This window comes from Streptomyces sp. NBC_00029, assembly GCF_045160505.1.
Classification (GTDB): Bacteria; Actinomycetota; Actinomycetes; order Streptomycetales; family Streptomycetaceae; genus Streptomyces.
On sequence record NZ_CP108292.1, the window covers coordinates 963,077 to 1,017,893 of the forward strand.

The following is a 54,817-nucleotide window of genomic DNA, read 5'->3' on the forward strand; positions in this document are numbered from 1 at the left end:
CCATCACGATCCACTCCCGTGCTCGTCCGGGTGGCGCGGGATGAGCAGCACAGGGCAGTGCGAGTGGTGTACGAGGCTGTGGGTGTGCCGCCCGAGGGTGGGTCCCAGGTATGCGGACGCCCTGCGACCGCCCATGACCAGCAGGTCGGCGTGCCGGGAAGCCTCTACGAGAACACCGGCGACGGACGCGCTCTTCTCGGCATCCGCCCGCACGGTGAGGTCCGGGAATTCCCGGCGGATTCGCTCCGTCAGCGCGGTCAGGTGCCGGACGTACTCGTCGGCGATCTCCTTGATGTCGTCCATCATGGTCATCACGTCGCCGACGGACTGAAGCACGTTCCACACCTGGAGCAGCCGCAGCTCGGCCTTGCGCAGCTCGGCCTCGCGCGCCGCGTAACGCACACAGTCCAGATCTCGCTCGTCACGGACCCCGGCGAGTACCGTCCCGCTCTCGGCGCCGCTTTCGGTTCCCCTGACGATGATGACGGGCGTCTTCGCACCGGCCGCCACCTTCAGGCCCACGGATCCGAGCAAGAGGGAGTTGAATCCGCCCAACCCCCGGTTGCCGACCACTATGGTGCCGCGACGACCAGCGGCCCGGTGCAGGCTGGCCACGGGGTCGCCACGACCGAATTCCGTGGTGGCGACCAGGCCGGGGTGCTGCTTCTTGACCGCAGCAGCGATGTCGTCGAGCAGTTCGCGGCCGGCAACACGGACGCGCTCGATGGTCTCGACAGATGCGTAGAGTGCCCGGCCGTCCGTGTCGGCGCCGTACACGATGTGCAGCGGACGCCCTCGGCGTTCGGCCTCTCCCGCTGCCCAGAGCGCGGCCTGACGGGCGGGCTCGGAGCCGTCGACGCCGACGACGACGGAGCCGAGTTCGGAACCGCTGACGGTGTGCTCCATGATTCCTCCTCGCCCAGGGCCAGTGAGGGTCTGACCTCACAGTGACACCGCAGGCCCCTGTGGGAAGAGGGCCGCTCAGGACCTTCATGGGGGCCAAAGGTCCCGGTCGGGCCTCCTTCGTGGTCACGCTGTGGTGTCCAGCCACCCGCTGTACGGCTTGAGGGACTCCTGCAGGGACGGAGCTCCGGCAGCCTGCATGTCGCCGTAGGCGGCTCGCTTCATCTGGAGGGCGAGATCCTCCATGGCACGAGCGACCGCGAGTTCTTCGCCGATCTCCGGGACGTCGTCGTCCTGGGGTGCGCAACGGGCGGTGCCGTGGCCCGTGAGCCTGTTCGTGCCCGTGTCGAGTTCCAGGCGTGCCTTCGTCGTGTGGTCCTCCTCGAAGAGGTAGAGGCGGACCTTCCATTCGGCCGTGCGTGACATGGGAGCCTCCGGACGGGTTCAGGCGTTCGTGCTTCGGCAAGTGCGTCGGGCCCAGCGCCGGAGTTCGTCGGTGCCCCACACGAGGACCGGGAAGGTGGCGATGAGCGCGACGACATCGAGGGAGAGGGCTGCGGTGCCGAACAGGTCTTGCAGCGGCGGCGCGTAGACGAGCGCCGCGGTGAAGACCAACTCGAAGGCGATGCCTGCGAGGAGCAGGTGGTTGGTGAACAGGCCGATCTCGCGCAGAGCGGCGTGGTCGGTGCGTGCGGCCATGGCCGTGCCGACCTGGCAGGTGACGATGCCGGCGAACGTGGCGGTGGTCGCGGTGACGTACGCATGGTGGAGGGGGGTGCCGGGGCCGGTGGGGTCGCCGGGGTGCCAGCCCGCCCGCCAGAGCACGTAGAAGAACGCGGTCATGACCAGGGCGGCGGACACCGTACCGAGCCATCCCCAGCTCCGGATGAGCATGTCGCGGGAGATGACCCCCTGCGAGCTCGGTCGCGGCGGACGGCTCATGACGCCCGGCTCGGCCCGTTCCCGGCCGAGGGCGAGGGCGGGGAGAGTCTCGGTGCCGAGGTCGATGGCGAGGATCTGCAGGACGGTCAGCGGCAGGGGGATGGTGCCGGCCGAGAGTGCGAACACCAGGAAGGGCACGACCTCGGGGGTGGCGTGGGCGAAGATGTAGACGATGAACTTGCGGACGTTGTCGTATACGCGGCGCCCGGATTCGATGGCGGCGACGATGGTGGCGAAGTTGTCGTCGGTCAGCACCATCGTGGACGCTTCGCGTGCCACGTCGGTGCCGGACCGGCCCATCGCGACCCCGATGTGCGCACGGTGAAGTGCCGGAGCGTCGTTGACACCGTCGCCGGTCATGGCCACGATCTGCCCGTGTGCGCGCAGCGTGTCGGCCACGTGCAGCTTGGTCTCCGGAGAGGAGCGGGCGAAAACGACCTCGGCATCGCCTTGTGCCAGGAGCTGGTCGAGCTCCTGGTCACCCACCGTCTCGGACTGGGCCACCACCGTGAGGCGCGGTACTCCGATGCCGACCTCCCGCGCGACGGCGGCCGCGGTGGCGCCGTTGTCGCCGGTGACGATGTGGACCCGGAGGCCCGCGTCGTGACAGCGGCGGACTGCCTCCGCGACCTCGGGCCGCGGAGGGTCGTACAGGCCGACGAGCCCCAGAAGGCGCAGACCTCTCTCCGCGTCGTGGCGCCGCGCCGGCGTCGCGGCCCCCTTCGGCAGGTCGCGCACGGCGACGGCCAGGACACGCATGCCGTCGTGGGCGAGCCGGTCCGCGGCGGCGAGCGCGGCAGTGGAGTCCCCGCCGTCAAGGGCGCCCACCACCGACTCCGGCGCGCCTTTGACGATGACGCGGGCGCCGTCCGGTTCCGCCTGCTGCACGACGGACATCAGGCGCAAGCGGGGGTCGAAACGGAAGAGGATCTGGCGGTCGGCGTCCCTCCTGTCGAGGTCGATGGGGGCGCCGTGGGCGCCGGCTCCTTCGACCAGGGCGATCTCGGTCGGGTCCCCGTGCAGGTGGCCCTGGGCATCCCGCGTGACCGTGGTGCACAGGGCCACTGCGCGGGCGAGTTCGCCTGCCCAGGGGCCTTTGCTCGTACCGTGTTCAGGTGTCCACACAGTCTGGAGCCGCATGCGGTTCCGGGTGAGGGTGCCGGTCTTGTCGGTGCAGATCACGTTAGTGGACCCGAGAGTTTCCACGGCGCTCAGCCGCTTGACCACAGCCCCCTGACGGGCGAGGGCCCGTACCCCGACGGCCAGGGCGAGGGTGATGATCGGCAGCAGGCCCTCGGGCACGTTGGCGACCAGCAGGCCGATGGCGAAGATCAGCGAGTCGGTCAGCGGGAGTCCCACGGCCACGCCTGCCACGAGGAACACCGCGCCCATGGCCACCGCGACGGCGGCGATCAGCCAGGCGACCTTCTTGACCTGCCGCTCCAAGGGGCTGGGGTCCCGCTGGGTGCGCTGGCTGAGTGCCGCGATCCGTCCGAGTTCGGTGTGGTCGCCCGTGGCGAACACGATCGCCTGGGCCTGGCCCTCGGTGCAGGCAGTACCGCTGAAGACGAGGTTCGGCTCCTGGAGCAGCGGAGCCCCTGCGAGACCGGGGCCGGCGACGCGTTCGGCGGGGGCGGACTCCCCTGTCAGCATCGACAGGTCGACCTCGATACCGCCGTCTGTGAGGCGTCCATCGGCGGGGACCTTGGCGCCCTCTTCGAGGACGATGAGGTCGCCCGGCACGAGCTCGCGCGACTCGACGGCCGACGGTTGGCCGTCGCGGATCACCCATGCGTGCTCGGGCAGATACCGGGCCAGGGTCTCCACTGCCTGCTCCGCCTGGCGCTCCTGCAGGAGCGCGAAGGCGGCGTTGACGATGACCACGGCGACGATGGCCCAGCCGAGGACCGCTATGTCCGCCACGAAGGCCAGTGCGGCAGCCGCCCAGAGCAGCATGGCCAGCGGGTGGACGAGCTGGCGGACGAGCTCCCGGCCCACCGAGGTACGGGCCTTGCGGCGGACCTCGTTGGGGCCGTAGACGGCGAGGCGGCGGGCCGCCTCGCGCGCGGAGAGTCCACTCGGCCCGGTGCCGAGTTCGCGCCTCAGGAGCGGCAACGGTTCGAGGGGGTCAGGGCTCAGGGGCAGCCCGTTGACCGGAAAGGGGGGCCGGGTGGCTGCCTCAGTCATCGCCAGGTCCCTTTTCGCGCCGCAGCCTGCCGGACCAGCGCGGCTCCACGGCCTCCCACTCGTGCTCCCACTGGGCCAGGCTGCGGGTCTCGACAAGAAGCAGACGAAGGCGGACCACTGCCCCTGTGGCGAGGGCGAGCAGGCTGAAGGATCCGACTCCCGCGACTGCGGCCGTGAGGACGCGTCGGGCTTCGGCCGACGGCGCCTGCGCCTCCCTGCCCGCGTCATCGACCCAGATCGTGACCGTCCGGCCTGCCGGAGTGCCGAACGGGACGGAGATCGTGTCGGAGTGCTGGTGAGCGGCCGGGTACTCCCAGACGGCCGGAGCAACCGTCCGGGAGGTGCCGCCGGAACGGTTGGAGACCGCGCGCCCCACGGCACCGACCGTCGTCGCCTCGATCCGGTGCCGGTGCCGGGCCGCTTCCCGGGCAGTGCGGCTTTCGGCATCCCAGACGGCCGTCGTGACGACGACGCCGCAGGACAGGGCGATCAGGAAGGAGAGCACGAAGGCGATGTTCCAGCGGCGCCGGGTCCGGTCGGCCGGACGACGCAGCTCGTTCGGACGTCCGCCGAACAGCCGACGCACGCGGTCGGCCGTCGCCGGGCGCGATCGGGTGGGCCCGTCTCCGGGCGTGCCGGGCTCGGACATCGTGCACCTCCGCGCTCTGATACTGCCCGGCCGGTCAGTGGGGAGCGGCGAGTTCGGCGCTGATGTGGTGGGCCCATGTCCGGATCCGCTCGGGATTGCGGAAGTCTCCTCCCTTGCCCGCGCGGACCATGGCCCGGGCGATGAACCCGGGCGTACTGGCGGTGATACTGCCGCCGAAGGTGATGTGCTCGCGTGCGCCGAGGCGCTCCATCTCCCGGGCCACCGCAGGCACCGGCGCGATGTCGTGCTGCTCGGCGGAACTGTCCACGGGGCCGCTGCTGAACAGGTAGACCGGGCGGTGCTGAAGGTAGTGCTCGTTGCGTTCGGCGCAGCGCTTGGCCTTGCCGCTCCAGTGCCCGGCGTACAGGGCGCCGCCGAGCACCACTGCGTCGTACCCGCGTACGTCGTCCACGTCGTCGGCGGGGACCACGACGGCGTCGAGGCCGTCCTCACGCAGGGTCCTGCCGATCTCGGACGCGATTCCGGCGGTCGCACCGTGCTTGGTGCCGTAGGCGACCAGGACGCGCTTGGACGTCATGACGAGTCTCCCTTGCCGTCCCCCGTGGTGCGCTTGACGGGGATGCTGCGCCTGGACTCCTCGGGCGAGGCCGGCATGAGCACGCGCACGGTGAGGATGCCGTCCTCATACGCTGCCTCGACTTCGTCGGAGGGGATCGGCCCGGGCAGGCGCACAACTCTCTGGAAGGAGCCGTAGCGGAACTCCGAGTGATCCTTCTCCTCCTTGCTCTCGGTGTGCTCGGCGCTGACGGTGAGGGTGTCCCCCTCAACCGTGATCTGGATGTCCTTGTCGGGGTCCATCCCGGGAAGTTCGGCGCGCAGCGTGTACTGCCCCTCCTTGTTGGTCACCTCGATCGGGATCGGGAAGGTGTCGAACGACGACCGCCACAGCGGGAACCGTGGGAATTCGGTGCCGAACCAGTCCCTGAAATCGGGGATCGGGCTGCGCCTGCGCTCCAGGTGCGTTCCTGACATGGTGTGCTCCGTTCCGGCGCCCGATCAGCGCCTTCATGCGTTGCCTTCCTCCACTTTCACGAGACGGACGGCTGCTCCGCTTGGGACCATCGGGTCCCTGATGGGGCCGTTCGGCCCTCCCCGTACCGGACCGATTCGGCGGCGGCCACGTGGTGCTTGACCGCGGCGAAGCTGTCCGGGGCGACGGAGATGGAGTCGATCCCGGCCTTGACCAGGAACTCCGTGAAGGCGGGGTCGTCGCTCGGGCGCTGGCCACAGAGACCGACGGGGCGGCCCGCTGCCTGAGCACGAGGGACGAGGATCTCGATGCTCCGGGTGACCGCCGGGTTGGTCTCGTCGAAGACGTGGGCGAGGGCTTCGGAGTCGCGGTCGACACCCAGGGTGAGCTGGGTGAGGTCGTTGCTGCCGATGGAGAAACCGTCGAAGCGTTCGGCGAAGTCCTGGGCCAGGATGACGTTGGCGGGGATCTCCGCCATGACGTAGACCTTCAGCCCGTTCTCCCCACGGCGGAGGCCTTCCTCAGCCATGACACCAAGCACCCGGTCGGCCTCTTCGAGGCTGCGACAGAAGGGGATCATGACGACGACGTTGGTCAGGCCCATCTCGTCGCGGACCCTGCGCAGGGCCCGGCACTCGAGGGCGAAGCCCTCCCGGTATCCGTCGCTGTAGTAGCGGCTCGCGCCCCGCCAGCCGATCATCGGGTTGGCCTCGACCGGCTCGAACGGCCGACCGCCGACAAGGCGCGCGTACTCGTTGGTCTTGAAGTCGCTGGTCCGTACGATGACGGGGGCGGGCCACCGGGAGGCGGCGATCCGGGCGATGCCGTACGCCAGGCGATCGGTGAAGTAGCGGGTGCGGTCGAGGTATCCCTCGGTGAGCTGGTCGACGGCGCAGCGGTCGGCGGGATCCAGGCGCTCGGGGTGCAGCAGGGCCATCGGGTGGACCTTGACCTGGTGCGCCACTATGAACTCCAGCCGGGCCAGGCCGACGCCATCGGCCGGCAGGCGCCACCACCGGAAGGCGGCGGCCGGGTCGGCGAGATTGAGCATGACGTGCGTCCGGGTGGCGGGGATGTCCGCGAGGTCGGTCTCGGTCTCCTCATAGGCGAGCACCCCGTCGTAGACCTTGCCGCGTCCGCCTTCGGCACAGGAGACGGTCACCTTCTGTCCGTCGTACAGGGCCTGAGTCGCACGGCCGGTACCGACGACGGCGGGGACGCCGAGTTCGCGGCTGACGATCGCAGCGTGGGACGTGCGGCCGCCGTGGTCGGTGACGATGGCGGAGGCACACTTCATGATCGGTTCCCAGTCCGGGTCGGTGATACCGGTGACGAGCACCCCGCCGGACGGGAAGCGGTCGAGGTCGACGGGCGAGTCCAGGACGACGACGGGCCCGCTGCCGATGGCCTCGCCGACAGCGATGCCGTCCACGAGAGGCGTACCTGGCACGGCCGTCAGGCGGCAGCGGCGCAGGGTGGAGGCGGCGCGGCGGGACTGAACGGTCTCGGGCCGGGCCTGCACGATCCACAGGTCGCCGGTGAGGCCGTCTTTGGCCCATTCCAGGTCCATGGGGCAGCCGTAGTGCCCTTCGACGGTCAGCGCCCAGTCGGCGAGGAGCCTCACTTCGGTGTCGTTCAGGACCCTCTGCAAGCGCTCCTCGTCGGTGGTATCAACGGTCCGCGTCAGTCCATGTTCCGCATAGACCGCCTTCCGCCGCTTCGCTCCGACACGTACGTCGATCAGCGGGTCCAGATCCGGGTCCTTCAGGCTCGGCTTGAAGACGGTGTACTCGTCGGGGTCGACCTGCCCGCTGACGACCGTCTCGCCCAGTCCGCACGCCGCGCTGATGACGATGACCTCGGGGAATCCGCTCTCCGGGTCGAGGGTGAAGATCACCCCTGCACCGGCCAGGTCCGACCGGACCATGATTTGAACACCGACCGAGAGAGCGACCTGGAGGTGGTCGAAGCCCATCCGCTCCCGGTAGTCGATGGCTCGATCGGTGTAGAGGGACGCATAGCAGCGATGCACCGACTCCAGCAATTGGGCGGTCCCGCGCACGTTCAGGTAGGTCTCCTGCTGGCCTGCGAAGCTCGCCTCCGGCAGGTCCTCGGCGGTGGCGCTGCTGCGTACGGCCACCTCGGGGTCCGCGCGGCCTTCGTCGCGCCCCAGCTGCTCGTACGCCGAGACGATCTCGGCCCGCAGCCCTGGGGGCAGCGGCTCGGCGAGGGTCATCGACCGTATCGCGGCCCCGACCTCATCGAGCGCGGCGCCCTCGTGCAGGCGCGCGATCTGTTCCTCGATCCGCCCCCGGAGTCCGTGTCCGTCCAGCAGCTCTCCGTACGCGGCGGCCGTCGTTGCGAACCCCGGAGGGACGCGCACGCCGGCATCGGCCAGGTGGGCGGTCATCTCACCCAGTGAGGCGTTCTTACCCCCGACACTGGCGACTTCCTGCCGGCCGAGTTCCGCGAACGGTATGACGCGCCGCGTGCTTGCCATGACGACCTCCGGGCTCAATAGGGGAGCGGGCGGCCGGACGGGGTTCGCAGGTCCAGCGGCTCGAGCTTGTGGGGCTGCTTCTGGCGGGACTGGATCCTGATGCGCTGCATGGTGCCCACCTCCTGGGGAAACGGAGCCCGTATCGGCATCCGGATTCCACGATCACACCGGGAGGTGGCTGCACCCCAGTGCCGAGAGGTGCAGCGGCAAGGGGCCGACCGGGCCTTACCGGGGAGGGGCCGACCGGCCCATGGCAGGCCGAGCAGGGAACCGAAGGGCTCATGCCCGACAGGCGCAGAGCGTGCAGGCTGGGGGTATGTCCGAGACGACGACCACCGACCTCTACGAGGTGACGATGGCGATGTCCTACCTGCGAGAGGTCATGCTCGCGTCGGCCACCTTCAGCCTGTTCGTCCGGGATCTGCCGCCCGGCCGGGGATTCCTCGTCTCCGCCGGGCTGTAGCCGTCCCTGGACTACCTGTCCCACTTCCGGGTGAGCGCGGATGACGTCCGCGACTTCGCCGTCGCGCTCCACAGACCGCCCGAGGAAGTGTCCGGCCTACTCGGCCTGCGCTTTGACGGGGAAGTCCACGCGATTCCGGAGGGCCACCTCGTTTTCGCCGGGGAGCCCCTGCTGGAGGTCACCTCCCCGCTCCCCCAGCTCGTCGAGACGTATCTGCTCAGCCAGATCTGCCACCAGACCGCCGTCGCCTCGAAGGCGGCCCGTTGCGTGATCGCCGCGGAGGGCCGGCCCCTGGTGGACTTCTCTCTGCGCCGCGACCACGGCCCCCAGGCCGGGCTGCAGGCCGCCCGGCTCTCCGCCATGGTCGGTTTCACCGCGACCAGCAATGTTGCCGCCGCCACCCGATACGGCATCCCCGCCGCCGGAACCATGGCTCACTCCTACATCGAGTGCTTCCCTAGCGAAGAGGACGCCTTCCGGGCCTTCGCCCGCACCCATCCGGGCCCGCTGACGTTCCTCGTCGACACCTATGACACCGCACGCGGCGTCGCAATCGCCGGCCGTGTTCTCGCCGAGCTCCGGCGAGGGCCGGGCTGCGCGATCCGGCTCGACAGCGGCGATCTGGGTGAGCTCGCCAAACGTTCACGCCAGCTGCTCGACGCGGCAGGGCTGACCGACGTACGCATCATCGCCAGCGGCGGTCTGGACGAATACTCCGTCGCCGAACTCGTGCGCACTCGGGCACCGATCGACGTCTTCGCGGTCGGAACCCGGGTGGGCGTCGCCGCCGATGCTCCCTACTTGGACGCGGCGTACAAGTTGGTCCAGTACGACGGACGCCCGGTGATGAAGCTGTCCTCCGCGAAGGTCACCGCCCCGGCTCCCAAGCAGGTGTTCCGCGGCCCCGGCTGCGCGGATGTGATCGGTCTGTCCGACGAGCAACCGCCTGACGGTACGGTGCCCCTGCTCCGTACGGTGATGCGGGACGGCCGCCGGACCGGCCCGCCCGACACCCTCGCCGCGGCCAGAGCCCGCTTCGAGGCTGATCTCGTGGATCTGCCGGAGGCAGCACGCCTCATCCATCGCCCCGAGAGCCCTGTGCCAACAGGTTCCCCGCAGTTGAAGGCCCTGACCTCGGAGGTGAGGGCCCGCCTCGAAGCGACATCGGCCGTCCCCGGAGACAGGAGCCGCTGAACGGGATCCGCTGGTCAGCCGACTTCCATGCGGAACCACCGCTGCCGACCGGGGGCCACGGTCGCGGCCCGTCCACCGGGCAGGTACAGCGGAAGGGGAGGGGCCGTGGGGGAGAAGGGAACAGTGATACCCAGCCTGCCGGGGACGAGCCGGATGCGAATGCCACGGTGCCCCAGGCAGTCGACGGTGAAGGAACACCGTGGCACCTCCCGGAGTGGGACGGGGTCGATGCGCAGTCCGTCGGGGCCGACCTCGAGCCCCACGATGCCCCGTTCGATGAGGTCGAGAGTGCCGGCCATGGCTCCGAGGTGGATGCCTTCACCGGTCGTGCCGCCCTGGATGTCCACCACGTCACCGAGCAGGGCTTCTTCGCAGTACCGCCAGGCGTCGGGGCCCTTGTGGCGGGCCAGGACCCAGCCGTGGACGAGGCTGCTGAGCGTCGATCCGTGACTCGTGCGCTGCGAGTAGTACGAGACGGTTGCGTGCCAGAGGTCGTCGTCGAGCTCGTAGCCGAGCCGGGCGAAGATGTCGTGCAGCTCGTCGGGGCGGAAGAGGTAGCCGAGCATGAGGGTGTCGGCCTGCTTCGATGCCTGGTAGCCGTTGACCGTGTCGCCTTCGGATTCCAGGATCCGGTCGAGGCGGCGGATGTCCGTGTACCGCCTTCGGTAGGCGTCCCAGTCCAGCTCGGCCAGATCTCCGTAGCCTTCGAACTGGCTGATGACATTGCCGTGCCACGGGACGTAGAGGCGGCGGGAGACGTCCTCCCAGCGGTTCAGCACCTCCGCATCGAGGCCGAGTTGCTGCTCGAACTGGCTCATGCGCGTCCGCGGCAGCGCTGCCGCCAGGTCGAGTCCACGGGCCAGCACCCATGCGGCGGTCACGTTCGTGTAGGCATTGTCGTCGACCCCGGGTGTGGCCGCCCCGGGGTAGGCGTCGTGGTACTCGTCCGGGCCCATGATCCCGCGGATCCGGTAGCGCTGCCGGTCCGCGTCGTACTCGGCGACCGCGCCCCAGTATCGGGCGATGCTCAGGAGCAGTTCGGCGCCGGGGCCGTACCGGAACCCTGCGTCACCGGTGCTCTGCGCGTATCGCCAGGCGTTCCAGGCTATGGCGGAACCGACATGGCGCTGGAGGTGGGAGTGGTCCGGCAGCCAGCGTCCGGAGCGTGGGTTGAGGTGTAGTGTCTGCGTCTCCTCTCGCCCTGAACTGGCACTCTGCCAAGGGAACATCGCGCCCGGGCTGCCAGCTCCCTGTGCTGCGGCGAGGGCTGCGGGGAGGCGCCGGTGACGGTACATGAGTACGGCGCGTGCGACCTCGGGAAAGTGCAGGGTGAGGTAGGGCATGACGAACAGCTCGTCCCAGAAGACGTGGCCCCGGTATGCCTCTCCGTGCAGGCCCCTGGCGGGTACTCCGGCGTCGAGCTCCGCCGTGTGCGGGGAGAGGGTCTGCAGGACGTGGAAGGCGTGGAGGCGCAGGATCCGGCCGGCCTCACCGGGCACGTTGACTTCGCCTCGGCTCCAGAGGTTTGCCCAGGCTGCCGTGTGGCCGGCGAGCGCGGTCGCGAAGCCTGGTGCGTGCGTGACGTGTTCGACCGCAGACGCGAGCGGATCTCCCGCCGGCCGGTCCAACGAGCTGTAGAGAGCTGCCGACTTGAGAACGACGACAGGGTGACGACGGGAGATCGGCAACCGGAAGGTCTGCGCCGTCGCCACCTCTGTGCAGCTCAGGCTCACTGCTGTCAGGGGCCGGGAGGACGTGCGTACCGCGATACCGATACGGATGCGGGACGATGTGGTCTCGCAGGAGAGCCGGGCGATGCCGTCCGCTCCGACGCCCGCACGGTGGCTGGTGAGGTGATGTCCGTCAAGGGCCCGGTACCGCGCGACCCCGGCATTGGTGACGTCACCGTCGAGAACGGACTGGATCTCGATGGTTCCGCGCCATCCGAACGCGCGAAAGGTGCTCTGCTGGGCCGCGAAATGGGGATCCGCCATGTGAACCAGCCGGGTGTGGGTGACGCCGAGCCGGCGGCCGTGGCCGTCCTGGAAGAGCATGCGGCGGGTGAGGGTCCCCGCGTGCAGGTCCAGCACGACGTGATGGTGGCGCAGGCTCGGATCGTCGGGAGTGAGCCACTCCCCCGCCGGACCGTCCTCCGGCAGGCAGCGGTAGCGCACCCGGGTCCAGTCGGGGAGGTTGACCATGTCCTCGTTGCCGACCTGCCTGCCCGCAACCTGTGAACGGAGCCAGTTGTAGCAGCCCGCCGCGTAGGTGCCGGGATAGTGAACCGCGTCGGCAGGTGATTCGGGTGCGGCTCCGCGCGTAGCGAACCGGCCGTTGCCGAGTGTGCACAGAGCTTCGACCACCTGCTCCGTCTTCGGGTCGTAGCGGTCGAAAGTCCAGGTCCACGCGGTGTTCACGGCTGCGCTCCGGCAACGGTGTCCACGACGGCGGTGAGGTCAGGGAGCACGACATGCGCGCCGCGAGCACGGAGGTTCGCTGCGGCAGACGTGCCGCCGGTCCGGTCGAGGCCGATCACCAGGCCGAAGTGCTCGCGTCGGCCTGCCTCCACCCCGGCCAGGGAGTCTTCGACCATGGCCGCGTCGACGGGGTCCACGCGCAGCCGGCGTACCGCTTCGAGGAACAGGGCGGGGTCCGGCTTGCCCGCCAGGTTCACCTGGTCGGCATCCGACCCGTCTACGAGCACGTCGAAGAGGGGGGCGATTCGGGCCGACTCCAGCAGAGGGCGGGCATGTCTGGATGCGGAGACGGCGGCGCATCGCATCTCCTGGGCGCGCAGCGCTCCGAGTGCGGGCCGGACCTCGTCGAACGTCTCGACGGCTCCGTCCTTGAGCGCTTCCGTGAACGCGTGCTCCTTTCGGGCGGCGACCGCCCATACTGTGCCGCACCCCGGCGGATCCGTGGCCCCACCCCGCGGCAGGTCTGTGCCGCGCGCGGTCAGAAGGGCGAGAGCTCCATCGAGACGGGGTCTCCCGTCCACCAGCTCCCGATACTCCCGCTCGGCGTCGAAGGGAAGCTGCCCCGGAGGGCCGGTGCCGGCCGTCGCCCAGGCGTCGAGGCAGCCGTCGAAAGCGGACTTCCACGCCACGGCGTGCAGCGCAGCAGAGTCTAGGAGGACCCCATCGGTGTCCAGGACGACGGCTCGAAACGGGCTCACGGCCTGATCACCCTGCGTCCGGTGATCCGGATCGCAGTGACCTTCATCCAATGGGTCCGCGGACCGCCGGCCCAGGGCAGGGAGTACGCGACGGCGTCAAGCCGACCGAGCTCCTCCGCGTCAGTGACGCCTCCCGCCTCGCCTACGACCATGACGCTCCAGCCCAGGCGCGTGGCGTCGTCGATGTGGTCGACCTCGAAGGCCACCTCGGTGCCGGCGGCCCGCGCGAGCACCGCGTCACCCGAGGTCCGGAATGCGATGTCGCGGCCCGCCACCACGTAGTTGACCGGGAATATCGCCGGACCCTCCGGGGTGAAGACAGCGACCCTGCCCACGCCGTGCGTGGACAGCAGTCGTCGGCACTCGCCGTCGGACAACTCGACCAGCTTGGCATCCCGCACGGCCGTGCCTCTGCCTGGCGGGTACTCCGTCGTCGCGCCGGAGAGTTCCGCGGCGGTCGTCCCGAGCGCGTCGGCGAGTCGCAGAAGGGAGCCGATCGCCGGCGCTGCCGCGTGTTCCTCCAGGTAGGTGATGTACGCGCCGTCAGCGCCGCAGCGCTCACCCAGTTCGTCCCGGGTGAGGCCGAGTTCCTCACGGTGCATGGCGATCCGCCGCCCGAGGTCAGTACGTCCGGCCGGCGCCTCTGTGGCGCCCGGCCCGTGCTGGGTTCTCCTCATTGTCTTCACGTCCTCTCGGTGTCAGGGCTGGGTGGCCGGAACCGTGGCAATGTGTGCCGGAGCTGTGGAGACCGGCGGTCACGATGGGTGCCGGGCCGATACGTCCCGTGCCGAGGATCCTGACCGAATTCACCTCGGGCACGTCGCCTTCGGCGATGCTCTCGTCGAGGCCGCGGACGGTGACGGCGTCGGCACGGACGATCGCGCCGACTGCGTCTGTCCGGGCCCTGGAAGGCGAGTGTCTTCACGACGCTCCCCTCTTCCCTTGCATACGTTAAGGAGGTTGCACCGCCAGGCTGAACCGGGCTCGACCGCCTACGCATGGGCCGGTCGGTCCCCTGCGTGGGCCTGTCGGCCCCCTGTCGGCCCTTACACACGGTGCAATGGTGAGAACCGGATCCCCTTACCGAAGGGAGGGCGGGTCATGTCCGAGCCAGCCCCGCGCCCCGCTACCGCCTCGCCCAGACCTGCACTCCTCCGGTTGCTCGGTGCAGTACGCACGGTCACCGGCAGCAAGTTCCTCGTCGAGAGCGACCACGCCCGCATCCTGGTCGACTGCGGGCTCTTCCAGGGTTTCGCGGACCTGCGCCGTCGCAACTGGGACAAGCCCGGCTTCGACGCCTCCGACCTCCGCGCCGTGGTCGTGACCCATGCTCACCTGGACCACTGCGGCTATCTGCCGCGCCTGGTCCGGCACGGCTTCCGTGGTCCGATCCTCTGCACCCCCGGTACGGCCCGCCTCGCCGAGATCGTGCTCCGCGACAGTGCCCGCCTCCAGATGGAGGTCGCCGAGCACGCCAACAGTCACGGCTGGTCCAAGCACCGCCCCGCCAAGCCGCTCTACGACGACTCGGACGTCGAGAACACGTTGAAGTTCTTCGACCCGGTCGAGGTCGGCAGCGAGATCGAGATCATGGCCGGAACGAAGCTGACGCTGCACCACGGCGGACACATCCTCGGCTCAGCCTGGGCCCACCTCAGGCTGGAGGACGGCCACACCCTGGCCGTCAGTGGCGACCTTGGTCGTCCCGGGCACCCCCTGCTGCTGCCCCCGGAGCCGTTCACCGGCGCCGACGTGCTGCTGATGGAGTCCACCTACGGCGACCGCCGCCACGACCACCAGACGGCACGGCGCGAGTTCGCTGCCGTGATCACCCGAACGCTGTCGCGAGGAGGAACCGTCGTCATCCCGGCATTCGCGATCGACCGAACCGAGGTCGTCCTGCACGAGCTGGCCGAGCTGCGCGGCGACGGCACGCTGCCCCGCCACGTGCCCGTCTACGTGGACAGCCCCATGGCCCTGGCCGCCTTGGACGTGTACCGCGACGCCCTGCGGTCCCGCGCTCCCGAACTGCGGCCCGAGATCCTGGCCCAGGGCGAGGCGGTGTTCAGCCCAGAGCCCTTCCTGGCCGCCCGTACCGTCCAGGAGTCCATCGACATCAACAGCACCACAGGCCCCGCGGTCATCGTCTCCTCCGCCGGCATGGCCACCGGCGGCCGAGTCCTGCACCACCTGCACCGGCTGCTGCCCGACCCCCGCAACGCCGTCGTGATCGTCGGCTTCGCCGCGGCCGGCACTCGGGCGCGTGACCTCGTCGACGGAGTCCGCACCCTCAAGATGTTCGGCGAGTACGTTCCCGTACGCGCCGAGGTGGCCGACGTACCCCACTTCTCCGCCCACGCGGACGCCGACCAGATCATCGACTGGCTGCGCGACGCCCCGCCCCCACACACCACCTACCTCGTCCATGGCGAGGAGACCGCCGCCGAGACCCTCCGAGACCGCATCGACCACGAGCTGGGATGGACGGCCGTCGTACCCAAATCCGGCGAGGCCGTCCTGGTCCGCTGACCCGGGCCGTATGGGCCCTGCGGTATGCACCGCGAGGCCCTCCCGCACCCCAAGAGACCGGCACGACCCTGAAGGGGAACGGTTGGAGGCACACCATGACCGCCATGACCACTCTCCTCGACGAGATGGAACCCGAAGCACGCCAGGCTCTGCTCGCCCACGCCCACCGCGTGGACATCCCCGCCGGAACCCGCATCTTCAAGGAACGGCAGCGGGCCGACCGCTTCTGGATCATCGAGAACGGCACCGTCGACCTCGACCTGCACGTCCCCGGCCACAAGGCCGCCGTCGTCGACACCCTCGGTTCAGGAGAGCTCCTCGGCTGGTCATGGATGGTCCCGCCCTACTCCTGGCACCTCGGCGCCGTCACCACCCACCCCGTTCGGGCGCTCGAATTCGACGCCGAGGCCGTACGGAAGCTCTGCGACGAGAACGCCGCCGTGGGCCGTTGCATATCGACCGCTGTCGCCGCAGTCATCGCCCGTCGCCTCGACTCGGCCCGTACCCGGATCCTCGACCTGTTCGCGCCCCACCACAGCGACATGCCGCTCGCCTACGCCCGCTGAGGACCAGCCATGACCTCCACCCCGTACACCGTCAACGACGTCATGACGAAGACCGTCGTCACCGTCACCGCAGCCGCCGAATTCAAAGAGATCGCCACCGCGATGGAGCGCTGGAAGGTCACCGCGGTCCCGGTCATCGAAGGCGAAGGCCATGTCGTCGGCGTCGTCTCCGAAGCCGACCTCCTCACCAAGGAGGAGTTCCACGAACACGGACCGAGCCTCATCGAGCAGATGCGCCGCCTCGGCGACACCGCGAAGGCCGGATCGGTCCGCGCCGAGCAGTTGATGACCACACCCGCCGTCACGATCCGCCCCGACGCCACGCTCCCCCAGGCCGCCCGCCTGATGGCCGACCGCCACATCAAACGGCTTCCAGTCGTCGACGCCGACGGCACCCTCCTCGGCATCGTCAGCCGCGCCGACCTCCTGAAGGTCTTCCTCCGCGCCGACGACGACCTGGCCGCCGAGGTCCGCCGCGAGGTCGTCGACCGTCTCTTCCCCCTCTCGCACCGTGACATCACGGTCGACGTCACGCACGGGATCGTCACCCTGTCGGGAAGGACCCGCGACCCGCACCTCATCCCCGTGGCCACGCGCCTCGCCCGGGCCGTCGAAGGTGTGGTCGGCGTGCACTGCCGGCTCGAAGGCCCCGCCTCTGCGTAAGCGCCATGTCAGCCTTACGGGGCCAGGTCCCGCTTCATCAGCAACGCGTGGCCGAGAACGAGCCCCACGACTCCGACCCCGACCAGAACTCCCAGCTGCGGCCACAGCACATGTCCCTGTGCCAGTGCGTCACCCGGTGTGTAGTAGTGGAAGGGGCTGATGAACCGCAGGGGCGCCGCCTTCGACCAGGCCAGCGCGATGAAGTTCACCGCGAAGCCGACCGCCCCGATGGCGATCGTCGCACCGATCACCTGCGCGCGTCGGCTCCCCCAGGCCGACACGGCCAGGGCCGGTCCGGCCAGGCACAGCGCGAAGCCGCACCCCATCAGCCCCGCCGCGAAGACACCGCTCAACGGCACGTCCCGGTGGATGTCCGGGGACAACCAGACGCCTGCCGCCACCGTCAGCGTCGCTGCGGCGTTGAGGGCGAGGGCGGCGATCACCACGGCGGCGGTCCGCTCGGCGAGGAGCCGGTTGCGGCTCACGGGGCGCACCACGATGAGCTCGATCGTCCCGGATTCCACGTCGGCCGCCACCGCGGCCGCGGCCAGCGCCCCGATAGCGGTCAGCTGCATGGCGATCCAGAAGGGATGCACCAATCCGGCCCCGAGCAGCCCCGGGTAGCTGGCGATCGATACGTCTCCGCCCGAGCCGCTGAACGCACGGTACGCCGACGGAGGGCCCTTCCCGCCCGCAGAGAAGAGCTGCCCGGGCGCGATCGTGTTCGCCACCACCACGATCAGGGCCTCGAAGGCGACCATCCCCACCATGAGGGCCACCAGCATCCGCCGACGCCGGTGCAGTGCCAGCCACAGCAGGGGCCACCGCGTCTTCACGGCGCGGCCTCCTCCGCCTTGCCGTTGCGGTACAGATCCAGGAACGCCTCGTCCAGACCCGCCTCCTCCACGATGACGTCGGCCACCCCCAAGGCCAGCAGCTCACGCAGTGCTTCCACCACCTCGCTCGGAGGTACGAGGAGCTCCACCCGATCGCCCTCCCAGCGGGGCGCCCACTGTTCCGCGCGCCCCAAAGGGCGCATCCCCTTCCCGTCAGCGAAGGCCAGACGAATCCGCCGCGCCCGCGCCTCCCGGAGGGCGGCCACGCTCTCCACGGTTACCAGGCGCCCTTCCCGGACGATCGCCACGCGTCCGCAGGCCCGCTGCACCTCCGGCAGCACGTGGCTGGACAACAGCACCGTGCGGCCGTCGGCCGCTGCCTGCTCCATCAACTCGAAGAACGTTTCCTGGACCAGAGGGTCCAGCCCCTCGGTCGGCTCGTCCAGGACCACCAGCTGGGGATCGTGCTGCAGCGCCTGCACCAGGCCCAGTTTCTGCTTCATGCCGCGCGAGTACCCGCCCACCGTGCGCCGCAGGACCGCGGGCGTCAGCCCCAGCCGCTCGCACAGCTCAGCTCGCCTCGTGCAGGGCCGGCCTTGGAGTGAACACAGGAGGTCGAGGGTCTGCGCCCCGGTGAGCTCCGGGTACAGCCGCAGCTCACCCGGGAGATAGCCGAGTTCCCGAGCCACCCGGCGGTGATCGGCGAGCGGGTCCATCCCCAGCACCCGGACGTGTCCGGCGGTTGGGCGCAGCAAACCCGTCAGGCACCTGAGCGTGGTGGTCTTGCCCGCCCCGTTGGGCCCGAGGAAGCCGAACACCTCGCCCCGACCGATGCCGAGCGTGAGTTCCTCCACCCCGACCACGGCCCCGTATCGCTTGGTCAGTCCCCTGAGCTCAATCGCATCCATGGCACCCACCCCACCAGTCTGTGCCCTGGCCCAGGCCGACGCGCAGCGAGCAGGGAGCCTCCCTGGGACAGCGCGGCACCCGAAGACACCCGTGCCGTTCTGCGCCACGGCTCGGGTGTCACGCGGGCCTCCGCCGGGCGCAGCGCATGGCCCGGACTCCGGCGGAGGTCGCATACGGGGCCGTGCTCCAAGAGTCCGCCCAACGGGTCGACCGCACGTCGGCCTGCGGTTGTCACCACCTGACACCTGGTCGCATGTCGGCCTGCGCATCGTCTGCCGTCTCTACGAGATGAGCGGATGCGCTGCACGACGGAGCCGACGTAGCCGCTTCAGTCGGACGGCAGCCGGCGGACGCGAGCGCCGAACACACGCCACCGCCGCTCATTGTCGCGCACAAGCGTTGCCGATTCCGCGAGGAGGTCCGCCGCCCGGTCGAGCAGCTCGGACGCCGAGAAGAGGTACGCAGGGGCGTTCCGCTGGGACCCCAGGTCAGCTCGCAGCGCCGCGGGAGAGAACTTGACCCGATCCAACAAGTCAATGGAGCGGCGCAGCAGATGGGCAACCAGCGCCAGCAACCCCGCCGACTGCCAGTCGTTGGCGACGATGCGGTGCCGCTCCCCGAGCAGATCGGCAAGCACTGGATAGGCAGCCAAGAGGCCGACGGCCTCCCATGCCTGCTCCATCGCGTGCGCCAGCCAGATTCCGGTCTGCTCACTGTCTTCCGCGATTTCCCTGACATCCCGCTTCAGCCGCTGAAGCTCGACGGGCTCGTCCGCTCCTTCCATGAAGAGGATCCCCGACTCCGCGACAAGTCCGGGGGCATTCAGATCCTCCGCACCTGCGAACGGATTCCCTACCGACTCACCGACGTCGGTCACACTCCATCTGTCCGCCAGCGACTTCAGCGCCCGGGACCGCGCCTGAAGCTCGCCCGCCTGCCGCAGCGGAGCCTGTGCGTAGAACTGCTCGTGTTCGCGATGGAACCGGGCTAGGTTGACGATCACCTGCAACAACGGTTCAGGAGGGATGGACGTCGTCTGCTCCTCGGGCATGCGAGAAGTGTCCGCCCGAAGCGGCGCCCACCGGTTGACAACACGCCCCCCTCGTCGCGGACCGAGACCAGCGAGGCCACCACCGCAGTCGCCGAATCTCCCCCTGCCGGTGCAGAGCCAACCGCAGCGGAGCCCATCGGCCCCCGGCGTCGCAGCAGCCGTCGCGGCTCCCTCACCAGGAGCGCAGGCCGCTCTACGGGCGGAGCCGAACCCATCCCGGAGGCGAACCGGGCATGGCACACCCCGTTGAGCACCACACGACGGGCAAAGAGCGCAGCACGTCGGTGCTGGATGTACGGGACCTGGTGTGCGACACCCGGCAGAGCACGGCTGCGGCTGTACTCGGACGCCGGGCCGGGTGCGCTCTCAATCACGGGCTGCTGAACTTCCGGTCTGAGGCCGTGATGCGGCAGGGTTCCGGCCTGCCGTGCTTTCACCGACCCGTACCCGCGCCCCCGCGGTGCGACGGGCTGAGGCGCGTGCCTGCAGGCCACGGCGCAGGATGCTGGTGGGTGCACAGCGCGGGTTTCCGTTGAAGTCGGCGGGCGGGTACAGGCTGTCGAGCAGGTCCAGGAGGCGGCGGGGCTGTGGCTGCCAGTTGTCGGCGAAGAACGCGATGCCGCGTCCGTCGAGACGGCGGACGAATTCGAGGAGGCCGCGCAAGCCGGTGACGTCGATGAACCTCAGGCTCCGCATGTCGCAGGCCACCATCACGACACCGTCGTCGAGGGCGGCCTGCGTCTCGTCGAGAGCAGACCGGGTGTCGAGGTCGAGCTCACCAGCGGGGGTGAGGTGCACGATCGGCCCGTAGCGCCTGATCGGCATGCGGAAGTCCATGTCGTCTCACCTCGCCCTGATCGGCTGGTTCGGTGCACGCCTGACGCATACGGCCCGGCGCGGCCGCGTCGATAGTCCCGCTGCCCCGAAACCGTCCGCAAGCCGGTCCCGGGGAGCTCGGAGGCCGGGTCAGGCGGCGTGCTGGGGCTGGCACAGTTCTGCCTGGCCGAAGAGGAGGGCGTAGCCGCCGGGAAGCTGCTGGAGGATGCGGGTGAGGAGGTCGGGCCCGGCGAGGCGGGCGACGACGGCGAGTACGGCTCCCGTGTCCCAGCGGGCGATGGCGGGGGTGGCACCGGATCGTGCGGCCATGTCTTTGACGAAACCCCAGCCGGTGAGGTGCTCGGTGTCGGGAATCTGAGCGGTCAGGGCGAGGGCGGCCTCGGCGGGCAGGGCCTGGGCAAGGTCGACGCGTTCCTTGCCGGTGACCTGCCGACCGAGGGCGACCAGGACGGTACGGACGGCTTCCTCGGCGCGTTCCCGGGTGGGGTAGGCGCCTTCGTAGCGCACGCGTTCCAGCATCTGGTCGAACGTCATGGCCACGGCGGACGGGTTCGGTCGAGGCTGGTCGTACATGGTGCAGCGGCTTTCTCGTGAAGGGCCCGCCATTCGGGCGGGCGGTGTCGGGGATCAGGTGGGCCGGTGGCCGAAGAGGAGGTCGTAGCCGGGCGGGAGCTGCAGCAGAACCTCGTGCAGGAGGGCGTCTCCCGCCGCTGCAGCCACGGTGGAGAGGACCGCGCCGATGTCCCACAGGGCCGTCTTCTCGGTGGCGCCTTCGATCCAGGCCGCAGTCGCGCGGACGAAGCGTTCGGGGGAAAGTGGTTCCGCGGCCTGCAGGGGGTTGAGCAGGATCAGAGCGTACGTCTCGGGGAGGCGTGCGGCGAGTTCGGCCCGCACGTTGCCCACCAAGTGGGCACCGAGCAGGGCCATGACGACGCGGGCCGTGCGTTCCGCCTCTTCCCGGGTCTGGTACTCGCCGCCTTCCTGGACGTGGTCGAGGAACGCCTCCTGGCGCATCGGCATCACGTCACCTCCAAGGGAGCGTGTGTGTGCGGAGGACGGGTACCGGAGGGAGGGGTTCCCGTCCTCCGCGGTACGGCGGTTCAGCCGGAGATCTGCTTGCGGCCGGACTCGCCGCCGATGGCGATCTTCCGCGGCTTGGCGCGCTCGGCGATCGGGATGCGCAGGGTCAGGACACCCGCGTCGTAGTCGGCTTCGATGTGCTCGGTGTCGAGGGTGTCGGCCAGCATGACCTGGCGGGAGAAGACACCCAGGGGCCGCTCTGAAAGCTCCATCTGCACGCTGTCACCGCTCGCCGCGGGCCTGCGCTCGGCCTTCACGGTCAGCATGTTCCGCTCGACGTCGATGTCGATCGCCTCGGTGACAAGCAAGGAGTCATCTGGAGGATGACATGCTACGGAGAGTGCCATGAACGAGGCCGTCGAGCCGCCGGCACCGGTTCCCTTCCTCGCCGCGGCCGCGGCGCTGGAGGCCATCGACCGGGCCCTCAAGGACGCGCAGGGATCAAACGCGGGATCACCGAGGACTACGACGGCAGTGTCCGAGCCGGACTCGGGCCCACACCCGGCCCTGGCCGCGCTGCTGATGCTGCGCGAGATTCGCGAGCAGCTCTCCGGCTGGGAGGGCGGCCTGATCGAAACCGCCCGCGGCCGGGGGGCCAGCTGGGCCGACCTCGCCGGCCCCCTCGGCGTCGCCAGCCGACAGGCCGCCGAACGGCGCTACCTGCGCCTGCGGCCCGGCAGGGACGGCAGCACCGGCGAGGAACGCGTCCAGGCCACCCGCGACACCCGCGCGGCAGAGCGCAGCGTGAACGCCTGGGCCCGCGACAACGCGGCCGACCTTCGCCGCCTCGCCGGCCAGATCACCGCACTCACCAGCCTTCCGGGCGGCGCCGAGACTGCCATCGGAGACCTGAACCTGGCCCTCGCCGACGGCGACGCCGCCCGCCTCGTTCGCCCCCTGACCGACACCCGGCCCCATCTGAGACCCGAGGACGCCGCCCTCGCCGAACGCCTCGACGCCCTCACCCGCCACACCGACCAGCTCCGCCAGGACACCCACGACCAGCGCAGCACGTGACCCGCACCCCGAGCCACCTCACCAGCCGACGTGCGCGGCAGCCGGCGAGCGCCGAGCCCCGGGCTGCCGTCTTCTCGGCCATTTCGTTTCGGTGTCGCATTCCGGCGCCGGACATGACAGGGCTCGGCCGGGTGGCTACCTCCCGGCCGAGCCCTGCGTGCGTGGGGTCCAGCGTGGCTCAGAAGTGTTCCTCCGGCAGGTCGCGCTTGTCTCGGAGCTGCTCTTCCTCGCGGCGGTGCTCGCGTTCCGGGTCCTCACCGCGCTTCCTCCGGGAGGACTGGGCGGTCCCAGGATGGACCGGGTCCCGGCCGGGGCGGCGCATGGCTTCCGTCTACTCGCGCCCCAGGCCGGGTTTCCGGCGCTTGTCGTGCATTCCGCCCATGACCCTGCGGCACCTCAATGCCTGGGATTTCCCCCCGTCGCACTGTCACCGATCGCATCATTTCAATGGCAGATCGTGGCGGACGGGTGATGCCCGCAAAGGAGCGGCACGCGTCGAGAGGCGCAGGGCTGGGCGGGCCCCGAGGATGAATGCGGCCCCTTATCCCCGCTGTGAGGAGTTCCTTCCATGCTGGAGCGAAAGCCGCGCAAGAACCGCACCGAGGTCACTTTCGTCCTGCCCGCCGATTCCCCGCCCGGCCCGGTCAGCGTGGTCGGCGACTTCAACGACTGGCAGCCCGGCGCCCATACGCTGGCGCCGCGCCGTGACGGCACCCGGGCCGTGACCGTTGCCCTGCCCGAAGGCAGTGAGCACTCCTTCCGCTACCTGGCCGCCGGTGACTACTGGTTCGACGAAGAGGGCGCCGACGGCCACGACGGCATCAACAGCCGCCTGCACACCTGAACGGCCCAGCGGATGTGACCGGCGGCCGCGGGTTCGCGTCGGAGGTACCGACGCGTGTCCCGGCCCCGCCATCTGGGGCCGGATCCGTGTGACGGCCCTGCCTACCGTGCCCGGCGGCAAGGGCCGTCGTTCGCGTTCAGGTCCCCGCAGGCAGTCCGACCCCAGGCAAATGCAGGCCGCGCCTGCGCGACGCTCAAGATCATGCATCCAGGACCGACAGGAGCCTGCCGTGGAATCTCCCCACGGTCCATGGCCGGCCCTGGCCAGGCATGCGCGGTCAAGCCGGCTCATCGACGTGCGCTCATCCGGCGGCGTGAGCCGGCACCTCGTCCTTTCCACGGTGAACCGCGGGGGTGAGCGGCCACGGCGCGAAGGGGACAGGTCCCCTGGTGCGCACGGCCTCCACCGCGCACTGTTGTACCGAGTGAGCCTCCTCGGAGGACGGGCAGGGCACAGGACTGCCGACCAGCGTGCACCACTTCGACGCGCCCGCGTACTGGACGGCAACATGTGCCTGCCCTGCGTCCCAGGTGGTGCGGACCGTCAGTTCCCCGGTGAGGGATCCCGCTTCGGCGGTGAGCACCCCGCCGGAGCCGGTGAACACCCCTGGGGTGGTCCATGTTGTGGAGGCCATGTCAGATCACCTCGGAACAGGTCGGTCTGTCCTCATGTCATGGTCTGCCGCCGGGGCGGAGCAGCACAGGGCCATGCGGTCCCACAACGGGGGTCCGCTCGGCCCTCGCCGACTCCGGCACCCCGTCCTACGGTCAACCACATGGATCCAGTGGGAAGGAGCCGGACGATGAACGTGTCCGCGTACATGTCCGCCCCCGCCGTGTCCGTCAACGCCACCACGACGATCGGGGAGGCGGCCCGATGCATGGACCTCCACGGCGTCGGCTGCTTGGTCGTGACGGAGGGAACAGTATTGCGCGGCATTGTCACCGACCGTGACATCGCAGTGCGCGCCGTGGCCGGAGAGTTCGACCGCGATGATCCTGTGGGAGCGGTCATGACCGCTCCGGCTGTCACCGTCGATGCCGCCCAGGACATCCACGCGGCGTACCAGACGTTCCGCAACAGCGGCGTCCGGCGCCTGCCTGTCCTGGACGGGCGGCGAGTCGTGGGCATGCTGACCGTGGACGACCTGCTCATGGACGTCTTCCGCAGGGTGGCGGACCTGCTCGGCCCGGTCGCCTGGAGCGTCCTCGAGGAGCCCCCCGGCCCCCGGGACGAGATCGGCCCGCGCGCACGAAAGCAAGGAAAGAGCCCGCCCGCTTCTCGCGGATCCTGATCGGGGCAGCTACGAATTGACTGCCCGGAGCGTGAAGCCGGTGACCACGCCCGGTCTGATCCGAACGGCATCTGATGACGGTGCGTCAGCCCAGGACTTGAGGCGCTGCGCATAGCGGTTCAGCTCGGTCGGGTCGGTGACGGCGCTGGCATAGCCGGTGGCCACCACGCTCCAGCCCAGACGGGTGTCAGGGTCGATGGCGTCGGCCTCGTAGGCCACGACGACGTCCGGACTGTCCGGGGCCGTGAGCAGGGCCGCCAGTGTCGAGCCGTCCTGAACGCGGACGATGATGTCGCCGTCGTCAAGGAGATGGTTAACCGGGCGCACGGCAGGCAGAGCATGGCGGGTGAACACGATGCGGCCCAGTCCGACGGTTCCGAGCAGCCGGAGCGCTTCCTCGGTGCCGATCTCTTCCGTTCGTCTCCGGAGCGTAGGGCCGGCAGGAGCGACGGCGGCGCTGCCGACCGGGCGGTTCTCCATCGTTGGCACCCTCCGTCCATGGGACCGGGGCGGGGTCGCGGTGTGCTCTCCAGCGTCCCCGTTCCCGACGCGCCCAGGCATAGGCCGTTCGGTCCCTGCCTGGGCCCACAGGACCCATACCCCGGGCAGACCCACTCGCCAAAACTGGATATGGACCCGAATCAGGAGGCCGTTCATGAGCACTCCTTCTCCCATCCGCATCAATGCCGCGCTGCCGGCCGACTGCCGTTCGCGCTTGATGGAGTTCGCCCGCGAGGTCAACCTCGACGAGGGGACCCGCCTCTTCCACGAGGGGGGTCGTGCGGACCGGTTCTGGATCGTCCGGTCGGGCACCGTGACCCTGGACGTGCACGTTCCCGGTCGACGCGCGGCTGTCATCGAGACCCTCGGGGCCGGGGAGCTGGTCGGCTGCTCGTGGCTGTTCAAGCCCTACATGTGGCGCCTCGGCGCCGAGGCGATGACACCGGTCCGTGCCTACGAGTTCGACGCGGTGGAGGTCCGATCCCTGATGGATTCCGATACCACCTTCGGCTCGGCCCTGGGCCATTGGGTGGGGCAGGTCCTCTCCCATCGGCTACAAGCCGCTCGGATCCGCCTGCTTGATCTGTACGCGCCCTACGGCAGCGGCAGTTTCCTCTGACCCGCGACCGACGGGGGGCACGGTGACGGTGAGGACACCGTCGGCGGCAACGATCGACGCCTCAGAACGGGTGGCTTCGGCGTGACGGGCGGTGGTTCGTCAGGGCCTCCCCGATGACGGCGGGCATCTCGTCCGCGACTTCGGGTGATGCGTCCGTGTCGATGAGGCCCTCCATGCGCAGGGCCAGGGCGAAGCCGAGGGCTGCCGCGGCTTCGGCCACGGCCTGGACGGTGCGGGAGCGCAGTTTGGGCGAAGCGCCGAAACGAAACCGGCGAGCCTCCAGTCGTCACCGTTGACACCCAGTGCGCCGTACTCGGCGTCCACGAGGACGACGGCGGCCTCGACGATACCGTGCAGAACGTGGGGCAGGTCGAGCTCACGGCCGACCGACATGACGGCCTCCAGCAGGCTGTTCAGCCGGTCGCGAGTGCCCCGGACCTCGTCGATGCGGACTTGGCGCTCTTCGAGGAGCCCTCCGGCCATCGGAGGCCGTGCCGGGCGACCACCTCCACGGTAGTCTCGGCAAGATGTCCCTTCCGGTCTGGGTGCTATTGCTCCGTACGGCGGGGCCTGCCCGACTCGGCATGCAGGTGCCGGACGTGGGCGGCCGGGCCGGGGAAGAACACGGTGGTACGACCCGTGTCGGACCAGCGCACGTCGTAGGGCGGGGTGCCGTCCTCATGATGGAGGGCGATGACTTCGCCGTCGCGGCCTGGCCTTCCGACGGTGGAGCCACCCACGACGATCTGGTCGCCCACCTCGGCGTGCACTCCGGTTCCCGGTACGTACGTCTTCATGATCATGCCTTTCCGTGGAACGCGCCCCGGAGGATCCGGGCGGCGACAAACGCCCCGAGGCCAGCTGCGGCAGCGAGCCCCGTACCGGACCAGCCCACGGGCTCGGTGTCGAGCAGGGACTGGAGTGCGGGCACGTACAGAGCGGCTGTCGCCAGGAGCGCGGAGACCGCTACGGAGGCGGGGAGGAAGAGGTTCTGCCTGATGAGCAGTCGGGCGCGCAGGCCCAGGGCCACTCCGAGCTGGGCCGCCAGCAGGGCCAGGAAGAGCACGCTCTGCCAGGGCAGGTCCATAGCACGTGCGACGATGCCGGCGGCCAGGCTCAAGGTCGTCACAACTGCGGCGAGTACCAGGAGGCGTTGCCACACGCCCGCGGCCAGGATGTGCTGTCCGGGCGGGCGCGGTGGGCGTCGCATGGCCTGCGGAGTGACGGGTTCGGCGCCCATGGCCACGCCCGTCAGCCCGTGGGTGAGGAGGTTGATCCACAGGATCTGGCCTGCCCGCAGGGGCAACGCCAGGCCGAGCACCGGGCCTGCCAGCATCACCAGTATCTCGGCGGCTCCGCCCGCCATGGCGTAGACGAGGAAGCGCCGGATGTTGTCGTAGACGCGGCGGCCTTCCTCTACAGCCTTCACCACGGTGGACAGCTCGTCGTCGGTGAGCACGAGGTCCGCCGCCTGGCGGGCGACCTCGGTTCCGCGGGCGCCCATGGCCACACCGATGTCAGCCTGGTGGAGGGCGGGGCCGTCGTTGACGCCGTCCCCGGTCATGGCCGTTACAGCGCCCCGGGCGCGCCATGCGCGGACGATGTCCAGCTTCTGCTGCGGGTCGGTCCGGGCGAAGACACGGATCCGGGTCAGGTCGGTATCCGGGGCCGCGGCCAGTTCCGGCCCGGTGAGGACCTCACTGGCGAATCCGTCCTCGACGAGGCCGGTACGCACGGCGATGGCTTGGGCCGTCGCCGGATGGTCGCCGGTGATCAGGACGGGGGTGATGCCCGCCGCGCGGCATGCTTCCAGGGTCGTGGCGGCCGACGCTTTGGGCGGGTCACTGATGGCGACGAGGCCCAGGAGGCTCAGTCCGTGCTCGGCCTCGGGAGCCGGCCGGTCCCACACGAGTCGCTCGGTTCCTGCCACGGCCAGGACCCGAAAGCCTTGCGCGGCCAGAAGAGCGGCCTGACGGCGGGCCCCGTCCAGAAGCTCCTGCGGTGCGGCAAGCACCTCGGCGGTCAGTACCGCCTCCGGCGCGCCCTTGAGGCATACCAGGACGTTTCCGTCCGGAAGATGGTGCAGTGTGGTCATACGCTTGCGGAGGCTGTCGAAGGGAGCTTCCGCGAACCGGGGACAGTCCCGGTGCAGGGCGGCCTGGTCCGGGCAACCCGCTCTCGCGGCTGCCGCCAGCAGCGCGGCCTCCATCGGATCGCCCACAGCCGTCCACATGTCCGAGCCCTTTCCGGGGGGCCGCAGGCCGGCGTCGTTGCACAGGGCCGCCGTCGTGAGCAGTTCCTGCAGTGGCCGGAGCTGGTCTGCCGCCAGGGGCTGCCCTTCTCGGGTCAGGCTTCCCAGCGGCTCGTAGCCGCTGCCGGTCACATCTGCGGTGCCGGAGGGCGTCCACAGGTGCTGGACCACCATGCGCCCCTCGGTGAGGGTGCCCGTCTTGTCCGTGGCCAGGATGCTCACGGAGCCAAGGGTTTCCACGGCCGGCAGACGGCGGACCAGGGCGTTGCGGGCTGCCATCCGGCGCGCTCCGAGCGCGAGGGCGAGTGTGACCACGGCGGGGAGGGACTCCGGCACTGCGGCGACAGCCAGGCTGATGGAGGTCACGGCCATCGTGCTCCACGGGAGGCCCCGTGCCAGGCCCAGGGCGAAGAACAGCACGCACAGGGCGATGGTGACGGCCGCCAGGATCCGGCCCAGTGATGCGAGGCGACGCTGGAGCGGGGTGAGGTCCCGGCCCGTGTCGAGGAGAGCCGCGATGCGCCCGAGGGCACTCGCCGGCCCCGTGGCGGTCGCGGTAGCGGACCCTCGGCCACGGACGACGACGGTGCCTGCGCTGACCGTGTCGTCCGCCGTCTTGTCCACCGGCTCGGATTCGCCCGTGAGCATGGATTCGTCCACCAGGAGTGCGGATGCCTCGGTCAGGTCGGCGTCTGCGGCGACGATGTCCCCCTCCCCCAGCAGCAGGACGTCACCCGGCACCACCAGTGCCGCCGGAACCTCGTGCGGGGTGCCGTCGCGCAGCACTCTCGCGTGCGGGGCGGAGAGGGCGGAGAGCGCGGCGACAGCGCGGTCCGCCCGGACTTCCTGCGCCACTCCCACGGTCGTGTTGAAGACGACCACCAGGCCGATGACGACGGCGTCCGGGTGGTCCCCGATCGCTATGGTCAGCACCATGGCCCCGAGGAGCACCATGATCAACGGGTCGCGGAGTTGGGCCAGCACCCGTCGGTGCAGCGGCGTGGACCGTGGGGGTGCGACTTCGTTCCTGCCGTACCGGGCCAGGCGGCGCTTGGCTTCGGCCTGGGTGAGCCCCGGTCCCGCCGGGAAGCCGACAGGCCGCGTGGTGGTCGTACGTATGGTCATGGCGGCGTCATTCGCTCGGCACGGTGATCACAGGGCAGTGCGCACGGTGCAGGAGGCCGTGGACGACGGAACCGAGGCTCATTCCGGTGTATCCGCCGCGACCCCGGCGGCCTACCACCAGGGCCAGGGCGTGCTCGGCCGCCCGCGCCAGTTCCTCGACCGGGTGGCCCGTCATGGCCTCGTGGGTGACATGCACGTCGGGGTACTTGTCCGACAGGCCTGCGGTGGCCTCGGAAAGCAGTGCGCGCTGTGCCCGCAGGGCGACTTCCTCGTCGTTCGGCATGAACAGGGCTGGTTGCCACACGCAGACGACCCGGAGCGCCGCTCCGCGCAGGTCCGCCTCGTCGAAGGCGAATGTCAGCGCGGCCGTGGCGGATGCGCTTCCGTCGAGGCCGACGACCACGTAGGGCGACTGCCGGCTGATGTGCTCCCCCTCGCCCACGACGACGACCGGGCAACTGGCCTGGGCGCTGACGGGGACCACAATGGAGCCCGCGCTGAAGAACTCCGCGGTGCGGCTCAGGTGTCGCGAGCCGAGCACGACCAGCCGGGCCTCCTTGGCCACCCTGCCCAGGACAGGGGCGGGGAACCCGTGGAGCAGGTCGCCGGTGACGTCCACCTCCGGGTGACGGGCGTGTACCCAGTTGCGGGCCTGCTCGAGTCTGTCGGCTCCCGCCCGTCGCAGGGCCATGTGGCCGGGGGTGTCGTCGACGTGGTGGGTGTCGTGCTGCGGCGCCACCGCGAGCACCAGGCGCAAGGGAAGCCGACGGCGGTGCGCCTCGTCGGCGGCCCAGGCGAGGGGCAGATGCCAGTCCCTGGCTGGGTCGATCCCGACGACGATGTCTCGGCCCTTGCGGCCGGTCATGGCCTGCTCCCGAAGTCGCTGCCCATCCGGGGAATGAGGAGGACGGGGCAGTGCGCGTGGTGCAGGACGCTGTGCGTGGCCCTGCCCAGGCTGCGGGTAATCCCGAGGGCGCCGGGGACCCGGCGGCCGCCCATGACGAGCAGGTCGGCGCGGCGGGAAGCCTCGACCAGGACGCCGGCCACGGAGATGCTCTTCTCGGCGTCGGCCCGCACCTCGAGGTCGGGGAACTCGTCGCGGACCGCGTCGGTGACGGCACGCAAGGCTTCCGCGTGCGTGGCCGCGATCTCGTCGACGTCGTCGAGCATGCTCACAACCAGGCCTACGGACTGCAGGATGTTCCAGACGTGCAGGAGTCGGAGCGATCCCTTGCGCAGTACGGCCTCGCACGCGGCGTAGCGGGCGTACAGGAGGTCGTGCTCGTCACGGATGGCGGCGAGGACGGTTCCGGTCTCCTTGGCCCCGTCGAGGCCCCGGACAATGACGACCGGGGTCATGGCGGCAGCCGCGACGTCCAGGCCGACCGAGCCGAGCATGAGCGAGTCGAATCCGCCGACGCCGCGATTGCCCACCACGATGGTGCCGTGCAGGGCACCGGCCCGGTGGAGGGTGCTGACGGCGTCGGCTCGGCTGAACTCCGTGCTCACGCGCAGACCTGGGTACTGGTCGGTAACAGCCTTCGCCGTTTCGTCCAGGAGTTCCCGGCCGTTGGCGCGGACCCGTTCGATGATCTCCGCCGACAGGTAGAGGGTCCTGCCGTCGGTGTCGGCCCCGTAGACGATGTGCAGGGGGCGGTCGCGGCGTGCGGCCTCTGCTGCTGCCCACATGGCGGCCGTACGTGCCGCGTTCGAGCCGTCGACGCCAACAACCACTGAACTGGTATCCGGGGTGCGGAAGGTGCTTTCCACGGTTCCTCCCAACCGATAAGCCGACGGGGGACACCACTCACGGTGGCACTGCCGACGCGCTCGGGAGAGGGCCGCCCGGGACCGCGATCGGGACCAAAGGTCCCCATCGTCCCGCGCGCCGCCGCTCCGCCCGAGGGCCATCGCCCTCCCGGCCCCTTCTTGTCCGTCCAGGGGCGGAGATCGCCGCGTACGGGGTCGTGGAGCAGGGCGAGAGCGAGGTCGACGAGTCGATGGTGAATTCGACCGATGGCCGCTGCGCCCACCCGAGCTGCCTGCCCGGTCCCAGGGTGCCTCGCCCCAGACCGGTCCGAAAGTTCACCAGGATCTTGCCCGGATGCCGCAGCGGTCACCGGCTACCCGATGCTCCCGTCAGAACTACCAGCCGGGGAACAGACCCAGCCGTGAGCCGGAATGCAGGAGACGTCAGACTGTTCCAGTATGGGAGCCGGGTCGGACGTGTCGCTGTCCACGGAGGTGAATACGTTGGATCTCGCCCGGGCGGCGCCGGGCCAGTGGAGCTGGACGAGACCTTCGGCCGCACGGACCAGTTCCCGGGTGGGCCACGGGTACGTCATGCGCCGGTCCGGCCTATTCGGGTGCCGGGCCGTACTCCCCTCGGGGGTGAGGGCTGAACAGCAGCGCGTCCCTGGCCGACGGTGGGCTCACGATCACCGTACTCGAGGCCCGAGCAGCCACAGCACCAGGCTGAGAACGGCATCCGGCAGCCAGCGCGAGAGGACAGCGGGCATGGCAATGCCTCATCCGATCAACGGTCGGCACGATCGTCAGGACTCGAAGCTCTCCCAGGCCGCGGCCACGCTCGGAATTGACCTCAGCGCGTGGGATCAGGCCCCGGTCTCCTCAGGCCGCCGTGAGCGGGGCCGTGCCCAGCAGGTGGTGCGCGGGGTAGGCGCCAGCGCGGCCTCCAGGGCACCGCGATGAACACGGCCGCGACTCCGTCCCCCTCCACAGCCGAGACTCCCGACGGTGCGGGGGGATCGGGGAGTGCCTCCGGGCCGTCGATCCTCACCTTGACGATGAATCCTGCGGTCGATCTCTGCTGGGAGGTCGATCGTCTGGAGGGCATCGGCAAGAACCGTGCGCGGGTCAGGTCGGTGGCCGTCGGGGGCGGAGGGATCAATGTCGCCCGTCACGTCGTGCGGTTCGGGGGACGGGCCACCGCCGTCCACACCGCGGGAGGCGAGGTCGGCCTGCGCATCAACCGGCTGCTGGACGAAGAGGGCATCGACCACGTCGCCGTCGACATCGCCGACGACACCCGCGAAGCGCTCGTGCTCTTCGAGACGCAATCGCGCAGCAGTTTCCACATCGTGCCGCCCGGCCCGCGCCTGCACCGGCTCGAGGGAGAGCGGTGCCTGGAGGTGCTGGAGCGGTTCATGGCCGACAGTCCCTCGTACGTCGTCGCCAGCGGCAGCCTGCCCGCCGGGCTGCCGGACGGCTACTACGCGGCCGTCGCCCGCCGGGTCGGGGAAGCCGGATCCCGGCTGATCCTCGACACCTCCGGGCCGGCGCTCCCGGCAGCGCTCGCCGAGGGCGTGTTCCTGTTCAGGTGCAACCGAACCGAGGCCGAGAGCCTGACCGGCCACCCCGTCAGCGGCTTCGACGACGCCCGAGCCCTCAACGAACGCCTCCTCACGACGGGGGCCGCCGAGATCGCCGTCACCACCCTCGGAGCGCTGGGCGCGCTGTGCTCGACCGTGCACGGCCACACCGAACTCCACGCACCGCCGCTGCCCGGTGCGCCCCTGAGCGACGCCGGAGCGGGAGACAGCATGGTCGCTGCCCTCACCACGCGGCTGGCCGCCGGCGAGGACCCCGTCAGCGCCTGCGCGCTGGGGGTGGCCGCGGCCGCCGCGGCGATGCTCACCCCCGGCACCGAACCGTTCGACGTGGAGGTGGCCCGGTCCCTCCGCCCACAGGTGCGGACCGCCCGCCGCGGCTGAGCAGGGTCTCGCCGCACCTGCCTGTCCCTCGTCGCCGGATCTCGGGACTAGCCGAAGGGCACGACGGCGACCGGTGCGGCACGTGACCGATGTGGGCCCCATCGGCGCCGGGTGCCTGCGGCGCCCGACCACCACGAGTTCCGCGCCCTCCGAGGCGTCCACGAGCTGAACCGCGGCGGCTCCGATGACGGCTTGCTCGACAACTTGGACGTCCGGTCAGCTCCTGCGCAAGGGCCGGACCAGTTCTGCCAGAGCGGATGCGACGTGGCCACCGACCGTCTCGCCAATGCCTGGATCGGCCACCATCGCGTACACGGACGGACCGGGCAGAGTCCAGCCGTGCACGACGCGAACCCTCACGCCCCGACGCGCCGCCTCCAGGAACGCGAAGGCGAGCACGGGCGTGTTCGAGTGTCGGAGGTCGGCGCCCGCGACGATCTCGCCGACAGCCGGTCCGGGCACCTCTCCCGCGGCCGGGGCGTCCGCCCGGTCGGCGCGTACGAGCACGACCGGCCGGTGTGAGCGGCGAACGACGGCCAGAGAAACAGACCCGGCCTGGAACCCAACGAGTCCTCCGAGCCCGCGGGAGCCGAGCACCATGAGATCCGACTCGTCGGCGGCCGCACTCAGCAGGGAGCGAGCGCGCCCACGCACCTCTTCGGTCGTCACCTCCAGCCCCGGGTGGTCCTTGCTCAGTTGCTCGGCCGTGTCGCGGAGCGGTCCCGTGGACCGCTCCGCATCGTAGGCGGCGATCGGGTAGGGAATCGCGGGCGCGACCGGCAACTCCTCCACGTGGACCATGCGCAGGGGGGCCTCGCGCCGTACGGCCTCGCGTGCGGCCCAGGCGGCCGCGGCGACACTCTCGGAGGATCCGTCCAGACCCACAGTGACCTGAACAGTCATGTCGTACCTCCTCCTCGACGCGTCGGAGCGGAACGACCGGAAGCGTCCGAGCGCGGTATCCAGCTTCGCGCTCCGCCTTCGGTGGCGTGAGGGGCCGACCGGGCCAGACAGCTGCCCGAAGGACCCATGCCCGAGGCCGACGGATCGCCGACAGTGGCAGCACCCACCGGAACCGGAGGTACGGCCATGACCGACACTGCACCGGGAAGGTCTGGTACTCGGCTGCCGGAGGCTGCCCACCGGCTCGATGTCGCCCACGTCGACGGCGATGTCTATGTGGTCGACGTGCGCGGCCACCGCTTCCGTGTCGACCAGCCCACGGACGCGGGCGGGACGGACACCGCGCCCACGCCGACCGAGCTGTTCGCAGCCTCCTTGGCTACGTGCGTCGCCTTCTACGCGGGGCGCTACCTGCTGCGCCACGGTCTGTCGAGCGACGGCCTGGCCGTGCGGGCAGAGTTCGCCATGGCCACCGACCGACCCGCCAGGGTGGCCGCAGTGCGCCTGGTGATCGAGCCGCCCCCGCAGATGCCCGAAACGCGGCGCGCGGGTCTTCTCGCCGTCGCCTCGCACTGCACCGTCCACAACACGCTCCAGCAGCCGCCAGAGATCGGGATCGACCTCGCGTCGTAGCCGCCGCTCGGCGCAAGACGCTGATCCTCTGCCTCATGAATCACGCGGTTACCGGGTCTATGTTCGTCACCTCGACGCTGAGGGGGATGGATGGGCCCTGACGAGGTGATGATCGACGCCCTGGCGGAAAAAATCCTCGGGGGCAAGGTCGGAGGCGCCCTCCACCTGCCGTTCCGGTGGAAGCAGAAGAATGCGCCACGTCGCCTGTCCTCCCCCTTTCACGTCGAGGCCAGCACACCCGTCCAGACCGATCTCTCCTGCCGTCTCGACCTGCGCTTCCGAATAGGGCTGGACAAGCCGTGGGAGTACAGCCTGATGCTGCTCCACCCCGGAAGCGGCACGATCCTGCGCCGCCTCGATGTGCGAGGTCATGAGCAGCATCAGCAGACCGGTCATGGGCAGCAGCGCCGCTCCGGAGGCGAAGGCACCGTAGCCGAGCGCCTGCTGGAGGTAGAGGTTGAGGAAGTACCACATCGGGATCCAGGCTGCCCCGAGCAGGGCCATGGCCAGGTCGGAGACGCCCAGGCCGGGGGTGCGCCAGATGCCGAGCGGCATGAGCGGCGCCTTCGAGACCCGCTGGATCAGTACGAATACGGTCAGCAGCACCAGACCCGAGAAGAGTTCGACGAGGGTCGCGGCCGAAGTCCAGCCGGCTTCGGGGGCGCGGACGACGGCGAAGACGGTGAGCGCAAGCCCGGCGGTGACGGCGGCCGCGCCGAGGACGTCCACCCCGCCCCCGCGGCGGGCGCTGACGGCCGGGAGGAAGCCCGTGGCCAGCAAGGTGGCGATGCCGATGGGGACGTAGACGATGAAGACCCAGGGCCAGCTGGCCCACTTGGTGAACACCCCGCCCAGGAACACACCCGCCGTACCGCCGGCCGGTGCGGCGGCGCCGTAGAGGGCGAGGGCCTTCCCGAGCTCCTTGGGGTCGTACCCGAAGAGCATCATCAACAGGGTCATGGAGGCAGGTGCGATGAGCGTGCCGCCCACGCCCTGCACCGCACGACCTGCGGCCTCCACCCAAGCGGTGGTCGCGGCCGCAGCCAGCACGGAGCCGGCGATCAGGACGCTCCAGCCGACCATGAAGACCTTCCGGGCTCCGAGGAGGTCGGAGAGGCGGCCCCCCAGAAGAAGCAGTCCGCCGAAGGCGATGACGTAGGCGTTGAACACCCACTGCAGATCCCCCTGGGAGACCCATGGCCCACCAGCGACGCGGATTGACGGTAGACATGACCGCTCCCACCCCCAAGGGGTATCTGTCGATGAAATGAACCGTATACCCCCTATGGGTATTTCCCAAGATGCAGGAAACCCGGCCCGGCTTCGCACCGTGAGGAAGAGGCGCTTACGATGCCGCTATGGATCAGCAGGCGAGGCGCGCGGTGACGCCCCTCGGGCTGCGCTCCCACCTGCTGCTGGTCTTGGCCGTACTGGTCGGGCTCGTGGCCATGCACGGCCTGGGGCCGGGTGCTGTTCCGGCTTCCGCCGCCGCACCCGGGTGCGCGGCCGCCGACGAGACGGCCATCGGGCACGGCACTCCTGGGGCGGGCGAGCACGCAATGAAGCTCGACCCCGCGGTGCGTGCCGACGAGCCGGTCGGCGACGGCGGCAGCGGGCACGCCCAGCACGCGGATGCGACCTGCGCCGCCGCGGGCACGGCGGGCACCCCGGTCCTGGACTCTCCGGCCGCCGCCTTGACCATCGTTACGGCCGCGCCGGTCCTCGATCTCGGAATCGACATGAGCAGTGCGGTTGGCGGACGCGCGCCACCGTCACTGAGCGAACTGCAACTCCTGCGCGTATAGGGCAGCCCGAGCTCTCGGACCAGCCCTTACCCCGGCACGCCCATCGCGCGCGCCTTCACCGCAGGAGTTGCACCACTATGACCACCAAGCGTTCCCTGATCCGCCGCGCCACCGCAGTGGCAGCAGCCGCCACCGCCGCCCTCGTCCTCGCTTCCTGCGGCGGAAACGGCGACAACGCCGGTTCGGCCCACAACGGCCACAGCACCACCTCGCCGTCCACATCCGCCCCGGCACAGCAGGGCGACCACCACGCGGCCGACGTCACCTTCGCCCAGGGGATGATCCCCCACCACCGTCAGGCCATCGAGATGGCCGGCCTCGCCGCGACCCACGCGGAGTCGGCCGAGGTGAAGAAACTCGCCACCGAGATCAAGAAGGCTCAGGACCCGGAGATCAAGACTCTGTCCGGCTGGCTGACCTCCTGGGGCGAGCAGGTCCCGGCCGAGGGCCAAGGCCACGGCGGGCACGACATGTCCGGGATGATGTCGGCCGAGGAGATGATGCAGCTGGAGTCCTCGTCCGGCAAGGCGTTCGACACCGCCTTCCTCCAGATGATGGTCAAGCACCACGAGGGCGCGGTCGCCATGGCGAAGATCGAGCAGTCCGACGGGAAGTACGGGCCCGCCAAGGAGATGGCCGGAGCGATCATCACCTCCCAGAGCGCGGAGATCGCCCGGATGAACGCCCTCCTCGGCAACAAGAGCTGACGCGATTCAGCACGCCTCGGTGCGGGCAGCCGGTGATGGCTGCCCGCACCCGCCCGCCTGTCCCTTCTCAATCGTTCTGGACCTCACACATGACCATCCGCTTCCGGATACCCGCGGTCGCTGTGGCGGTCGGCGCCTGCTGCTGACCGCCCGCTCGACCACAAGCCCCAAGGCCACCGCGCCCAAGGCCGGCGATCCCGTCCCGGGAACCGGGCACCTCCACGGTCTCGGCGTCGCCCCCGCCGACGGCACCCTCTACGCCGCCGGGCATCTCGGCGTCTTCCGCCTCGGCCCCACCGGCGCCGTACGGATCGCCGACCGCTACCAGGACACGATGGGCTTCACCGTCACCGACCCGCGCACCTTCCTCGCCAGCGGCCACCCCTCCCCCACCGACCCCACCGCGACCTCACCGCAGCTGGGCCTGATCCGCAGCGCGGACACCGGCCAGACCTGGACCACCGTCTCCGCCGGAGGGGACGCCGGCTTCCACTCCCTCCAGCAGGCCGGCCCGACCCTCTACGGCCTCGACAGCCAGACCTCGCAGATCTGGGCCAGCAAGGACGGCGGCGCGACCTGGGAACGGCGCGCGAAGATCCCAGGCGGCGACCCGGCCGCCCACGCAGGGGCGCCCCAGGAGGTGTGGGCGACCACCCGCGACGGACTGCTGCACAGCACCGACGGCGGTGCCACCTTCCAGCCGGTCCCCGGCGCACCGGCCCTGGCCGCCGTAGAGCGGCCCGCCCCGGACCAGCTGATCGCCCTCGCTGCCGACGGCAAGGTCGTGGCCAGCGGCGACGGCAGGTCCTGGAGCGAACGCGGCCGCCTCCCGGGCGGTGTACAGCCCGCGGTACTGACCGCGGCAAGCCCCGCCCACCTGCTGGCCGCCGACACGAACGACGCCGTCTACGAGTCCAAGGACGGCGGACGCCCGTGGAATACCGTGCACCAACCGGGCCACATGAACCCAGGGCACTGACTTGCCCGGAGCCAGCCGCAAGATCACCTATCGGAGTGAAGCCTGCGGGGACCGCCCCGCAGGCCGCCACGGGGCCGTGGATAGGATCGCGACGTGAACACCGCCCGGCCCCGTACCTCCACCTTGCGGACCCGCATTCTCGCGGGCCCGCGATGTGTGCTGCTGGTGGCCATGCTGGTGTTCGCCTTCCTCTACTCGCACGGCGTCAGCCTCGACGGGGTCCGCGGCCACACCGACACGGCCGCCGGCTTCCTCACCTCCACCACGGATTCGGCGCTCGCCGAGAGCACCCCGGACGACCATCACGGCGAGGGACACGGCGCGTCCCACACCGCCGAGGAGTGCGCCACCAGCGCGCCGCAGCAGCCGCCGACGCTGATCCCTCCCACCGAGCACGCCCTTACGCGGATCCTGCCGGCGGTGCTCGCTGCGTCCCCGGACCGGTATCACGGTCCCGCTCCGGCCCTGGGCGGCTCACGACCGCCAGGCACCACAGCAATCCTGCGCATCTAGACCACTCCCGGCTCCCGGCGCCTCCGTAGGCCGTCGGTGAGCTCATGCTGCCCGCACATACGTAACCCTGCCCGCCCCGAACCGGGGCCGGGCCCGGTGCAGCCTGCCCTCCGGCAACCGCTCCTGCCACTACCGCGACGCGACCGTCGTCGGCTCGGCCCGGGCTGCACCCGTACGCCTGCAAGGAGTCCCCATGACGCCCACCCAGCTCGCCGACCGCGCCCCGGCCGCGCCCGTCCCCGCACCCCGGTCAGCCGGCCGCAGCGAGATCCGCGAGGCCCGCTCCCGACGCAAGAGGCTCCTGGCCCGCTACCTCGGATACGTCGGCTACTTCGTCGGCGCCGGCCTGATCAGCGGCGCCGTCGTCCACCACCCCCTGGACCCCGCCCGCTACACCCGCATCGCCCTCTACGGCGTCCTGCTCTTCCTCGCCGCGACCGCGCTCAACGAGTTCCTGCTCACCCGCCGCAAGGCGACGTTCAAGCAGGTGGCGGGCATCATGGGCGCCTCTCTGCTGCTCTCCTTCGGCATCGGCATGCTCAGCGGCGGCCTCCAGCACTTCTCGGACTTCCCCACCCGCGCCGCCACCCTCATCCCCGCAGGCATCCTGCTCTCCTTCATCGCCTTCGTGATCAAAGACGAGGACGCCTCCTGGCGACGCATCTTCGGCCTGACCGGACTCGCCATCCTCCTCACAGCCGTCGCCGCCTTCGCCGGCCTGCGCTACGCCGCGTCCTCCATGGCCCCGGAATCAGGCGGGCACAGCCACGGCACCGGCGCCGGCGAGAGCGAGACCCACCACGAGGAACCGACCGTGACCGGCAGCACGCAGCCGACCCCGCAGTCCAAGCCGACGGCTCCGGCCCGCACGGCTCCCGCCACTCCCCCGTCTGAGCAGTCCCACGACGACGGGCACGCGCACGGGCACTGACTCCGAGGTCACTCCATCGGCGGCTGCTCGGCACCACCCAGCAGTACGGCCAGCAGCCGCCCGATGATCGTTTCCGGCTCCTCACCGCGGCCGGGAACGCGTGTCATCAGCAGGTGATGCATCGTGCCGACCAGTGCTAGCGCGATGGTGGCGGTGTCGGCGTCCGAGGCCATCCGGCCGCCAACCTGCTCCGCCTGCAGGTAGGCGGTGAAAGCGTGCTGGATCGCGTCGAACGCAGGCGCTCCGGACTGGAAGCCTTCCCGGGTGCGCAGCGCGGCCGCCGGGCGTGTCAGCGCCAGGCCCACCACTGCCGGGGGCAGGGCATCCAGCAAGGCGAGAACAATGCTCTGGAGATTCCCCGCGACCGTGGCCTGCCCCACCTTCTCGTGCAGCGCCGCGGCTTGGCGGGCACTGCGCGCGAACCGGTCCAGGACCAGTTCGGCGACGAACTCGTCCAGGCCGGCGAAGTGGGTGTGCAGGACGCCCTTGCCGCAGTCCGCCTCAGCGGTGACGGCCCGGCTCGTGAGGCCCGCCGCACCGTCACGGGCCACTACGCGCTCCGCTGCCGCGAACAACCGCTCGCGCAGGTCCGGAATCGCCACTCCACGAGGTGACACAACAGCCCCTTTCATCAAGCCCGTTGCAAGTATGGGCGAACGCCCATACTGTTTGGGCGCTTGCCCATACTAGAGCCGGGGCGCCGCGCTGCGCCCCGGCGGGACGGAGTTCACCCATGGCTCGATTCGCCAACACCGCACAGGCCGAGGCGTGGAACGGTTACGAGGGCGAGCAGTGGGCCCGCAGCCAGGAGCGCTGGGACGCCATCAACAACGGCTTCAACCAGCCCCTCCTGGACGCCGCAGCCATCACGGAAAGCGATCACGTGCTGGACATCGGCTGCGGGGTCGGGCGCAGCACCCTCCTCGCGGCCCAGCGCGCCGTCCGGGGCCGGGCGCTCGGGCTGGACCTGTCCGGCCCCATGCTGGAGCGGGCCCGCGAGTGCGCCCAGCGCGAAGGGGTGGAGAACGTCTCCTTCGTGCAAGGCGACGCCCAGGTCCACGCTTTGGATGCTGAGGGATTCGACGCGGTCATCAGCCGGTACGGCATGACCTTCTTCACCGACCCCGTCGCCGCGTTCGCCAACCTCCACCGCGCACTGCGGCCCGGCGGCCGACTGGCCTTCATCTGCGCCGCCGAAGCCGAAGCCAACGAGTGGCTTGAGGCGCTGGCCTCACTGGAGGGCATCCTGCCGCTCGGCGGCTTCGGTAAGCCCGGCGGCCCCGGCATGTTCTCACTCACCGACCCCGAGCACATTCGCACCCTGGTCACCGCGGGCGGGTTCGGCGAAGTCGACGTGCAGCGGCTCGAGGTGCCGGGAAACTGGGGCGCCGACGCGGCCGACGCTGCGGCGTTCCTGCTGGACTCCGGCCCGGGACGCCATCTACTCAGCCAGGTCACCCCGCCGCAGCAGGCGGAGGCGCGCCAGGCACTGACGGATACTCTGCACCGTCACGAGGCAGAGGGATCGGTGTGGCTGCGCAGCAGCTCCTGGCTGGTTACTGCCATGCACAACGGGGCTGGACGAAGCTGACAGCCTCCCGTACGGGGCCGCTGCCGCTCAGGAGCGGACCATGCGGGCGATGGCCTGGGAGGCTTCGGCGACCTGGCCCTTGGCCTGGTCCCCGCCGCCGGCGATCGCGTCGGCCACACAGGACTGGACGTGGTCCTCCAGCATGGTGAGCCCGAAGGACTGCAGTGCCTTGGTGGTGGCGCCGACCTGGGTGAGGACGTCGGTGTATTAGGCGTCCTCCTCGACCAGGCGTTGCAGGCCGCGGACCTGACCCTCGATGCGGCGCAGCCGCTTGAGGGCATCGTCCTTGTGGGCCACGTAACCGTGCATGGCGATCCCTTCCCGACGAGCGAGCAATTGCCCCTGGGGGATCCGAGATAACGATGAGCCCGCGCAATGTGTTCCGCCGGCGGCACGCGTACCCAGGGTCAGATCGCCGGCCTCGATGGCGGCGGCGGTGCCGGTCCCCATGGTTTCTGCGGGCTCCATACGCGAGAACGTGGCATCGGAGGCGGGTGACACGTCCCGGGGCATGGCACTGGCCGCCTGCGTCGGGATCCACCTCTCCCGGCGCATGGCACGCTCGGCAGACACCGCCAGGAAGTGGCGGCTGTTCCTGCAGTTCCAGACCGGCGGCTCACCCTGACCGTCGGCTGACACGACGCGGGCGTCGCCCAACGACGACGCCCGCATCGCGGCGCAGGTCCGTGGACACCGGAGCCGCGCCGCGAACCTCACGCTTCCAAGTCGCCTGAGCGGAGATGACCCGCAGGTTGAACAGGCTCGCGCCACAGCCCCGGTGAAGGGGGCGCGGGTGGTGGCGTCTGTACGCAGCATGGAGCGTCCAGTAGCCAGTCGCGCTCAGGTGCCGTGGCGCTCGGCCGGTGCACATATGGCTTGGGCGATGAGGATCGCCACGTCGTCGTGATCGTCGGGGTGTCGCAGTGAGTTCAAGAGCCACTGGCAGGTGTCGTCCAGGGGGCGGCGCGGTCCGTCAAGGGTGTCCAGGAGGGTGTTCAGGCGCTCGTCGATGGGGTGGCGGCGTGTTTCGACCAGGCCGTCGGTGTAGAGGACGAGCCGGTCGCCGGGGCCCAGGTCGAAGGCGGTGGTGTGGAAGGGGACGCCGCCGACGCCGAGGGGTGCGCCGGTGGGCAGGTCGAGCAGGCGGGGACGCCGGCCGATTGCGGCGAGGACGGGTGGCAGGTGTCCGGCGTTGGCGATGCGGCACCGGTGGTCGTGGGGGTCGTAGACGGCGTAGATGCAGGTGGCTATGTAGTGCTCGAGCCCGCAGGTGATCTTGTCGAGGTGTTGAAGCACCTGGTCGGGTTCCAGATTGAGGTCGGTGAAGGCACAGGTGGCGGTGCGCAGGCGGCCCATGGTGGCGGCGGCGTCGATGCCGTTGCCCATGACGTCCCCGACCACCAGGGCGGTCTTGTCGCCGGTCAGGGGGATGACGTCGTACCAGTCGCCTCCCACCTCGCTGGTCGCCTGGGCGGGCTGATAGAGGGAAGCGACGGTAAGGCCCGTGAGCGGAGGTGGGTGGCCCGGCAGGAGGCTGCGCTGGAGGGTCTCTGCGGTGTTGCGGACGCTCTGGTGCCAGCGGGCGTTGTCGATGGCTACGGCGGCCCGGGCTGCGATCTCCCCGGCGAGCAGGACGTCGTCCTCATCGAAGGGCAGGGGGTTTCGGGCGCGCAGCAGGTCGAATGCGCCGAGGACCTCGTTGCGGGCGATCAGCGGCACGGCCAGATAGGAGTGCACGCCCGCCTGCGCAAAGGCAGCAGCGGCGTCGGCATCTCGGGCGATGTGGGTGAGGTCGTCGCCGCTGGCGTGGGCCACGACGACGGGCGCTCCGGTGTGTACGCAGCGGGTGATCAGCCGGTCCGCGCCGTACGCCGCCAGGTTCCCGGCCGGCAGCGAGGCCGTAATCGCTGGTGTCGGGTAGGCGGCGGCCACGGCGAGGGCCCGGAACGTTTCCGGGCCCAGGGCGCGGGATGGGGTGGCGCGGCGGAAGGCGAGGACGTCGACGGCCGCGACGTCGGCCAGGTCGGGCACGGCGACGTGGACCAGCTCCTGCGCGGTGCGCTCCACCTCCAGGCTGGTGCCGACACGGGCGGAGGCGTCGGCGATCACCGCGAGCCGGCGCCGGGCCCGGTCGGCTTCGGTGGTTGCCTGGTGGCGTTCGCTGACGTCGACCACCGAGTTCGCCACGCCGATCACCCGCCCGCTGGCGCCATCGATGCGGAAGTAGGACACCGACCAGGCGTGGTCGTGGTCCGGGTCGGCCGGCGTGCGGCCGACGGTGTACTGGTCGATCACCGGTGTGCCGGTGATCAGCACCTGGCGCAGAGCGGACTCAATCGTCTCCACGTCGAGAAGGCTCAGGATGTCGCGGGGGTGCTTGCCGATGTGGTCGGCGGCGGGGATGCCGTTGATGCGCTCCAAAGCCGGGTTCACCAGCAGGTACCGCAGATCGGTGTCCATGAGGGCGATGCCGATGGGTGCCTGCGCCACCAGGCGCTGGGAGAGAGCCAGGTCGGTCTCAAACCGTTGCAGCGTGGTCTGGTCGGCGGCGACACCCAGGGCGTAGGTGTCGCCGAGGTAGTCCAGCAGCCGCATATTGCGGAACTCCACCAGGCGCGTGCTGCCGTCCTTGTAACGGATCGGGAACGCGCCGGCCCAGCTCGCGCCGGTCCCCATCACTTCGGCGAACAACTTGACCACGAGGTCTTGGTGCTCCTCGTGGACCAGCGGGTGCGCCGCGTACTGGCCCAGGGCCTCCTCGGCGGTGTACCCGAACACCTCATCGGCCTGCGGGCTCCAGAACACGATCCGCCCACGTGTATCCAGCACGATCGCGGCCACACTGAGCAGATCGAGCAGCCCACCCGGCGGTGACAGCCCCGCCGGGCCGCCCCGCTCCTGTCCGGGGAGCGGCTCTTGTGTACCCATCCTGAAAGGCTCCCTCCTCAGCGGAGCCCGCCAGGGGCGTGCGCCGGTTGAGGGCTCTTCCTCCATGCTGCTCCCCGAACCTGGTGCCCACGATCCAAGGCATCCCGGCGAAGAACTTGGCACCCCACGCTCGCATGTCGCCCGCCCCGGCAAAGACACGGGGGGACCGTAGCGCCGCTGACAACCGGAAGCCCACGGGAGCGAGCGTGGCGCAGGGATCCGCAAAACCCCGAGAGATCGAAAAGGTGGACGAGTACCGGAGGGAGGGGATGGTGGCACGGCGTACGTCGCCACCACACAGCATGTCATCGGGGAGAGGTCGAAATCGCTGAGGGCGCGGACCTACGACAGTAAGCTTAGAACCACGCGTCGCTGCCAGGCGCGGACAGTTTGTTTCGTGTGTCGAGCGACCGGAGCGTCGCCTGGACGTTGAGGAAGTTGTCTCGGGTCCGACTTCTACGGCCCCGCCGATCAGCAGGAGGCGCCGGCGTGCTGCTCCGTGGGCGGGCGCGGGTCCGCCGCAGCGGGTGACGCGACACGGGCCCTTTGTCCCGGACCGTCCTCATCGGGTCCGGGACAGAGAGCGAAGGTCAAACCATGAAGGCCCAGGTCTGCGACTTTGGCCTTCGTTCACGAGCGGATGACGGGAATCGAACCCCGGCTGTGAGCTTGGGAACCACTCGGCACTTGCTGTACCCGCATAGCGCCTGACCTGCGGGTACAGTGGCCTGGCCCGACGTTTCGGCTACTTCTACGGATCCCCCGTCAAGCACTGTTGACCGTACCTACTGGCACGTTGCGGCACGGCTGGTTCCATTCCGTGGTGCCACGTCGGCCATCGTGAGGATGCCGTTCCGGTGCGGGGGCGGGTCAGGCGAGGGCGAGGAAGAGCTTTTCGAGTTCTTCCTCGGTCATGGGGGCCTGGTTCTCACCGGCGTCGGTCATGCACTGGCGCATGCCGCTGGCCACGATCTTGAAGCCGGCGCGGTCCAAGGCCTTGGAGACCGCCGCGAGCTGAGTGACGACGTCCTTGCAGTCGCGGCCGGCTTCGATCATGGCGATGACGCCGGCCAGCTGGCCTTGGGCGCGGCGCAGTCGGTTGAGGACTGCGTTGACTGCGTCGTCGTCGACCTTCACCGGTGCCTCCTGGGCTGTTGCATTCTCACCCCATGGTACCCCAGGGGGTATCTTCCCCCTGAGGTCAGCGGTAGCGCAGGGCGGCGAGGGTTGCCTCCAGGTCGCCCTGGCGGGGGCGGTTGTGAGGGAGCTTGGCCAGGAGGTCGGCCATGCCGCAGGTGTTGGTGAGGGAGGAGAAGACCAGGCCGCCCGCGACGCCCGCGGAGGCGAGGCGGAAGGCGGGGCGCAGGCGGCCCAGCGCGAGGCCGGTCAGGACGACGGCGCCGGCGCTGAGACGGACCTGGCGTTCCATGCTCCAGGTGGTGCGGGTGGCCCCCTGGGGGTGGTGGAGGGTGTGGCCTCCTGCGGCCCACGCTCCGGTGCCTCCGGCGAGCGTGGCGGTGGTGATGCCGTTGTCGGCAAGGGTGTTGCAGGCGTTCTCGGAGCGGGCGCCGGAGGCGCAGACGACGAGGATGTCGCCGCGGGCGGCGGCCGCGCGAATGTCGGGCAGGGCGCGGGTGAGATGGTCGAGGGGGATGTTGAGGGCGCCCGGGAGGTGGCCGGTGGCGTATTCGCCGGGGGTGCGGACGTCCAAGACGATCAGTTCGTGCAGGCGGCTGCTGGCCTGGTGGGGGTCGAGGGTGCGGGGGTGGGCCATGGTGCGGGTTCCATCCATGTGGGGGTGCCGGCCCGTTCTGCCGAATACCCCTGAGGGTGTCGGTGATGGCGGCCGGGGAGGGGGCGTGTTGCCGGGTCAGCGGATGACGTCGGCGAGCATGAAGGCGGCGACAGCCAGGAGTACGCCCGCGAAGGTCCGCTGGAGTGTGGTTCCGGAGATCTTGGCGGCGAGTCGTTTGCCGTCCCAGGCTCCGAGGATCGCTGCGCCGGTGAAGGGGGCGATGACCGCCCAGTGCAGGGGGGTGTGGGTGCCGGCGCGGGCTGCGAGTGCGGCGAGGGAGTTGACGGTGATGACCAGGAGACTGGTGCCGACCGCCGCGCGCATGCGCAGGCCCAGGGCGCCCACGAGGGCGGGGACGGCGAGGAAGCCCCCGCCGACGCCCAGGAAGCCGGTGATCGTGCCGAGTCCGGCGCCCGCTCCGGCGGCCCGCGCGGGCCGGACGGGCTGGGGCTGCCGGTCGGTGGGAGGGGTTCTGAACATGGCGAGTGCGGCGAGGGCCGCTATGGCGGCGAACGCCGCGGTCAGCACCGCCTCGGGCAGGCGGGCGGCGAGGGTGGCAGCGGCGACGGCGGGCAGGATACCTGCCGCCGCGAAGAAGGCGCCGGTCTTCCACCGGACGTTGCCGGAGGTCGCGTGGGCGTAGAGGGCGGTGGCGGAGGTGGCTGTGACGATGATGAGGGACGCGGTGGTGGCGGCGGCCGGAGTGAAGCCGAGGAGGTAGATCAGGGCGGGCACGGCCAGGACGCTGCCGCCTCCCCCAAGCGCCCCGAGGGCCAGTCCGATGACGGCTCCGGCGGCGAGGGCGAGTACGAGCGTGCTCACGTTATCCGGCCGCTGCTTCCGCGCGCGTCGACGACCGGTAGTCCGGCCGCTGCCCAGGCATTCATGCCGCCCTTGACGTCGACGGCCTCGATGCCGCGTCCGGTCAGCAGCTTGGCGGCCTGTTGCGAACGGTGCCCGGAGCGGCAGACCACCACCAGGGGCCGCCCTTCGGCGGCAGCGGGAAGGGCGGTGCCGGCCGCGAGGCGGGAGAGCGGGGCGTGCACGGCGTCGGGGGCGTGTCCGGTGTTCCACTCGGCCTGCTCGCGCACGTCGAGGAGTACGACGGCGCCGCCGGTGGTGCGCTGGTGGGCCTGGATCGGGGTGAGGCGGGCGGTGCCGCGTCGAAAGAGGAGCATCCGGCTTCCTTCCGGTTCTCGGGGTCGGGGAGAGGTGGTGGTTCAGCTGCCGGCCGTCAGCGGGAGGCCTGCCTCCAGGGCGGCGTCGAAGGAGTCGTCGACGGCGACGACGTCGCGGCCTGCGGCATCCAGCAGGGAGGCCGCGATGGCCGCGCGCATTCCGCCCGCGCAGTGCACCCACACCGTCCCGGCGGGGACGTCGGCCAGGCGCTGGTGCAGGTGGTGGACGGGAATGTGAACGGAGCCTTCGATCCAGCCCTGGGCGCGTTCGGAGTCGCGGCGTACGTCCAGGACCACGTCCGGGCCGGACTCCTGGGCGGCGAGGTCGGCGAAGGTGGCACGGGGGAAGGAACGCGGGGTGTGACCGGCGGGTATCCAGTCGCCGGGGGTGCCGGTGGCGGCCGCGGCCGGGCGGTCGATGCCGACGCGGACCAGTTCGCGCTGGGCGGCGGCGAGCTGGGCGGGTGATTCGGCGAGGAGGGTGACGGGCTTGCCCCAGGGGATCATCCACGCGAGGTAGGTGGCGATCTTCCCCTCCGCCTCGAAGTTGAACGATCCCGCGACGTGCCCTTCGGCGAAGGCGACCCGGTTGCGCAGGTCCACCACCCACTCCCCGGCGGCCAGACGCTCCGCGATGCCCGCCGCGTCGGTCAGGGGCGGTGCGCTCAGGTCCACCGGCCGGGGGCCGGCGGCGTTGGCCGGACCCATGTGGGCGTAGTAGGCGGGTACGTCGTCCAGGCCGGCCAGCAGGGCGGCGACGAACGAGTCGACGTCCTTGACGAGGGCGTCGTTGGCGGACTTCTCCTTGCCGATGGTGGTGGCGTCGCCCTCGGACTGGGAGGAGGAGCAGAAGCTGCCGAAGCCGTGGGTGGGCAGTACGGGCGTCTCGTCGGGGAGCTCGGCGGCCAGGCGGTGGGCGGAGGCGTGCTGGTCCCGGGCCAGCTCTTCGGTCAGCCGGGGTTCCACCAGGTCCGGGCGGCCCACCGAGCCGATCAGCAGCGAACCGCCGGTGAAGACCGCCGCCACCGCCCCTCGGTCTTCCAGGACGTAGGAGGTGTGGTGTGGAGTGTGGCCGGGGGTGGCCAGCGCCCGCAGTGTGATGTCCTCGTCCACGCTCACCGTGTCGCCGTCGGCGACGGGCGTGCGGGCGAAGGAGACACGGGCGGCGACGGGCACCAGGTAGACGGCGCCGGTCAGGCGAGCCAGGTCCAGGCCACCGGTGACGTAGTCGTTGTGGACGTGGGTCTCCACCACGTGGGAGATCCGCACTCCCCGCGCGGCGGCCGCTGCCAGGACCCGGTCGATGTCGCGGGGCGGGTCGACGGCCACTGCGGTGCGCGCGCCTCCCGCCAGGTAGCTGCGGTTTCCGAGGCTCTCGGTCTCGACGGTGTCGATGAAGAACACGTGGTTGCTCCGTTCGGCTGGGCAATTACCCCCGGGGGTATATTTCGAGCCTAGCACGGGTACCCCCGGGGGTATTTTTACGCCAGGGAGAACCCGTCCGCACGGGGCGCCTGCCCGGCCCCCTCCAGTCCACGCACCCAGCGAAAGGGATGACGCCATGCGCTACGACCGGACCGTCCACTGCAGCACCGACTTCGCCACCACCGTCGCCGCCGTCCGCGACGCCCTGGCCGCGCAGGGTTTCGGCATCCTCACCGAGATCGACGTCACCGCCACCCTGAAGGCCAAGCTCGGCCACGACATGGAGGACTACCTGATCCTCGGAGCCTGCAACCCGCCCCTCGCCCGTCAGGCTCTGGACGCCGACCGCGCCGTCGGCCTGCTCCTGCCCTGCAACGTCGTCGTCCGTGCCGACGGCGACCGCACCGCCGTCCAGGCACTGGACCCCGGCGTCATGGTCACCCTGACGGGCCTGCCCGCCCTCCAGGACATCGCCGACGAGGCCACCCACCGCCTCGACGCCGCCTTGAACGCCGTCGAATCCGTCGGCTGACCCACACGAGGTCGGTGAGCCGCCGGAGTAACGCTGCCGCGCAGGACCCTCCGGTGGGAGGATCACGGCTTGGGGGGCACAGGGTTTCGAGTTGTTGAGGGGGAAGTCGCGACGGTTCTGGGAGCGGTGGCCGTCACCGGTGCGGCAGGGAACATCGGCTCAGTGGTGCGGCAAGCCCTGCGGCGCGAGGCGGCCAGGGTGCGCCTTCTCGACCGCGTGCCGCTGCACCTGGAGGCGCCGAACGGGAATCGGGCGAGTGGTCCTGGCCAGCAGCAACCGCGTGACCGGCTTACACCCGACGCAGCGCCTCACCGGGCCAGTTCGGGCTGTCCGTCACCTGCCTGCGCATCGGCAGTTGCGAGCAGGCACCCACCGAGCCCCGCCACCTGGCGAGGCGGCTGAGTCCACGCGACACCTTCGGCTACGTCAAAGCCGCGCTCACGGCGCCGGCTTCCACGCGGTTCGCCGCGGTGTACGCCGTCGAGGAGGTCGTAGCCGGGCGGGAGCTGGAGCAGGACGTCCCGCATGAGGATGTCTCCGGCTGCGGCGGCCACGGTGGAGAGGACTGCGCCGATGTCCCACAGGGCCGTCGTCTCGGTGGCGCCTTCGATCCAGGCTGCGGTCGCGCGGACGAAGCGTTCGGGGGAGAGCGGCTCCGCGGCCTGCAGGGGGTTGAGGAGGATCAGGGCGTAGGTCTCGGGGAGCCGGGCGGCGAGCTCGGCCCGCACGGTGCCGACCAGGTGGGCGCCCAGCAGGGCGAGGACGACGCGGGCTGCGCGTTCGGCTTCTTCCCGGGTCCGGTACTCGCCGCGCTCCTGGACGTGGTCCAGGAACGCTTCCCGGCGCATCGACATCTCACGTCACCTCCTTCATGGGAGGGGTGAAAGGGGCCAAGGGGTGCGGAGGACGGGGTGCCGGAGGGGGGATCGGGTTCCCCGTCCTCCGCCGCAGGTACCGGCCGGATCAGCCGGAGATCTGCTTGCGGCCCGCCTCGCCGCCGATGGCGATCTTCCGAGGCTTGGCGCGCTCGGCGATCGGGATCCGCAGGGTCAGGACACCCGCGTCGTAGTCGGCCTCGATGCGCTCGGTGTCGAGCGTGTCGGCCAGCATGATCTGACGGGAGAAGACACCGAGAGGGCGCTCGGAGAGCTCCATCTGCACGCCGTCGGACTTCTCCACGGGCCGGCGCTCGGCCTTCACGGTCAGCATGTTCCGCTCGACGTCGATGTCGATCGCCTCGGTGCTCACACCGGGCAGGTCGAAGGCGATCACGTACGCGTCGCCGTCGCGGTAGGCGTCCATGGGCATGACGGACGGCTTCGACCACGTGCCCGACGTACCCGAAAGCTGCTGGACGATCCGGTCCATCTCGCGGAACGGGTCGGTGCGCATCAACATCGCGAAACACCTCCAGTTGGTTCAGGCAGGAACTGCCAATGCGCTTCAACGTGCTTCCGTTGTAACATGTCATCGAAACGATGACAAGCAAGCAGTCATCTGGAGGATGACAGACCACGGAGACCGCCATGACCGAGGCCGCAGAGCCGACTGCACCCGTCACATTCCTGGCCGCCGCCGCGGCACTGGAGACCATCAACCAGGCCGTCAAGGACGCGCAGCAAGCCTCCACAAGCACGTCGGCAGCGGCACCGGCCGCGGGCCCGCACCCGGCCCTGGCCTCACTGCTGATGCTCCGCGAGGTCCGCGAGCAGCTCGCCGGCTGGGAAACCGGCCTGATCGAAACCGCCCGCAGCGAGGGCGCCAGCTGGGCCGACCTCGCCGGCCCCCTCGGAGTCGCCAGCCGCCAGGCCGCAGAACGCCGCTACCTCCGAATGCGCCCCGGCAAAGCCGGAAGCACCGGCGAGGAACGCGTCCAGGCCACCCGCGACACCCGGGCCGCCGACCGCAGCGTGGACACCTGGGCCCGCGACAACGCCGCCGACCTGCGCCGCCTCGCCGGCCAGATCACCGCCCTGGCCGGCCTGCCCGCCGGCGCCGAAGGCGCCATCGACGACCTGAACCAGGCCCTCGCCCACAACGACACCGCCCGCCTCGTCCGCCCCCTGGCCGACACCCGGCCCCACCTGCGGCCCGAGAACGCCGAGCTCGCCGAACGCATCGACACCCTCACCCGCCACACCGACCAGCTCCGCCGGGACACCCGCGACCAGCGCAGCACGTGATCCGCAATCGATACGGCGCGGCCCCGGCCCGGACCAGTCACCACCCGCTCTCCGACCGCCTGCCCTGCCCTTGCGCGGCGGTGACGACGGCCACAGGCTGCTGGTAGGCGCCCTGGCCGAGTGGACCCGCTGTCGGATCGGGGAGGTGAACGGGCATGCGGCACCCGCGGAAGCACGAGCCGCGCGACGGGGGCAAGGAGCGCAGCACGGTGGTCCTGGACGTGCGGGGCATGGTCCGGGCCACTCAGCAGAACACCGTCGCTGCCGTGCTGGGCCGCCGGCCGGGTGTGCTGGACGTCGAGGTGAACGCGGTCGCGCAGTCGGCCACGGTCGTCTTCGACCCCCGCCGGACCTCCTTGGCCGAGCTGCGCGGCTGGGTCACCGAGTGCGGCTACCACTGCGCGGGCCAGTCGGTGCCGTCCCACATCTGCGACCCGATGGAGGAGCCGGATCCGCCCGGAGTGGTGGAAGCGGCCGAAGCCGTACCGTCCGCGCACGCGGGGCACGGGCAGGAGGGCGGACCGTCGCCTGACAAGGAGACGGGCCACGGAGCCCATCGCAGCCATGCGCAGATGTCGATGGCGGCCATGGTGGCCGACATGCGCAACCGGTTCCTCGTCGCGGTGGTCTTCTCCGTCCCGATCGTGGTCTGGTCCCCGATCGGCGAGGAGGTCTTCGGCTGGCACGCACCCGTGCCGTTCGGGCTCCGGCAGGACGTGTGGGCGCTCCTGCTGAGCCTGCCGGTGGTCTTCTACTCGTGCTCGATCTTCTTCATCGGCGCCGTACGGGCGCTGCGTGCCCGGACCCTGGACATGATGGTGCTGGTGGCGGTCGCCATCGGCGCGGGCTGGCTGTACTCCCTGGTCATCACGCTCACGGGCGGCGGAGAGGTCTTCTACGAGGCCGCCACCGTACTGGCGTCCTTCGTGCTGCTCGGCCACTGGTTCGAGATGCGCGCCCGCGGCGGCGCCAACGACGCCGTCCGTGCGCTGCTGGACCTCGCCCCGCCCAAGGCGCTCGTCCTGCGGGATGGGGAAACGGTCGAAGTCGCCACCTCCGAGGTGGTCGTCGGGGACCTGCTGCTCGTCCGCCCAGGGACGAAGATCGCCACGGACGGGGTCGTGGAGGACGGCGAGAGCGAGGTCGACGAGTCGACGGTGACCGGGGAGAGCCTGCCGGTGCACAAAGCACCGGGCTCGGCTGTCGTCGGTGCCACCCTGAACACCAACGGAACCCTCCGGATACGGGCGACCAAAGTGGGCGCCGACACGGCACTGGCGCAGATCGTCAAGCTGGTCCAGGAGGCCCAGAACTCCAAGGCCCCAGGCCAGCGGCTCGCCGACCGGGCCGCGTTCTGGCTGGTCTTCGTCGCCCTCGTCGGCGGAGGACTCACCCTTGCCGTCTGGCTGCTGGCCACCGACCGGCCCTTCAGCAGCGCGATGCTGTTCGCGATCACCGTGGTCGTCATCACCTGCCCGGACGCTCTTGGCCTGGCCACTCCCACCGCGATCATGGTCGGCACCGGGCTGGGAGCCAAGCGAGGGGTCCTGTTCAAGAACGCGATGGCCCTGGAGGCGTCCGCCGGCATCCAGACCGTGGTCATGGACAAGACCGGCACCCTCACCAAGGGCGAACCGGAGGTCACCGAGGTGATCACCGCACCCGGCAGTGACGGATACGAGGTCCTGCGCCTGGTCGCGGCGGTCGAGCGGGAATCCGAGCACCCGCTGGCCGAGGCGGTCGTGCGCCACGCAGAATCGCGGGGCGTGGAGCAGGTGCGGGCCCGGCGGTTCGAGAACGTGCCCGGTCACGGGGCGACCGCCGTGGTGGACGGCCACCGGGTCGCCGTGGGCAACCTCCGGCTGGCCGAACGCGAGGGCGTGTTCCTCGGTCCGCACGCCGCCCGGCGGGACGAGCTGGCAGCCACCGGCCGTACCGTCGTCATCGCCGCCGTCGACGGCCTGGCCGCCGCCCTGATCGCCATCGCCGACGCGCCGCGGGAGACCTCCGCGTCCGCCGTACGCGAACTCCACGCGCTCGGCGTCGAGGTCGTCATGCTCACCGGCGACAACCGGGCCACCGCCGAGCGGATCGCGCAGCAGTTGGGCATCGATACCGTCATCGCCGAGGTCCTGCCCGGCGACAAGGCAGCCACGATCGCAGAGCTCCAGCGCGGCGGCCGCAAGGTCGCCATGGTCGGCGACGGAGTCAACGACGCCCCCGCCCTCGCCCAGGCCGACCTCGGCATCGCCATCGGCGCAGGCACCGACGTCGCCATCGAGACCGCCGACCTCGTCCTGATGCGCTCCGACCCTCTCGACGTCCCCACCGCCCTGCGTATCGGCCGGGGCACCGTGCGCAAGATGCGCCAGAACCTCGGCTGGGCCATCGGCTACAACGCCATCGCCCTGCCCATCGCCGCCGGCGTCTTCGAGCCCGCCACGGGCCTCATCCTCCGCCCCGAGATCGCCGCCCTGTCCATGTCCGGATCCAGCGTCATCGTCGCCGTCAACGCCCTCGCCCTCAAGCGCCTCCACCTGCCCCGTTCGACCCCTCCGGCCGCAGCCGACGCAGACGATCGCCAGGTCGGTTAGCCGAGCCCATGACGTGCTGCGCCCGGCGCGGGGGCGCCCTACGGTGGGAAATGTGACCCGCCACGAGCCCCGCACGCAGCCGCAGTCCCGGCCGGTCCCGCGGCTCGGATCGCTGCTCGTCCTTGCTCTCCTGATCGGGTTGCTCGGGATGCACGGCCTCGATACCTCCGCTGCGCTGCCGGCGACGGGCGTGACGGTGCACGTGTCCCACCACGCGGCAGCCACCGGCCCGCTGTATCCGTGCGACCACGAGCAGCGCGGCCCGGTCCGAGACGCCGGTCATGCGGACCAGATGTGTGCTTCCCCGGCCCTGCCCGGTGTCCCCGGCGTCGCCGCGCCGGATATCACGCCTCTCAGCAGCATGCCCGGCAGCCTCGTGTTTGCCCAGCCTGCACCGTCGCTCGCACTGGTCCATCAGCGCGCCGGAGGGCGGGCACCTCCCTCGCTCGCCGGTCTCCAGGTCCTGCGGACGTAGGAACTCCTCCCGTGGCACACACCCGAGCACGTCGGCCACGGAGAGCCAGCCCCTCCCGCATCCGAATCACTGGAGCTCAGCGACATGAACACGAACCGATCCCTGCCGCGCCGGGTTGCCCTGGCGGCCACCGCGGTCGCCGCCGGACTGGTCCTTGCCGCGTGCGGCGGCGACAACACCACGAACACGGCCGGCACCGCTCCGGTCACCGCGACCGCCCCGGCGCCGTCGGAGGCCGACCGGCACAACGAGGCGGACGTCGCCTTCGCGCAGGGGATGATCCCTCACCACCGCCAAGCCATCCTGATGTCCGACATGGTCGCCGCCCACGGCGCATCCCCCGATGTCAGGGCACTCGCAGAAAAGATCAAGAAGGCGCAGGCCCCGGAGATCGAGACCATGACCGGCTGGCTCAAGACATGGGGCGAGAAGGTCCCCACCGGCGTCAGCATGGACGGCATGGGCCACGGCGACGACTCCGGCATGCCCGGGATGATGGACGACCAGGACATGGATCGGCTGGGCAAGGCCAGGGGCAACGCCTTCGACACCATGTTCCTGACCATGATGATCGACCACCACGAAGGCGCCATTGCCATGGCCAACACGGAGAAGCAGCAGGGCGTCTACGGCCCCGCCAAGGCCTTGGCCGACGACATCATCGCCTCCCAGACAGCCGAGATCACCCTGATGCGCGGCATGCTCAAGACCGGCTGACATCGGCAGGGCGGCGCCCTCGCCGGGCCGCCCCGACAGAGCTCGGCCCTGCCCCGGAAACGCGCACC

General features: G+C 70.6%; 54 protein-coding genes and 5 pseudogenes (1 of these 59 only partly in view). 21 read left to right on the forward strand and 38 right to left on the reverse strand.

Features of this window, described 5'->3' with window-relative positions:
- From OG753_RS04770 to ppsA, 8 genes are all read right to left on the reverse strand, one after another.
- Nucleotides 1-4, reverse strand: partial view of a universal stress protein gene (locus OG753_RS04770; RefSeq protein ID WP_326746998.1) — the 5' end (the start) only. The gene continues 854 nt to the left of window position 1, outside the view; 4 of the gene's 858 nt are visible here — the first part of the coding sequence; it begins with the start codon at nt 2-4; the stop codon falls past the left edge of the window.
- On the reverse strand, nt 4-906 hold the full coding sequence (locus tag OG753_RS04775) for a universal stress protein (RefSeq protein WP_326746999.1): 903 nt from the start codon (nt 904-906) through the stop codon (nt 4-6). The genes OG753_RS04770 and OG753_RS04775 overlap by 1 nt, the downstream gene beginning before the upstream one ends.
- A 123-nt stretch (nt 907-1,029) precedes the next feature.
- Nucleotides 1,030-1,329, reverse strand: a complete 300-nt coding sequence (locus OG753_RS04780) for a DUF1876 domain-containing protein (RefSeq protein WP_326747000.1) — start codon at nt 1,327-1,329, stop codon at nt 1,030-1,032.
- An 18-nt stretch (nt 1,330-1,347) separates the two neighbouring features.
- Nucleotides 1,348-4,032, reverse strand: a complete 2,685-nt coding sequence (locus OG753_RS04785; RefSeq protein ID WP_326747001.1) for a cation-transporting P-type ATPase — start codon at nt 4,030-4,032, stop codon at nt 1,348-1,350.
- Nucleotides 4,025-4,681 (reverse strand): DUF3592 domain-containing protein, encoded by a 657-nt coding sequence (locus tag OG753_RS04790; RefSeq protein ID WP_326747002.1) that lies wholly within the window; start codon nt 4,679-4,681, stop codon nt 4,025-4,027. The genes OG753_RS04785 and OG753_RS04790 overlap by 8 nt, the downstream gene beginning before the upstream one ends.
- A 34-nt stretch (nt 4,682-4,715) precedes the next feature.
- Nucleotides 4,716-5,219: a flavodoxin domain-containing protein gene (locus tag OG753_RS04795; protein ID WP_326747003.1), complete on the reverse strand. Its 504-nt coding sequence runs from the start codon at nt 5,217-5,219 to the stop codon at nt 4,716-4,718.
- Nucleotides 5,216-5,674 carry an Hsp20/alpha crystallin family protein gene (locus OG753_RS04800; protein WP_326747004.1) on the reverse strand — a complete coding sequence of 153 codons (459 nt, stop codon included), beginning with the start codon at nt 5,672-5,674 and terminating at the stop codon, nt 5,216-5,218. The genes OG753_RS04795 and OG753_RS04800 overlap by 4 nt, the downstream gene beginning before the upstream one ends.
- Before the next feature lie 56 nt (nt 5,675-5,730).
- On the reverse strand, nt 5,731-8,172 hold the full coding sequence (gene ppsA / locus OG753_RS04805; protein WP_390032326.1) for a phosphoenolpyruvate synthase: 2,442 nt from the start codon (nt 8,170-8,172) through the stop codon (nt 5,731-5,733).
- Between the two features lie 316 nt (nt 8,173-8,488).
- On the opposite strand from ppsA, the pseudogene OG753_RS04810 reads away from it, so the two are divergent.
- Nucleotides 8,489-9,829: pseudogene (locus tag OG753_RS04810) on the forward strand (nicotinate phosphoribosyltransferase).
- Nucleotides 9,830-9,843: 14 nt separating this feature from the next.
- Here the strand turns inward: OG753_RS04810 and OG753_RS04815 are convergent.
- Genes OG753_RS04815 through OG753_RS04825 form a run of 3 tightly spaced genes read right to left on the reverse strand, consistent with a single transcriptional unit; the run spans nt 9,844 to nt 13,681 of the window.
- Nucleotides 9,844-12,246 carry a glycoside hydrolase family 65 protein gene (locus OG753_RS04815; RefSeq protein WP_405787306.1) on the reverse strand — a complete coding sequence of 801 codons (2,403 nt, stop codon included), beginning with the start codon at nt 12,244-12,246 and terminating at the stop codon, nt 9,844-9,846.
- Nucleotides 12,243-13,004, reverse strand: a complete 762-nt coding sequence (locus tag OG753_RS04820) for an HAD family hydrolase (RefSeq protein ID WP_405787308.1) — start codon at nt 13,002-13,004, stop codon at nt 12,243-12,245. The genes OG753_RS04815 and OG753_RS04820 overlap by 4 nt, the downstream gene beginning before the upstream one ends.
- Nucleotides 13,001-13,681 carry a pyridoxamine 5'-phosphate oxidase family protein gene (locus tag OG753_RS04825; RefSeq protein ID WP_326747009.1) on the reverse strand — a complete coding sequence of 227 codons (681 nt, stop codon included), beginning with the start codon at nt 13,679-13,681 and terminating at the stop codon, nt 13,001-13,003. Before OG753_RS04825 ends, OG753_RS04820 begins: the two co-directional genes overlap by 4 nt.
- Nucleotides 13,682-14,162: 481 nt before the next feature.
- Here OG753_RS04825 and OG753_RS04830 point away from each other — a divergent pair, with 481 nt between their 5' ends.
- From OG753_RS04830 to OG753_RS04840, 3 genes are all read left to right on the forward strand, one after another.
- Nucleotides 14,163-15,533: an MBL fold metallo-hydrolase RNA specificity domain-containing protein gene (locus OG753_RS04830; protein ID WP_405787310.1), complete on the forward strand. Its 1,371-nt coding sequence runs from the start codon at nt 14,163-14,165 to the stop codon at nt 15,531-15,533.
- 104 nt (nt 15,534-15,637) lie between these two features.
- A complete protein-coding gene (locus OG753_RS04835) occupies nt 15,638-16,099 on the forward strand; it encodes a Crp/Fnr family transcriptional regulator (RefSeq protein WP_202203272.1) in 462 nt (153 codons plus the stop codon).
- Between the two features lie 9 nt (nt 16,100-16,108).
- Nucleotides 16,109-16,762: a CBS domain-containing protein gene (locus OG753_RS04840; protein WP_053613062.1), complete on the forward strand. Its 654-nt coding sequence runs from the start codon at nt 16,109-16,111 to the stop codon at nt 16,760-16,762.
- Between the two features lie 14 nt (nt 16,763-16,776).
- Here the strand turns inward: OG753_RS04840 and OG753_RS04845 are convergent, their stop codons facing one another.
- From OG753_RS04845 to OG753_RS04875, 7 genes are all read right to left on the reverse strand, one after another.
- Nucleotides 16,777-17,598, reverse strand: a complete 822-nt coding sequence (locus OG753_RS04845; RefSeq protein ID WP_326747011.1) for an ABC transporter permease subunit — start codon at nt 17,596-17,598, stop codon at nt 16,777-16,779.
- Entirely contained in the window at nt 17,595-18,506 is a 912-nt protein-coding gene (locus OG753_RS04850; RefSeq protein WP_326747012.1) for an ABC transporter ATP-binding protein, read from the reverse strand. The genes OG753_RS04845 and OG753_RS04850 overlap by 4 nt, the downstream gene beginning before the upstream one ends.
- A 329-nt stretch (nt 18,507-18,835) precedes the next feature.
- A complete protein-coding gene (locus tag OG753_RS04855) occupies nt 18,836-19,558 on the reverse strand; it encodes a hypothetical protein (protein WP_326747013.1) in 723 nt (240 codons plus the stop codon).
- A 366-nt stretch (nt 19,559-19,924) separates the two neighbouring features.
- Nucleotides 19,925-20,395 (reverse strand): STAS domain-containing protein, encoded by a 471-nt coding sequence (locus OG753_RS04860; protein WP_326747014.1) that lies wholly within the window; start codon nt 20,393-20,395, stop codon nt 19,925-19,927.
- A gap of 129 nt (nt 20,396-20,524) precedes the next feature.
- Nucleotides 20,525-20,968, reverse strand: coding sequence for a DUF2267 domain-containing protein (locus OG753_RS04865; RefSeq protein WP_326747015.1), 444 nt, complete (start codon nt 20,966-20,968; stop codon nt 20,525-20,527).
- Nucleotides 20,969-21,022: 54 nt separating this feature from the next.
- Nucleotides 21,023-21,415, reverse strand: a complete 393-nt coding sequence (locus OG753_RS04870) for a DUF2267 domain-containing protein (RefSeq protein ID WP_326747016.1) — start codon at nt 21,413-21,415, stop codon at nt 21,023-21,025.
- Nucleotides 21,416-21,495: 80 nt separating this feature from the next.
- Nucleotides 21,496-21,888: an Hsp20/alpha crystallin family protein gene (locus OG753_RS04875; RefSeq protein WP_390032336.1), complete on the reverse strand. Its 393-nt coding sequence runs from the start codon at nt 21,886-21,888 to the stop codon at nt 21,496-21,498.
- On the opposite strand from OG753_RS04875, the gene OG753_RS04880 reads away from it, so the two are divergent.
- Complete coding sequence (locus OG753_RS04880) at nt 21,821-22,492, forward strand: HSP18 transcriptional regulator (protein ID WP_405787314.1); 672 nt, start codon at nt 21,821-21,823, stop codon at nt 22,490-22,492. The two genes, OG753_RS04875 and OG753_RS04880, sit on opposite strands and share 68 nt — an antisense overlap.
- A gap of 568 nt (nt 22,493-23,060) precedes the next feature.
- Complete coding sequence (locus OG753_RS04885) at nt 23,061-23,336, forward strand: isoamylase early set domain-containing protein (RefSeq protein WP_326747019.1); 276 nt, start codon at nt 23,061-23,063, stop codon at nt 23,334-23,336.
- A gap of 301 nt (nt 23,337-23,637) precedes the next feature.
- Here the strand turns inward: OG753_RS04885 and OG753_RS04890 are convergent, their stop codons facing one another.
- The gene (locus tag OG753_RS04890) at nt 23,638-23,970 is read right to left on the reverse strand and encodes a hypothetical protein (RefSeq protein WP_326747020.1); all 333 of its coding nucleotides are present in this window, start codon (nt 23,968-23,970) and stop codon (nt 23,638-23,640) included.
- Nucleotides 23,971-24,138: 168 nt separating this feature from the next.
- On the opposite strand from OG753_RS04890, the gene OG753_RS04895 reads away from it, so the two are divergent.
- The gene (locus tag OG753_RS04895; protein WP_326747021.1) at nt 24,139-24,630 is read left to right on the forward strand and encodes a CBS domain-containing protein; all 492 of its coding nucleotides are present in this window, start codon (nt 24,139-24,141) and stop codon (nt 24,628-24,630) included.
- A gap of 9 nt (nt 24,631-24,639) precedes the next feature.
- On the opposite strand, the gene OG753_RS04900 is transcribed toward OG753_RS04895, so the two are convergent.
- Complete coding sequence (locus OG753_RS04900) at nt 24,640-25,110, reverse strand: pyridoxamine 5'-phosphate oxidase family protein (protein WP_326747022.1); 471 nt, start codon at nt 25,108-25,110, stop codon at nt 24,640-24,642.
- A gap of 175 nt (nt 25,111-25,285) precedes the next feature.
- On the opposite strand from OG753_RS04900, the gene OG753_RS04905 reads away from it, so the two are divergent.
- A complete protein-coding gene (locus tag OG753_RS04905) occupies nt 25,286-25,750 on the forward strand; it encodes a Crp/Fnr family transcriptional regulator (protein WP_405787315.1) in 465 nt (154 codons plus the stop codon).
- A 61-nt stretch (nt 25,751-25,811) separates the two neighbouring features.
- Here the strand turns inward: OG753_RS04905 and OG753_RS04910 are convergent, their stop codons facing one another.
- The 6 genes and pseudogenes from OG753_RS04910 to OG753_RS04935 all read right to left on the reverse strand — a co-directional run bounded on the left by OG753_RS04910 (nt 25,812) and on the right by OG753_RS04935 (nt 30,896).
- Nucleotides 25,812-25,970 carry a hypothetical protein gene (locus tag OG753_RS04910; protein WP_405792991.1) on the reverse strand — a complete coding sequence of 53 codons (159 nt, stop codon included), beginning with the start codon at nt 25,968-25,970 and terminating at the stop codon, nt 25,812-25,814.
- A gap of 41 nt (nt 25,971-26,011) precedes the next feature.
- Nucleotides 26,012-26,233, reverse strand: a pseudogene (locus OG753_RS04915) (histidine kinase); the annotation flags it as partial.
- Between the two features lie 65 nt (nt 26,234-26,298).
- On the reverse strand, nt 26,299-26,553 hold the full coding sequence (locus OG753_RS04920) for a DUF1918 domain-containing protein (RefSeq protein ID WP_405787316.1): 255 nt from the start codon (nt 26,551-26,553) through the stop codon (nt 26,299-26,301).
- Nucleotides 26,550-29,126: a cation-translocating P-type ATPase gene (locus OG753_RS04925; protein WP_405787317.1), complete on the reverse strand. Its 2,577-nt coding sequence runs from the start codon at nt 29,124-29,126 to the stop codon at nt 26,550-26,552. The genes OG753_RS04920 and OG753_RS04925 overlap by 4 nt, the downstream gene beginning before the upstream one ends.
- Before the next feature lie 7 nt (nt 29,127-29,133).
- Complete coding sequence (locus OG753_RS04930) at nt 29,134-29,991, reverse strand: universal stress protein (RefSeq protein WP_326747026.1); 858 nt, start codon at nt 29,989-29,991, stop codon at nt 29,134-29,136.
- Nucleotides 29,988-30,896, reverse strand: a complete 909-nt coding sequence (locus OG753_RS04935) for a universal stress protein (RefSeq protein ID WP_326747027.1) — start codon at nt 30,894-30,896, stop codon at nt 29,988-29,990. Before OG753_RS04935 ends, OG753_RS04930 begins: the two co-directional genes overlap by 4 nt.
- A gap of 1,031 nt (nt 30,897-31,927) precedes the next feature.
- Between OG753_RS04935 and OG753_RS04940 the strand changes: the two genes are divergently transcribed.
- The gene (locus OG753_RS04940) at nt 31,928-32,860 is read left to right on the forward strand and encodes a hexose kinase (protein WP_326747028.1); all 933 of its coding nucleotides are present in this window, start codon (nt 31,928-31,930) and stop codon (nt 32,858-32,860) included.
- Nucleotides 32,861-33,076: 216 nt separating this feature from the next.
- Here the strand turns inward: OG753_RS04940 and OG753_RS04945 are convergent, their stop codons facing one another.
- A complete protein-coding gene (locus tag OG753_RS04945) occupies nt 33,077-33,763 on the reverse strand; it encodes a universal stress protein (protein ID WP_326747029.1) in 687 nt (228 codons plus the stop codon).
- Between the two features lie 186 nt (nt 33,764-33,949).
- On the opposite strand from OG753_RS04945, the gene OG753_RS04950 reads away from it, so the two are divergent.
- Nucleotides 33,950-34,396, forward strand: coding sequence for an OsmC family protein (locus OG753_RS04950; RefSeq protein WP_326747030.1), 447 nt, complete (start codon nt 33,950-33,952; stop codon nt 34,394-34,396).
- A 363-nt stretch (nt 34,397-34,759) separates the two neighbouring features.
- Here OG753_RS04950 and OG753_RS04955 read toward each other — a convergent pair.
- A pseudogene (locus tag OG753_RS04955) lies at nt 34,760-35,627 on the reverse strand (MFS transporter); the annotation flags it as partial.
- A 127-nt stretch (nt 35,628-35,754) separates the two neighbouring features.
- On the opposite strand from OG753_RS04955, the gene OG753_RS04960 reads away from it, so the two are divergent.
- The 5 genes from OG753_RS04960 to OG753_RS04980 all read left to right on the forward strand — a co-directional run bounded on the left by OG753_RS04960 (nt 35,755) and on the right by OG753_RS04980 (nt 39,331).
- Nucleotides 35,755-36,201, forward strand: a complete 447-nt coding sequence (locus tag OG753_RS04960) for a DUF6153 family protein (RefSeq protein ID WP_326747031.1) — start codon at nt 35,755-35,757, stop codon at nt 36,199-36,201.
- A 77-nt stretch (nt 36,202-36,278) separates the two neighbouring features.
- On the forward strand, nt 36,279-36,908 hold the full coding sequence (locus OG753_RS04965) for a DUF305 domain-containing protein (RefSeq protein ID WP_326747032.1): 630 nt from the start codon (nt 36,279-36,281) through the stop codon (nt 36,906-36,908).
- Between the two features lie 19 nt (nt 36,909-36,927).
- Entirely contained in the window at nt 36,928-37,887 is a 960-nt protein-coding gene (locus tag OG753_RS04970; protein WP_326747033.1) for a F510_1955 family glycosylhydrolase, read from the forward strand.
- Nucleotides 37,888-37,980: 93 nt separating this feature from the next.
- Nucleotides 37,981-38,400 (forward strand): hypothetical protein, encoded by a 420-nt coding sequence (locus tag OG753_RS04975; protein WP_326747034.1) that lies wholly within the window; start codon nt 37,981-37,983, stop codon nt 38,398-38,400.
- A gap of 193 nt (nt 38,401-38,593) precedes the next feature.
- A complete protein-coding gene (locus tag OG753_RS04980; RefSeq protein WP_326747035.1) occupies nt 38,594-39,331 on the forward strand; it encodes a hypothetical protein in 738 nt (245 codons plus the stop codon).
- Between the two features lie 8 nt (nt 39,332-39,339).
- Here the strand turns inward: OG753_RS04980 and OG753_RS04985 are convergent, their stop codons facing one another.
- Complete coding sequence (locus OG753_RS04985) at nt 39,340-39,948, reverse strand: TetR/AcrR family transcriptional regulator (RefSeq protein ID WP_326747036.1); 609 nt, start codon at nt 39,946-39,948, stop codon at nt 39,340-39,342.
- A gap of 116 nt (nt 39,949-40,064) precedes the next feature.
- On the opposite strand from OG753_RS04985, the gene OG753_RS04990 reads away from it, so the two are divergent.
- The gene (locus tag OG753_RS04990; protein WP_405787318.1) at nt 40,065-40,922 is read left to right on the forward strand and encodes a class I SAM-dependent methyltransferase; all 858 of its coding nucleotides are present in this window, start codon (nt 40,065-40,067) and stop codon (nt 40,920-40,922) included.
- A 27-nt stretch (nt 40,923-40,949) separates the two neighbouring features.
- Here the strand turns inward: OG753_RS04990 and OG753_RS04995 are convergent.
- The 7 genes and pseudogenes from OG753_RS04995 to OG753_RS05025 form a co-directional block, all read right to left on the reverse strand.
- Nucleotides 40,950-41,231: pseudogene (locus tag OG753_RS04995) on the reverse strand (metal-sensitive transcriptional regulator).
- A 531-nt stretch (nt 41,232-41,762) separates the two neighbouring features.
- The gene (locus OG753_RS05000; protein WP_326747038.1) at nt 41,763-43,850 is read right to left on the reverse strand and encodes a SpoIIE family protein phosphatase; all 2,088 of its coding nucleotides are present in this window, start codon (nt 43,848-43,850) and stop codon (nt 41,763-41,765) included.
- Nucleotides 43,851-44,720: 870 nt separating this feature from the next.
- Complete coding sequence (locus tag OG753_RS05005; RefSeq protein WP_280913761.1) at nt 44,721-44,987, reverse strand: metal-sensitive transcriptional regulator; 267 nt, start codon at nt 44,985-44,987, stop codon at nt 44,721-44,723.
- Nucleotides 44,988-45,051: 64 nt separating this feature from the next.
- Nucleotides 45,052-45,624: a rhodanese-like domain-containing protein gene (locus OG753_RS05010; protein WP_326747039.1), complete on the reverse strand. Its 573-nt coding sequence runs from the start codon at nt 45,622-45,624 to the stop codon at nt 45,052-45,054.
- A 96-nt stretch (nt 45,625-45,720) separates the two neighbouring features.
- The gene (locus OG753_RS05015) at nt 45,721-46,467 is read right to left on the reverse strand and encodes a sulfite exporter TauE/SafE family protein (protein ID WP_326747040.1); all 747 of its coding nucleotides are present in this window, start codon (nt 46,465-46,467) and stop codon (nt 45,721-45,723) included.
- Complete coding sequence (locus OG753_RS05020; RefSeq protein WP_326747041.1) at nt 46,464-46,823, reverse strand: rhodanese-like domain-containing protein; 360 nt, start codon at nt 46,821-46,823, stop codon at nt 46,464-46,466. Before OG753_RS05020 ends, OG753_RS05015 begins: the two co-directional genes overlap by 4 nt.
- 42 nt (nt 46,824-46,865) lie before the next feature.
- Nucleotides 46,866-48,227, reverse strand: a complete 1,362-nt coding sequence (locus OG753_RS05025; RefSeq protein ID WP_326747042.1) for an MBL fold metallo-hydrolase — start codon at nt 48,225-48,227, stop codon at nt 46,866-46,868.
- 157 nt (nt 48,228-48,384) lie between these two features.
- Here OG753_RS05025 and OG753_RS05030 point away from each other — a divergent pair, with 157 nt between their 5' ends.
- Nucleotides 48,385-48,780, forward strand: coding sequence for a DUF302 domain-containing protein (locus OG753_RS05030; protein WP_326747043.1), 396 nt, complete (start codon nt 48,385-48,387; stop codon nt 48,778-48,780).
- Between the two features lie 476 nt (nt 48,781-49,256).
- Here the strand turns inward: OG753_RS05030 and OG753_RS05035 are convergent.
- Both OG753_RS05035 and OG753_RS05040 read right to left on the reverse strand, forming a co-directional pair.
- Nucleotides 49,257-49,634: pseudogene (locus tag OG753_RS05035) on the reverse strand (DUF2267 domain-containing protein); the annotation flags it as partial.
- Nucleotides 49,635-49,743: 109 nt separating this feature from the next.
- The gene (locus tag OG753_RS05040) at nt 49,744-50,178 is read right to left on the reverse strand and encodes an Hsp20/alpha crystallin family protein (RefSeq protein WP_073796625.1); all 435 of its coding nucleotides are present in this window, start codon (nt 50,176-50,178) and stop codon (nt 49,744-49,746) included.
- Nucleotides 50,179-50,306: 128 nt separating this feature from the next.
- Between OG753_RS05040 and OG753_RS05045 the strand changes: the two genes are divergently transcribed.
- The 4 genes from OG753_RS05045 to OG753_RS05060 all read left to right on the forward strand — a co-directional run bounded on the left by OG753_RS05045 (nt 50,307) and on the right by OG753_RS05060 (nt 54,749).
- On the forward strand, nt 50,307-50,963 hold the full coding sequence (locus OG753_RS05045) for an HSP18 transcriptional regulator (protein ID WP_326747044.1): 657 nt from the start codon (nt 50,307-50,309) through the stop codon (nt 50,961-50,963).
- A 155-nt stretch (nt 50,964-51,118) separates the two neighbouring features.
- Nucleotides 51,119-53,557: a heavy metal translocating P-type ATPase gene (locus tag OG753_RS05050; RefSeq protein ID WP_405787322.1), complete on the forward strand. Its 2,439-nt coding sequence runs from the start codon at nt 51,119-51,121 to the stop codon at nt 53,555-53,557.
- Between the two features lie 52 nt (nt 53,558-53,609).
- Complete coding sequence (locus tag OG753_RS05055; protein WP_326747046.1) at nt 53,610-54,032, forward strand: DUF6153 family protein; 423 nt, start codon at nt 53,610-53,612, stop codon at nt 54,030-54,032.
- An 84-nt stretch (nt 54,033-54,116) separates the two neighbouring features.
- Complete coding sequence (locus OG753_RS05060) at nt 54,117-54,749, forward strand: DUF305 domain-containing protein (protein ID WP_326747047.1); 633 nt, start codon at nt 54,117-54,119, stop codon at nt 54,747-54,749.
- The last annotated feature ends 68 nt before the right edge of the window (nt 54,750-54,817 follow it).

Excerpts from the sequence above, each read along its gene's own strand:
- OG753_RS04775 (WP_326746999.1), bottom strand. The coding sequence starts at position 906 with ATGGAGCACACCGTCAGCGGTTCCGAACTCGGCTCCGTCGTCGTCGGC.
- OG753_RS04780 (WP_326747000.1), bottom strand. The coding sequence starts at position 1,329 with ATGTCACGCACGGCCGAATGGAAGGTCCGCCTCTACCTCTTCGAGGAG.
- OG753_RS04785 (WP_326747001.1), bottom strand. The coding sequence starts at position 4,032 with ATGACTGAGGCAGCCACCCGGCCCCCCTTTCCGGTCAACGGGCTGCCC.
- OG753_RS04790 (WP_326747002.1), bottom strand. The coding sequence starts at position 4,681 with ATGTCCGAGCCCGGCACGCCCGGAGACGGGCCCACCCGATCGCGCCCG.
- OG753_RS04795 (WP_326747003.1), bottom strand. The coding sequence starts at position 5,219 with ATGACGTCCAAGCGCGTCCTGGTCGCCTACGGCACCAAGCACGGTGCG.
- OG753_RS04800 (WP_326747004.1), bottom strand. The coding sequence starts at position 5,674 with ATGTCAGGAACGCACCTGGAGCGCAGGCGCAGCCCGATCCCCGATTTC.
- ppsA (WP_390032326.1), bottom strand. The coding sequence starts at position 8,172 with ATGGCAAGCACGCGGCGCGTCATACCGTTCGCGGAACTCGGCCGGCAG.
- OG753_RS04825 (WP_326747009.1), bottom strand. The coding sequence starts at position 13,681 with ATGAGGAGAACCCAGCACGGGCCGGGCGCCACAGAGGCGCCGGCCGGA.
- OG753_RS04835 (WP_202203272.1), top strand. The coding sequence starts at position 15,638 with ATGACCACTCTCCTCGACGAGATGGAACCCGAAGCACGCCAGGCTCTG.
- OG753_RS04840 (WP_053613062.1), top strand. The coding sequence starts at position 16,109 with ATGACCTCCACCCCGTACACCGTCAACGACGTCATGACGAAGACCGTC.
- OG753_RS04850 (WP_326747012.1), bottom strand. The coding sequence starts at position 18,506 with ATGGATGCGATTGAGCTCAGGGGACTGACCAAGCGATACGGGGCCGTG.
- OG753_RS04855 (WP_326747013.1), bottom strand. The coding sequence starts at position 19,558 with ATGCCCGAGGAGCAGACGACGTCCATCCCTCCTGAACCGTTGTTGCAG.
- OG753_RS04860 (WP_326747014.1), bottom strand. The coding sequence starts at position 20,395 with ATGGACTTCCGCATGCCGATCAGGCGCTACGGGCCGATCGTGCACCTC.
- OG753_RS04865 (WP_326747015.1), bottom strand. The coding sequence starts at position 20,968 with ATGTACGACCAGCCTCGACCGAACCCGTCCGCCGTGGCCATGACGTTC.
- OG753_RS04870 (WP_326747016.1), bottom strand. The coding sequence starts at position 21,415 with ATGCCGATGCGCCAGGAGGCGTTCCTCGACCACGTCCAGGAAGGCGGC.
- OG753_RS04880 (WP_405787314.1), top strand. The coding sequence starts at position 21,821 with ATGAACGAGGCCGTCGAGCCGCCGGCACCGGTTCCCTTCCTCGCCGCG.
- OG753_RS04875 (WP_390032336.1), bottom strand. The coding sequence starts at position 21,888 with ATGGCCTCCAGCGCCGCGGCCGCGGCGAGGAAGGGAACCGGTGCCGGC.
- OG753_RS04885 (WP_326747019.1), top strand. The coding sequence starts at position 23,061 with ATGCTGGAGCGAAAGCCGCGCAAGAACCGCACCGAGGTCACTTTCGTC.
- OG753_RS04890 (WP_326747020.1), bottom strand. The coding sequence starts at position 23,970 with ATGGCCTCCACAACATGGACCACCCCAGGGGTGTTCACCGGCTCCGGC.
- OG753_RS04895 (WP_326747021.1), top strand. The coding sequence starts at position 24,139 with ATGAACGTGTCCGCGTACATGTCCGCCCCCGCCGTGTCCGTCAACGCC.
- OG753_RS04900 (WP_326747022.1), bottom strand. The coding sequence starts at position 25,110 with ATGGAGAACCGCCCGGTCGGCAGCGCCGCCGTCGCTCCTGCCGGCCCT.
- OG753_RS04905 (WP_405787315.1), top strand. The coding sequence starts at position 25,286 with ATGAGCACTCCTTCTCCCATCCGCATCAATGCCGCGCTGCCGGCCGAC.
- OG753_RS04920 (WP_405787316.1), bottom strand. The coding sequence starts at position 26,553 with ATGATCATGAAGACGTACGTACCGGGAACCGGAGTGCACGCCGAGGTG.
- OG753_RS04925 (WP_405787317.1), bottom strand. The coding sequence starts at position 29,126 with ATGACCATACGTACGACCACCACGCGGCCTGTCGGCTTCCCGGCGGGA.
- OG753_RS04930 (WP_326747026.1), bottom strand. The coding sequence starts at position 29,991 with ATGACCGGCCGCAAGGGCCGAGACATCGTCGTCGGGATCGACCCAGCC.
- OG753_RS04945 (WP_326747029.1), bottom strand. The coding sequence starts at position 33,763 with ATGACTGTTCAGGTCACTGTGGGTCTGGACGGATCCTCCGAGAGTGTC.
- OG753_RS04950 (WP_326747030.1), top strand. The coding sequence starts at position 33,950 with ATGACCGACACTGCACCGGGAAGGTCTGGTACTCGGCTGCCGGAGGCT.
- OG753_RS04960 (WP_326747031.1), top strand. The coding sequence starts at position 35,755 with ATGGATCAGCAGGCGAGGCGCGCGGTGACGCCCCTCGGGCTGCGCTCC.
- OG753_RS04965 (WP_326747032.1), top strand. The coding sequence starts at position 36,279 with ATGACCACCAAGCGTTCCCTGATCCGCCGCGCCACCGCAGTGGCAGCA.
- OG753_RS04980 (WP_326747035.1), top strand. The coding sequence starts at position 38,594 with ATGACGCCCACCCAGCTCGCCGACCGCGCCCCGGCCGCGCCCGTCCCC.
- OG753_RS04990 (WP_405787318.1), top strand. The coding sequence starts at position 40,065 with ATGGCTCGATTCGCCAACACCGCACAGGCCGAGGCGTGGAACGGTTAC.
- OG753_RS05000 (WP_326747038.1), bottom strand. The coding sequence starts at position 43,850 with ATGGGTACACAAGAGCCGCTCCCCGGACAGGAGCGGGGCGGCCCGGCG.
- OG753_RS05010 (WP_326747039.1), bottom strand. The coding sequence starts at position 45,624 with ATGGCCCACCCCCGCACCCTCGACCCCCACCAGGCCAGCAGCCGCCTG.
- OG753_RS05020 (WP_326747041.1), bottom strand. The coding sequence starts at position 46,823 with ATGCTCCTCTTTCGACGCGGCACCGCCCGCCTCACCCCGATCCAGGCC.
- OG753_RS05030 (WP_326747043.1), top strand. The coding sequence starts at position 48,385 with ATGCGCTACGACCGGACCGTCCACTGCAGCACCGACTTCGCCACCACC.
- OG753_RS05040 (WP_073796625.1), bottom strand. The coding sequence starts at position 50,178 with ATGTTGATGCGCACCGACCCGTTCCGCGAGATGGACCGGATCGTCCAG.
- OG753_RS05045 (WP_326747044.1), top strand. The coding sequence starts at position 50,307 with ATGACCGAGGCCGCAGAGCCGACTGCACCCGTCACATTCCTGGCCGCC.
- OG753_RS05050 (WP_405787322.1), top strand. The coding sequence starts at position 51,119 with ATGCGGCACCCGCGGAAGCACGAGCCGCGCGACGGGGGCAAGGAGCGC.
- OG753_RS05060 (WP_326747047.1), top strand. The coding sequence starts at position 54,117 with ATGAACACGAACCGATCCCTGCCGCGCCGGGTTGCCCTGGCGGCCACC.